The organism is Streptomyces sp. NPDC023481, assembly GCF_055560195.1.
On sequence record NZ_JBVHJE010000003.1, the window covers coordinates 562,471 to 607,566 of the forward strand.

General features: G+C 71.5%; 47 protein-coding genes and 4 pseudogenes. 17 read left to right on the forward strand and 34 right to left on the reverse strand.

All coding sequences use genetic code 11. The features are described from left to right. Positions 1-99 precede the first annotated feature (99 nt). On the forward strand, positions 100-1,383 hold the full coding sequence (locus ACZ3ZD_RS10020; protein WP_467395275.1) for a phosphatase PAP2 family protein: 1,284 nt from the start codon (positions 100-102) through the stop codon (positions 1,381-1,383). A 119-nt stretch (positions 1,384-1,502) separates the two neighbouring features. Continuing rightward, positions 1,503-2,093 carry a DinB family protein gene (locus ACZ3ZD_RS10025; RefSeq protein ID WP_467395276.1) on the forward strand — a complete coding sequence of 197 codons (591 nt, stop codon included), beginning with the start codon at positions 1,503-1,505 and terminating at the stop codon, positions 2,091-2,093. A 46-nt stretch (positions 2,094-2,139) separates the two neighbouring features. Here the strand turns inward: ACZ3ZD_RS10025 and gap are convergent, their stop codons facing one another. Continuing rightward, entirely contained in the window at positions 2,140-3,138 is a 999-nt protein-coding gene (gene gap, locus ACZ3ZD_RS10030; protein WP_467395277.1) for a type I glyceraldehyde-3-phosphate dehydrogenase, read from the reverse strand. A gap of 107 nt (positions 3,139-3,245) precedes the next feature. Further along, a complete protein-coding gene (locus tag ACZ3ZD_RS10035; RefSeq protein WP_467395278.1) occupies positions 3,246-4,202 on the reverse strand; it encodes a GlxA family transcriptional regulator in 957 nt (318 codons plus the stop codon). 62 nt (positions 4,203-4,264) lie between these two features. Between ACZ3ZD_RS10035 and ACZ3ZD_RS10040 the strand changes: the two genes are divergently transcribed. From ACZ3ZD_RS10040 to arr, 3 genes are all read left to right on the forward strand, one after another. Continuing rightward, positions 4,265-5,329, forward strand: coding sequence for a sodium:calcium antiporter (locus ACZ3ZD_RS10040; RefSeq protein WP_467395279.1), 1,065 nt, complete (start codon positions 4,265-4,267; stop codon positions 5,327-5,329). A gap of 134 nt (positions 5,330-5,463) precedes the next feature. Further along, positions 5,464-5,634: a hydrophobic protein gene (locus tag ACZ3ZD_RS10045; protein ID WP_121790737.1), complete on the forward strand. Its 171-nt coding sequence runs from the start codon at positions 5,464-5,466 to the stop codon at positions 5,632-5,634. 297 nt (positions 5,635-5,931) lie between these two features. Next, positions 5,932-6,360 carry an NAD(+)--rifampin ADP-ribosyltransferase gene (arr, locus tag ACZ3ZD_RS10050; RefSeq protein WP_467395280.1) on the forward strand — a complete coding sequence of 143 codons (429 nt, stop codon included), beginning with the start codon at positions 5,932-5,934 and terminating at the stop codon, positions 6,358-6,360. A gap of 79 nt (positions 6,361-6,439) precedes the next feature. Here arr and ACZ3ZD_RS10055 read toward each other — a convergent pair whose 3' ends face one another. Next, the gene (locus tag ACZ3ZD_RS10055) at positions 6,440-7,276 is read right to left on the reverse strand and encodes a helix-turn-helix domain-containing protein (protein WP_467395281.1); all 837 of its coding nucleotides are present in this window, start codon (positions 7,274-7,276) and stop codon (positions 6,440-6,442) included. Between the two features lie 337 nt (positions 7,277-7,613). Here ACZ3ZD_RS10055 and ACZ3ZD_RS10060 point away from each other — a divergent pair, with 337 nt between their 5' ends. Continuing rightward, complete coding sequence (locus tag ACZ3ZD_RS10060; RefSeq protein WP_467395282.1) at positions 7,614-8,789, forward strand: MFS transporter; 1,176 nt, start codon at positions 7,614-7,616, stop codon at positions 8,787-8,789. A 23-nt stretch (positions 8,790-8,812) separates the two neighbouring features. Here the strand turns inward: ACZ3ZD_RS10060 and ACZ3ZD_RS10065 are convergent, their stop codons facing one another. Further along, complete coding sequence (locus tag ACZ3ZD_RS10065) at positions 8,813-9,706, reverse strand: LysR family transcriptional regulator (protein ID WP_467395283.1); 894 nt, start codon at positions 9,704-9,706, stop codon at positions 8,813-8,815. 100 nt (positions 9,707-9,806) lie between these two features. Between ACZ3ZD_RS10065 and ACZ3ZD_RS10070 the strand changes: the two genes are divergently transcribed. After that, complete coding sequence (locus ACZ3ZD_RS10070; protein ID WP_467395284.1) at positions 9,807-10,820, forward strand: NADP-dependent oxidoreductase; 1,014 nt, start codon at positions 9,807-9,809, stop codon at positions 10,818-10,820. Positions 10,821-10,834: 14 nt separating this feature from the next. Here the strand turns inward: ACZ3ZD_RS10070 and ACZ3ZD_RS10075 are convergent, their stop codons facing one another. From ACZ3ZD_RS10075 to ACZ3ZD_RS10170, 20 genes are all read right to left on the reverse strand, one after another. Then, positions 10,835-11,362 carry a DinB family protein gene (locus ACZ3ZD_RS10075; protein WP_467395285.1) on the reverse strand — a complete coding sequence of 176 codons (528 nt, stop codon included), beginning with the start codon at positions 11,360-11,362 and terminating at the stop codon, positions 10,835-10,837. Between the two features lie 115 nt (positions 11,363-11,477). Next, a complete protein-coding gene (locus ACZ3ZD_RS10080) occupies positions 11,478-12,293 on the reverse strand; it encodes a class I SAM-dependent methyltransferase (protein WP_467395336.1) in 816 nt (271 codons plus the stop codon). Positions 12,294-12,367: 74 nt separating this feature from the next. Further along, positions 12,368-12,670 (reverse strand): hypothetical protein, encoded by a 303-nt coding sequence (locus tag ACZ3ZD_RS10085; protein ID WP_467395286.1) that lies wholly within the window; start codon positions 12,668-12,670, stop codon positions 12,368-12,370. Between the two features lie 251 nt (positions 12,671-12,921). Further along, the gene (locus ACZ3ZD_RS10090) at positions 12,922-13,647 is read right to left on the reverse strand and encodes an HAD family hydrolase (RefSeq protein ID WP_467395287.1); all 726 of its coding nucleotides are present in this window, start codon (positions 13,645-13,647) and stop codon (positions 12,922-12,924) included. Positions 13,648-13,779: 132 nt separating this feature from the next. Further along, positions 13,780-14,973 (reverse strand): glycosyltransferase, encoded by a 1,194-nt coding sequence (locus tag ACZ3ZD_RS10095; protein WP_467395288.1) that lies wholly within the window; start codon positions 14,971-14,973, stop codon positions 13,780-13,782. Then, on the reverse strand, positions 14,970-16,388 hold the full coding sequence (locus ACZ3ZD_RS10100; RefSeq protein WP_467395289.1) for an MFS transporter: 1,419 nt from the start codon (positions 16,386-16,388) through the stop codon (positions 14,970-14,972). The genes ACZ3ZD_RS10095 and ACZ3ZD_RS10100 overlap by 4 nt, the downstream gene beginning before the upstream one ends. After that, complete coding sequence (locus tag ACZ3ZD_RS10105; protein ID WP_467395290.1) at positions 16,385-16,924, reverse strand: flavin reductase family protein; 540 nt, start codon at positions 16,922-16,924, stop codon at positions 16,385-16,387. Before ACZ3ZD_RS10105 ends, ACZ3ZD_RS10100 begins: the two co-directional genes overlap by 4 nt. Next, a complete protein-coding gene (locus ACZ3ZD_RS10110; protein WP_467395291.1) occupies positions 16,921-18,468 on the reverse strand; it encodes an amino acid adenylation domain-containing protein in 1,548 nt (515 codons plus the stop codon). Before ACZ3ZD_RS10110 ends, ACZ3ZD_RS10105 begins: the two co-directional genes overlap by 4 nt. Further along, positions 18,465-19,226, reverse strand: a complete 762-nt coding sequence (locus ACZ3ZD_RS10115) for a 4'-phosphopantetheinyl transferase family protein (protein WP_467395292.1) — start codon at positions 19,224-19,226, stop codon at positions 18,465-18,467. Before ACZ3ZD_RS10115 ends, ACZ3ZD_RS10110 begins: the two co-directional genes overlap by 4 nt. Next, positions 19,223-20,398 (reverse strand): acyl-CoA dehydrogenase family protein, encoded by a 1,176-nt coding sequence (locus tag ACZ3ZD_RS10120; protein WP_467395293.1) that lies wholly within the window; start codon positions 20,396-20,398, stop codon positions 19,223-19,225. Before ACZ3ZD_RS10120 ends, ACZ3ZD_RS10115 begins: the two co-directional genes overlap by 4 nt. Continuing rightward, positions 20,391-21,638, reverse strand: coding sequence for an acyl-CoA dehydrogenase family protein (locus ACZ3ZD_RS10125; protein WP_467395294.1), 1,248 nt, complete (start codon positions 21,636-21,638; stop codon positions 20,391-20,393). The genes ACZ3ZD_RS10120 and ACZ3ZD_RS10125 overlap by 8 nt, the downstream gene beginning before the upstream one ends. Further along, the gene (locus tag ACZ3ZD_RS10130) at positions 21,635-21,910 is read right to left on the reverse strand and encodes an acyl carrier protein (RefSeq protein WP_467395295.1); all 276 of its coding nucleotides are present in this window, start codon (positions 21,908-21,910) and stop codon (positions 21,635-21,637) included. Before ACZ3ZD_RS10130 ends, ACZ3ZD_RS10125 begins: the two co-directional genes overlap by 4 nt. A 10-nt stretch (positions 21,911-21,920) precedes the next feature. Then, positions 21,921-23,183 carry a type III PLP-dependent enzyme domain-containing protein gene (locus ACZ3ZD_RS10135; RefSeq protein WP_467395296.1) on the reverse strand — a complete coding sequence of 421 codons (1,263 nt, stop codon included), beginning with the start codon at positions 23,181-23,183 and terminating at the stop codon, positions 21,921-21,923. Then, positions 23,173-24,699: a class I adenylate-forming enzyme family protein gene (locus tag ACZ3ZD_RS10140; RefSeq protein ID WP_467395297.1), complete on the reverse strand. Its 1,527-nt coding sequence runs from the start codon at positions 24,697-24,699 to the stop codon at positions 23,173-23,175. The genes ACZ3ZD_RS10135 and ACZ3ZD_RS10140 overlap by 11 nt, the downstream gene beginning before the upstream one ends. After that, the gene (locus ACZ3ZD_RS10145) at positions 24,696-26,162 is read right to left on the reverse strand and encodes an acyl carrier protein (protein WP_467395298.1); all 1,467 of its coding nucleotides are present in this window, start codon (positions 26,160-26,162) and stop codon (positions 24,696-24,698) included. Before ACZ3ZD_RS10145 ends, ACZ3ZD_RS10140 begins: the two co-directional genes overlap by 4 nt. Before the next feature lie 37 nt (positions 26,163-26,199). Continuing rightward, positions 26,200-27,006, reverse strand: coding sequence for a thioesterase domain-containing protein (locus ACZ3ZD_RS10150; RefSeq protein ID WP_467395299.1), 807 nt, complete (start codon positions 27,004-27,006; stop codon positions 26,200-26,202). An 891-nt stretch (positions 27,007-27,897) separates the two neighbouring features. Beyond that, entirely contained in the window at positions 27,898-29,049 is a 1,152-nt protein-coding gene (locus ACZ3ZD_RS10155) for a glutathione-independent formaldehyde dehydrogenase (protein WP_467395300.1), read from the reverse strand. Positions 29,050-29,418: 369 nt separating this feature from the next. Continuing rightward, on the reverse strand, positions 29,419-29,745 hold the full coding sequence (locus ACZ3ZD_RS10160) for a DUF1048 domain-containing protein (protein ID WP_467395301.1): 327 nt from the start codon (positions 29,743-29,745) through the stop codon (positions 29,419-29,421). 1 nt (position 29,746) lies between these two features. Continuing rightward, the gene (locus ACZ3ZD_RS10165; protein WP_467395302.1) at positions 29,747-30,103 is read right to left on the reverse strand and encodes a DUF1048 domain-containing protein; all 357 of its coding nucleotides are present in this window, start codon (positions 30,101-30,103) and stop codon (positions 29,747-29,749) included. Beyond that, positions 30,100-30,426 (reverse strand): PadR family transcriptional regulator, encoded by a 327-nt coding sequence (locus ACZ3ZD_RS10170; RefSeq protein ID WP_467395303.1) that lies wholly within the window; start codon positions 30,424-30,426, stop codon positions 30,100-30,102. Before ACZ3ZD_RS10170 ends, ACZ3ZD_RS10165 begins: the two co-directional genes overlap by 4 nt. A gap of 132 nt (positions 30,427-30,558) precedes the next feature. Between ACZ3ZD_RS10170 and ACZ3ZD_RS10175 the strand changes: the two genes are divergently transcribed. The 4 genes from ACZ3ZD_RS10175 (at position 30,559) to ACZ3ZD_RS10190 (ending at position 32,756) form a co-directional block, all read left to right on the forward strand. Then, positions 30,559-31,113 (forward strand): GNAT family N-acetyltransferase, encoded by a 555-nt coding sequence (locus ACZ3ZD_RS10175; RefSeq protein WP_467395304.1) that lies wholly within the window; start codon positions 30,559-30,561, stop codon positions 31,111-31,113. Positions 31,114-31,281: 168 nt separating this feature from the next. Continuing rightward, positions 31,282-31,566 carry a hypothetical protein gene (locus ACZ3ZD_RS10180; RefSeq protein ID WP_467395305.1) on the forward strand — a complete coding sequence of 95 codons (285 nt, stop codon included), beginning with the start codon at positions 31,282-31,284 and terminating at the stop codon, positions 31,564-31,566. Beyond that, positions 31,545-32,183, forward strand: a complete 639-nt coding sequence (locus ACZ3ZD_RS10185) for a hypothetical protein (protein ID WP_467395306.1) — start codon at positions 31,545-31,547, stop codon at positions 32,181-32,183. Before ACZ3ZD_RS10180 ends, ACZ3ZD_RS10185 begins: the two co-directional genes overlap by 22 nt. A 327-nt stretch (positions 32,184-32,510) precedes the next feature. Continuing rightward, on the forward strand, positions 32,511-32,756 hold the full coding sequence (locus ACZ3ZD_RS10190) for a DUF5133 domain-containing protein (RefSeq protein ID WP_467395307.1): 246 nt from the start codon (positions 32,511-32,513) through the stop codon (positions 32,754-32,756). Positions 32,757-32,973: 217 nt separating this feature from the next. On the opposite strand, the gene ACZ3ZD_RS10195 is transcribed toward ACZ3ZD_RS10190, so the two are convergent. The 5 genes and pseudogenes from ACZ3ZD_RS10195 to ACZ3ZD_RS10215 all read right to left on the reverse strand — a co-directional run bounded on the left by ACZ3ZD_RS10195 (position 32,974) and on the right by ACZ3ZD_RS10215 (position 37,173). Next, positions 32,974-33,261: a DUF4190 domain-containing protein gene (locus ACZ3ZD_RS10195; RefSeq protein WP_467395337.1), complete on the reverse strand. Its 288-nt coding sequence runs from the start codon at positions 33,259-33,261 to the stop codon at positions 32,974-32,976. Positions 33,262-33,408: 147 nt separating this feature from the next. After that, positions 33,409-33,633: pseudogene (locus ACZ3ZD_RS10200) on the reverse strand (Cmx/CmrA family chloramphenicol efflux MFS transporter); the annotation flags it as partial. A gap of 57 nt (positions 33,634-33,690) precedes the next feature. Continuing rightward, complete coding sequence (locus tag ACZ3ZD_RS10205; RefSeq protein ID WP_467395308.1) at positions 33,691-34,101, reverse strand: hypothetical protein; 411 nt, start codon at positions 34,099-34,101, stop codon at positions 33,691-33,693. 280 nt (positions 34,102-34,381) lie between these two features. Next, positions 34,382-36,583 (reverse strand): NB-ARC domain-containing protein, encoded by a 2,202-nt coding sequence (locus tag ACZ3ZD_RS10210; protein WP_467395309.1) that lies wholly within the window; start codon positions 36,581-36,583, stop codon positions 34,382-34,384. 89 nt (positions 36,584-36,672) lie between these two features. After that, positions 36,673-37,173 (reverse strand): hypothetical protein, encoded by a 501-nt coding sequence (locus ACZ3ZD_RS10215; protein ID WP_467395310.1) that lies wholly within the window; start codon positions 37,171-37,173, stop codon positions 36,673-36,675. An 86-nt stretch (positions 37,174-37,259) separates the two neighbouring features. Here ACZ3ZD_RS10215 and ACZ3ZD_RS10220 point away from each other — a divergent pair, with 86 nt between their 5' ends. The 3 genes from ACZ3ZD_RS10220 to ACZ3ZD_RS10230 all read left to right on the forward strand — a co-directional run bounded on the left by ACZ3ZD_RS10220 (position 37,260) and on the right by ACZ3ZD_RS10230 (position 38,740). Then, complete coding sequence (locus ACZ3ZD_RS10220; protein ID WP_467395311.1) at positions 37,260-37,757, forward strand: hypothetical protein; 498 nt, start codon at positions 37,260-37,262, stop codon at positions 37,755-37,757. A gap of 93 nt (positions 37,758-37,850) precedes the next feature. Then, complete coding sequence (locus tag ACZ3ZD_RS10225; protein WP_467395312.1) at positions 37,851-38,147, forward strand: hypothetical protein; 297 nt, start codon at positions 37,851-37,853, stop codon at positions 38,145-38,147. Between the two features lie 386 nt (positions 38,148-38,533). Then, positions 38,534-38,740 (forward strand): hypothetical protein, encoded by a 207-nt coding sequence (locus ACZ3ZD_RS10230; protein WP_467395313.1) that lies wholly within the window; start codon positions 38,534-38,536, stop codon positions 38,738-38,740. 183 nt (positions 38,741-38,923) lie between these two features. Here the strand turns inward: ACZ3ZD_RS10230 and ACZ3ZD_RS10235 are convergent, their stop codons facing one another. After that, entirely contained in the window at positions 38,924-39,550 is a 627-nt protein-coding gene (locus ACZ3ZD_RS10235) for a TetR/AcrR family transcriptional regulator (RefSeq protein WP_467395314.1), read from the reverse strand. A gap of 98 nt (positions 39,551-39,648) precedes the next feature. On the opposite strand from ACZ3ZD_RS10235, the gene ACZ3ZD_RS10240 reads away from it, so the two are divergent. Together ACZ3ZD_RS10240 and ACZ3ZD_RS10245 are read left to right on the forward strand one after the other, a co-directional pair. Beyond that, complete coding sequence (locus tag ACZ3ZD_RS10240) at positions 39,649-40,302, forward strand: CatB-related O-acetyltransferase (RefSeq protein ID WP_467395315.1); 654 nt, start codon at positions 39,649-39,651, stop codon at positions 40,300-40,302. Positions 40,303-40,557: 255 nt separating this feature from the next. Next, positions 40,558-41,355 (forward strand): SDR family oxidoreductase, encoded by a 798-nt coding sequence (locus tag ACZ3ZD_RS10245; protein WP_467395316.1) that lies wholly within the window; start codon positions 40,558-40,560, stop codon positions 41,353-41,355. A 120-nt stretch (positions 41,356-41,475) separates the two neighbouring features. On the opposite strand, the pseudogene ACZ3ZD_RS10250 reads toward ACZ3ZD_RS10245, so the two are convergent. Beyond that, positions 41,476-42,297, reverse strand: a pseudogene (locus ACZ3ZD_RS10250) (transposase); the annotation flags it as partial. A 138-nt stretch (positions 42,298-42,435) separates the two neighbouring features. On the opposite strand from ACZ3ZD_RS10250, the gene ACZ3ZD_RS10255 reads away from it, so the two are divergent. Then, positions 42,436-42,912, forward strand: a complete 477-nt coding sequence (locus tag ACZ3ZD_RS10255) for a glutaredoxin domain-containing protein (protein ID WP_467395338.1) — start codon at positions 42,436-42,438, stop codon at positions 42,910-42,912. A 222-nt stretch (positions 42,913-43,134) separates the two neighbouring features. On the opposite strand, the gene ACZ3ZD_RS10260 is transcribed toward ACZ3ZD_RS10255, so the two are convergent. From ACZ3ZD_RS10260 to ACZ3ZD_RS10270, 3 genes and pseudogenes are all read right to left on the reverse strand, one after another. Then, positions 43,135-43,392, reverse strand: coding sequence for a DUF6221 family protein (locus ACZ3ZD_RS10260; RefSeq protein WP_467395317.1), 258 nt, complete (start codon positions 43,390-43,392; stop codon positions 43,135-43,137). Positions 43,393-43,425: 33 nt separating this feature from the next. Further along, positions 43,426-44,155, reverse strand: a pseudogene (locus ACZ3ZD_RS10265) (IS5 family transposase); the annotation flags it as partial. Then, a pseudogene (locus tag ACZ3ZD_RS10270) lies at positions 44,149-44,792 on the reverse strand (IS701 family transposase); the annotation flags it as partial. The pseudogenes ACZ3ZD_RS10265 and ACZ3ZD_RS10270, both read right to left, overlap by 7 nt. Positions 44,793-45,096 lie beyond the last annotated feature (304 nt).

Sequence of the window (45,096 nt, forward strand, 5' to 3'; positions counted from 1 at the left end):
ACTCACAAGTCGGCCAGAGAATTGATACCAATAACGACGCGGGAGCCCTCGCGCGCAGACGGAACAACCGCCCTCGCCGCGTGGCGCCAGCCGCGGGCGGTGCTGTGGACCGTGGCAGGCGTGACGACGCTGGCATTCCTTGTCACGCTGGAGGTCGCCGCGCGCCGTTACGGTATGCCGGGGCCGATCACCAACCAGGCGAAGGAGGTCATCCTTCCCCCGAAATCAGGCCCGCTGCTCTACGCCGGCATGGCGCTGATGATGGTGGTGCTCACCTGGCGTGAACGTCTCGTCGCCTTCTCCGCCGCGGTCGGTATCGACCTCACCCTCCTGCTGGTGCGCTGGGCGGCCGGCCTCAAGCTTCCCCCCGGGCACCCGTTCGGCAACGGTGCTCTGTGGGTGGTGCTGGCCTACGCCGTCATCGCCGTCACCCGCCGCGCGGGCCCGGACCGTGTCCTGCTGCTCAAGGGTGTCGGACTCGGCCTGCTGCTGGTGGCCGGCCGCAAGACCGGCGACACCTGGCTGCTGATCACCTCCAAGACCCGTCCGCAGGTCCTGGACCCGTACGTGGCGACAGCCGACCACGCCCTGGGCAACCCCTCCTGGCTGGTGGGCCGGCTCGTCAGGGCCACCGGTACGATCGGCGCCCACGTCCTGGACTACGTCTACATCCAACTCGCCGTCGCCGCGGTCGTCGTCGCCCTCTACCAGCTCCGCCATGTCGCGGCCGAACGCCGCTTCCCGCGCCACCACCTGGTCCGCACCTTCCTGGTCATCGGCCTCCTCGGCCCGGGCATCTACGTGATCTTCCCCGTCGTGGGACCGGTCTTCGCCTACGGCCCCGACGGCGGCCACTGGGCCATGGGCCACCTCTGGCCGGACATCACGACACCCCTCCAGGCCCCGCACGCCGTGCCGTTCGACGGGGTGACACCGCGCAACTGCATGCCCAGCCTGCACACGGCCTGGGCCACGGCGATCTTCCTGCACTCCCGCACCGGCCCCCGCCTCCTGCGATACGCCGGCACCTTCTGGCTCATCGCCACCCTCGGCGCGACCCTCGGCTTCGGCTACCACTACGGCGCCGACATCCTCGCCGGCGTGGTGTTCACCCTCACCATCGAAGCGGCACTCCGCGCACAGGCATACGGTTGGGACCGCGCCGCGACCCAACTGGTCGCCCACGGCACGACGGTGTTCACCGCCCTCCTGCTGTCCTACCGCTACCTGCCCGCACACATGGCCCAACACCCCTGGCTCTACGGCCCCCTCCTCCTCCTGGCGACAGCCTCGGTCATCCACGCCTACCTGCGCACCACCACCCTCTGGCAGCCCGCCCCCCTCCCCACCCCCCAGCCGGAACCCCAACCCGAACCGGTCTGAGCTCGCAGTCGCTCCTGCGTCTGCGACGAGGACACCGATCCCGACCGAGCTCGCTCACGGGAGGTCAGTCGCTCACACAGGGATGCGCTCAGCGGCGTTGCGTGACAGGGTCATGCACCATGATCGATGATTTCGCCAAGGAGTACCTGCACAGCGAACTGCGAGCGATGCGCGAGGCGATGCTCTGGAAGCTCGACGGGCTTGGCGAGTACGACGTGCGCCGGCCCCTGACCTCGACCGGTACGAACCTCCTTGGCCTGGTCAAGCACCTGGCGCTGTGGGAGGCCCGATACTTCGGCGAGGTCTTCGACCGCCCGTTCCCCGAGCCGCTGCCCCGGTGGGACGACGCCGGCGAGCGCGGTGCCGACATGTGGGCGACCGAGCACGAGACGCGTGCGGAGATCGTCGATCGCTACCGTCGCGTCTGGGAGCACGCGGACGCGACGATCAGCGCCCTCGCCGTCGATTCCCCCGGTTACGTTCCCTGGTGGCCCCGCCCCGACGTCAGACTGTTCACCATCCTGGTCCACATGCTCACCGACACCACCCGGCACGCAGGACACGCCGACATCCTGCGCGAACAGGTCGACGGCTCGACGGGGACGACGGCACAGGACGCGCCCCCGCAGGACGACGCGGCCTTCCGGGAAGCCCGGCGGGCGGAGATCGAGCGGGCCGCCGAAGCGGCCGCCGTCGCACTCGACCGATAGCGTCAGCCCTTCTCCGCCCGCGAGCGGGCAGCGGCCCGGCGTCCGGTCAGCGGCCGGCGAGGAGTTCGAGTGTGTCGATCACGCGGTTCGAGAAGCCCCACTCGTTGTCGTACCAGGCGACCACCTTGATGTGGCGGCCGTCGACGCGGGTGAGGGCCGAGTCGAAGATCGACGAGGCGGGGTTGCCCGTGATGTCGGACGACACGAGCGGGTCGTCCGAGTACTCGAGGATGCCGGCGAGCGGCCCCTCCGCCGCGGCGCGGTACGCCGCCAGCACGTCGTCGCGCGTCACGTCGCGGGCGACGCTCGTGTTGAGCTCGACGATCGAGCCCACCGGCACCGGTACGCGGATCGAGTCGCCCGACAGCTTGCCGGCCAGGTTCGGCAGCACCAGGCCGATCGCCTTGGCGGCGCCCGTCGTGGTCGGCACGATGTTGACGCCGGCGGCCCGGGCGCGACGGGCGTCGCGGTGCGGGCCGTCCTGCAGGTTCTGCTCCTGCGTGTAGGCGTGCACTGTCGTCATGAAGCCGTGCTCGATACCGGCGAGTTCATCGAGGACCGAGGCCAGCGGCGCGAGCGCGTTGGTGGTGCAGGAGGCGTTCGAGACGATCGTGTGCACGGCCGGGTCGTAGGCGCCGGTGTTGACCCCGAACGCGAGCGTGACGTCGGCGCCCTCCGACGGCGCGCTGACGAGCACCTTCTTCGCACCCGCGTCGAGGTGGGCGCGGGCGGCCTCGGCCGAGGTGAAACGACCGGTGGCTTCCAGGACGATGTCGACGCCGAGCTCGGCCCACGGCAGCCGTGCCGGTTCCCGCTCGGCCGTCACCCTGATCCGGCGGCCGTCCACGACGAGGACGTCCCCGTCGACGGACACCGGCCGCCCGAGCCGGCCGGCCGTGCTGTCGTACGCGAGCAGCCGGGCGAGGGTCGCGGGCTCCGTCAGGTCGTTGACGGCGACGACCTCCAGGGCACTGTCGCGCTCCAGCAGTGCGCGCAGCACATTGCGTCCGATGCGGCCGAACCCGTTGATGGCGATGCGAGTCATGAGTGAGGTCCCTTCCCGTCGCCACCAGGCTCGTCCGTGGCCGGCGCCGCCGACAGTGGCGGGATCGCCACGGTTCAAAAGGATCCCGCCAAGCGGGGCCGACCGGGTCACTCGCCCCGGGTGAAGGTGCGCCGGTACTCGCTCGGTGTCGTACCGAGGATGCGCTGGAAGTGCAGCCGCAGGTTCGCACCCGTGCCGAGACCGACGTCGGCGGCGATCTGCTCGACGCCGCGCTGCGACCGCTCCAGCAGTTCACGGGCCCGGTCGATGCGGGCGCGCATCACCCACTGCATCGGCGTGTAGCCGGTCTCCTCGACGAAGCGCCGGGAGAACGTGCGCGGCGAGACCCCCGCCTGCCGCGCCAGGACGTCGAGGGTGAGGGGCTCGCCGAGCCGGTGCAGCGCCCACTCGCGGGTGACGGCGAACCGCTCCCCGAGCGGCTCGGGCACACTGCGCGGCACGTACTGGGCCTGGCCGCCGCTGCGGTAGGGGGCCGCCACCAGACGCCGGGCCGCGTGGTTGGACGCGGCCACTCCGAGGTCGCCGCGCAGGATGTGCAGGCACAGGTCGATACCGGAGGCGGCGCCGGCCGAGGTGAGCACGCTGCCCTCGTCGACGAACAGCACGTTCTCGTCGACCTGGACGAGCGGATGCCTGGCCACGAGCGCCCGCGTGTAGTGCCAGTGTGTTGTGGCGCGCCTGCCGTCGAGCAGGCCCGTGGCGGCGAGCGCGAAGGCACCCGTCGAGATGGCGGCGAGTCGCGCGCCCCGGCGGTGGGCGGCGATCAGCGCGTCGAGGACGGCCCGCGGCGGGTCCTCGCGGTCCGGGAACCGGTAGCCGGGGACGAACACGATGTCGGCCCACGCCAGGGCGTCCAGACCGTGGGCGACGTGGTACGCGAGACCGTCGCCGCCGGTCACGAGACCGGGCGTCGCCCCGCACACCCGCACCTCGTACGGCATGCTCGCGCGGGTCGTGAACACCTGCGCGGGAATGCCGACATCGAGCGGCTTCGCACCCTCGAGCACGAGAACGGCGACGCGATGCAGGCGGGAGGCTGACACAGGAAGAGGTTACGCGGAGCCGCCCCTGGTTCTGCCCTGGACCGGCGGGTACTCCCAGACACATGGGATCTTTGAGTTCACCGTTGTTGCTGGTGTTGTTCGTGGCCAGCGCGGCGGTCATCTGGGGTGCGGGAATCAAGCTGTCGGACACCACCGACGTGCTCGCCGAACGACTTCACCTGGGCAGCGCCCTGGGCGGTCTTATCCTGCTGGCGATCGCGACGAACCTGCCCGAGATCGCGATCACCGCGTCGGCGGCGATGACCGGACAGCTCGACGTCGCGGTCGGCAACATCCTGGGCGGCATCGCCCTGCAGACCATCGTCCTGGCCGTACTGGACGCGGCGGGGGTCCGCCCGCGTGCCCCGCTGACCCGGCTGGCGGCCAGTCTGCAGCTGGTCCTCGAGGGAGCCATGGTGGTGGTCGTCCTGGCCGTGGTCGTGATGGGCACCCAGCTCTCCCCGAACCTGCACGTCGCTCGCCTGGCCCCCGCCTCGGTGGCGATCGCACTCCTGTGGGTGATCGGCCTGGTCCTGCTCGACCGGGCAGGCCGGGGTCTGCCGTGGCGGGAGGGCGGCGACGCCCCGGACGGCCAGCCCGAACCACGCGGCCACTCCAAGGGCAAGAAGGAGAAGGCTGCCAGCGACAAGGGCGTGAGCACCGCGCGCGCCGGGCTCGTGTTCGGCGTGTCCGCGCTGGCCACGCTCGTGGCCGGTGTCGTGATCGAGCGCAGCGGTGAGGAGTTCTTCGCCCGTCAGGGGCTGAGCGGGGTGCTGTTCGGTGCGACCGTGCTGGCCGCGGCCACCTCCCTGCCCGAGGTCAGCACCGGCCTGACCTCCACGAAGCTGGGCGACTACCAGCTCGCCATCAGCGACATCTTCGGCGGCAACGCCTTCCTGCCGGTGCTGTTCCTGCTCGCCACCGTCATCTCCGGCAAGCCGGTACTGCCGGCCGCGCACGACACCGACATCTACCTGACCGCGCTCGGGATCATCCTGACCGTGGTCTACATGGCGGGCTTGATCTTCCGGCCGCGCCGCCAGTACGCCCGCATGGGCGTCGACAGCATCGCCGCGGTGGTCATCTATCTCGTCGGCATCGCCGGACTGGCCACGATCGCCACCTGACCCGGAGGGGGCATCTGTTGCCGACGCGGGGGAACAGTCTGAGGCGTGTGCCCGTGATCCGGTGAAAGAAACTCGTGTTTTGTGTGCTTGTAGGACTGAAGTAAGGGCATGCGGTGGTCAGGAGGTTGATAACAATGGTTCCCCTGCTTCTGGTTCTTCTGCTGGCTCTGATCCTCTTCGGTGCGGGCTTCGCACTGAAGGCGCTCTGGTGGATCGCGGTCATCGTGCTGATCGTGTGGCTGCTGGGCTTCGTCGTCCGTTCCGCGGACGGCGCGGGCCGCAAGGGTCGCTGGTATCGCTGGTAGACGCGCGTTGCCCGGCGTCAGGAGCGCTGGCATCAGGGAAGGTTGACCGTGGGGCCCGGCCGGGAACGGCCGGGCCCCACGGCGTGCGCCGGAACACTTGCCCGTCAACGGCCAGGAGGGATCCGGCATATCGGACGCCCACGTGGGTAGGTGTGCGGTGCACCGGCCCCGTGGAAGCAGCAGTGGAACCCTGCACCTCCTATCTCCGCGGGGTCGGTGCACCTCTGCGATGACCCGGGCAGCACCCGCGGCCGCTGTGGTTACCTGGTACCAGAACCCAGGTCGAAGGAGTGGCCCATGACCAGCGCCCCCGTCCCCTTCCAGGTGTACGAGGCAGGAACGTACCTGCACGGTACGAAGGCGGACCTCGCCCCCGGGGACCTGTTGACCCCCGGCCGCGCGTCCAACTTCGAGGAGGGGCGCACGTCCAACCACGTCTACTTCTCCGAGACCCTCGATGCCGCCGTCTGGGGAGCCGAGTTGGCGGCAGGCGACGGGCCGGGGCGGATCTACGTGGTGGAGCCGACCGGTGAACTGGAGGACGATCCCAACGTCACCGACAAGAAGTTCCCGGGCAACCCCACCCGCTCCTATCGCACACGCGAGCCCGTGCGCGTCGTCTCGGAGCTGAAGGACTGGGTCGGGCACTCTCCCGAGCAGATCGAGGCCATGCTGAACGGGCTGGCCGACCTCCGCCGCCGCGGTGTCGCCACGATCCTGGACTGACGCGGACCGCCGGGGTCCCCGCGGGGCAGCTGAAGGAACACGCGATCCGCCCCGTGCTCGGCGACCGGGCACCCGCAGCTCATCCGCCTGCCCGCAGGCGGCGCAGGGCTTCCTCGGCGTCCCGGTCGTCGGGCAGGTAGGCCAGGAAGTGGTGACCGGGCTCGTCCACGGCGGCCAGTTTCACGTACCGCAGGCGCAGTTCGCCCACGGCCGGGTGCCGGAAACGGCGGACCGAGGGCTGGAACCCGGCCGTCTCACGGCGCTCGTACCAGCGGGCCGCGTCGCCGTCGGACAGCACCTCGGCGACGAGTTCGGCGAACCGCGGATCGTCCGGCCGGCGGGCCGCCCGGGACCGGAACTGGCCGAGCAGGGCGCGGGCCTCGTGTTCCCAGTCGGCGAGCAGGGCGCGGGCCGGCGGCCAGCGGAACACCAGCCAGAGGAGGTTGCGCTCCTTGGGGTGCAGCCGTGCCGGGTCCGTCAGCAGCGCGGCGTACGCGGCGTTCCAGGCCAGCAGGTCCCAGTGCGGGTCGAGCACCACGGCGGGATTCGGCGTCATGGACTGCACCAGGGTGAGCAGATTGCGTGACACCCAGGTGGGGGCGTCGGCGGGCGGCCTGCTCTCCTCCACGAACGCCAGGACGTGCGCCGTCTCCGCGGAGTCCAGCCGCAGCACCCGCGACACCGCGCGCAGTACCTGCTCCGAGGTGCGCACCCGGCCCTGCTCCAGCCACGTGTACCAGGAGACGCTGATGCCGGCGAGCTCCGCGACCTCGGCCCGCCGCAGCCCCGGTGTCCGGCGGCCCGGGGTGTCCGGCAGGCCCACATCCTTCGGCGCCAGCCGTTCACGGCGGGACCGCAGGAAGGCCCCCAGCTCACGGCGGGAGGACTCACCCGGCGGCGGGGGCGCGGTGCTCACCGACCACCGCCCCGACCACCGCTCCGGCGGCCGGACGCGGCCGCCGGGGAACCGTGGTCCGCAGCGGGCGGTGCGTCGACGCGGGGCGACGGCCTGCCACCTGTCATGGTGCCTCTCCTCCGAACAGCGGGCGTCCGCCCGACCGCGGGCGCCCCCTTGTGATGCTGCCGTCACCAGGCACGATGCCCAACCGGCAGGCTGTGAGTGAGGGTAATAGCCAGCGGTCTCCGCCCCGAGGTCCCCGGTGCTGGACTGGCACCGGACCGCATCCACCCAGGATCGGCCCGTCCTGTCATCCCGTTCCCGTCGAACCCCCTCGGAAGGGAGTGTCCCCCCGGTGACCACCACCGCGTCGACACCGGTACCGGTGCCGACCCTGCCCGCGTCCTCCTTGCGCCTGCTGCGCACCGCCGGATTCGTCAGCAACTTCGACCGCTTCTGCATCGCGCCCATGCTGGTTCTCATCGGCCCCCGGCTCGGCGCCCCGCCCTCCACCGTGGTGCTGGCCGCGAGCGGCTACTACCTCGCCTACGGCCTGATGCAACCGGTGTGGGGAGTGGCCGGCGACCGGGTGGGCCGGGTGTGGGTGATGCGGGTGTCGCTCACCGGCGCGGCCCTCGCCGCCCTGGCCTCGGCCCTCGCTCCCGACGCTCCCGCGCTGATCGGGGCCCGCGTCCTGGCCGGCGCCTGCTTCGCCGCCTCCATCGCCGCCTCCTTGACCTACGTCGGTGACACGGTGCCCGCCGCCGTACGGCAGCGCCCCCTCAGCGAGCTGATGACCGCGTTCGCGCTGGGCACCGCCGTGTCCACGGTCGTCGCCGGGGTGCTGGCGCACTACCTCACGTGGCGGCTGGTGTTCGCACTGCCGGGCGTCCTCGCCGCCTACCTGGTGGTGGCCCTGCGCCGCCTGCCCGAGCCCGGGCGGGCCCCTTCCGGACCGCTGTGGGCACCCTTCCGCGTGGTGCTGTCCTCGCGGTGGCAGTGGTACGTGATGACGGTGGCGATGCTGGAGGGCGCGGTGCTCCTCGGCGTCCTGACCTACCTGGCCCCGGCCCTGGAGGCGCGGGGAGTTCCCGCCACCCTGGCCGGCGCGGTCGCGGCCCTGTACGGGGTCGGTGCCATGGCGGCGGCCCAGCTGGTCAAGCGGCTCGTCGGGAAGTGGTCCCCGGCGGCCCTCATCGTGGCCGGCGGCGTGCAGACGGCTGTGGCGTACCTGCTCGCCGGGTACAGCCAGTCCACCGGCACGCTCGCCGTGGCCGCCCTGCTCCTCGGGGGCGGCTGGTCCTTCATGCACTCCACGATCCAGTCGTGGGCGACGGCCCTGTCCCCGACGGCCCGCGCAACCGGCGTGGCCATGTTCGGCGTTGCCCTCTACGCCGGCAGCGCCACCGCCAGTGGACTGGCGGCCTCCACCGCCCAAGCCCACGACTACCGGCCCCTGTTCTGGCTGGCTGCCCTGCTGACCGTACCCCTGACGGCGGCCGCGGCGGTGGGCCGGGCCCGCTGTCGCTGAGGGGCGGTACGGCACGCCGCCGATCACACCACGGGGGCCGCACCCCGCAGTTCCCGCACGAAGGCGCGCACGACGGCGGAACCGGCCAGCTCCGAAGTGGTGACGTACCCGACCTGGCGCGTCGGGCGTCCGGGGCCGAGATCGGTGACCTGGACCGAGTCCGGCGCTCCGGCCAAGGAGAGCGCGGGCATGATGGCCATTCCGTGCCCTCCGCTGACCAAGGAGAGCACCGCCCCGTCGTCCTCGGCCTCGACGGTCGCCTTCGGGATCCAGTCCTGCGCGGCCCACCAGTCGCGGGTGTACGAGCCGCAGTTCTCGGCCCAGTCGACCAGCGGCAGCGAACGCGGCGCACCGTGTCCCGCCGCGTGCACCAGGGCGTACGGCTCCTCGAAGAGCCCGCTCGTCACCAGACCCGGCGCAAGCGGCACGCAGCCGCTCAGCGTGGCGAGGGCTATGTCGGCCCTGCCGTCGGCCACTTCACCCGCGGTGCCGCGCCCCACCTCGCGCACGATGCGCACCCGCGGCTCGATCCCGGGATGCCGGGCGCGCAACCGCTGGAGGACGGGCGGCAGCAGGTGGAGGGCCGCGCTGCGGAAGGCCGCGATGCGCAGCGGCCCCTGCGCCGCGTCGGAGCGGGCCGCACCCCGCGCCTCGGCGGTCAGGACGTCCAACAGGCGCAGGACGCGGCGCGCGTGCGCCACGGCCTTCTCTCCGGCAGGGGTGGGGCGCGCGCCGGTGCGGCCGCGTTCGAAGAGCACGGCACCGATCTTGCGCTCGCTGCCGCGGACCGAGTGGGAGACCGCGGACTGGGTCAGTCCGAGCGCACCGCCCGCGGCCGAGAAGGCGCCGGTGTCCGCGACCGCCACCAGGACGCGCAGTTCGTGCGGGGCGAGATCGGAGTCGCTCGTGCGGGCCACAGGGCGTTCACCTCGACGTATGAGGACTGCTCATGGAACGGGATGTCGCATGAGCCCAACCGGCTGCCGGGCGGGCGCATTCCCGCCCTATGTTCCGGTCATGAACGACACCGCGCTCACCGTGCACCAGATCGGCCGCCCGCACGGCTTTCCCACCGCCGGGCACTTCGCCTTCGTCGAGTCCGCGCTTCCCGAACCCGTCGCCGGCGAGGCGCTCGTGGAGAACCTGTACTGGTCCGTCGACCCCTACCACCGCGAAATGATGGACGACGTGCCCGGCGGCTTCGCGCTCCACGCACCGCTGGAGGGCCGCGCCATCGGGCGGGTCATCGCCTCCCGTACGCCTCGGCTGGCCGAGGGCGAGATCGTGTTCCATCGCCAGGGCTGGCGCACGCACGCGGTGGTCACGCCGGAGGAGGTCCGGCGGCTGCCCCGCTTCGACGGGGTGCCGCTCACCGCGTACCTGAGCGTTCTCGGCGGTACCGGCCTGACCGCCTATGTGGGCCTGACCAGGATCGCCCGGCTCCAGGAGGGTGAGGACCTGTTCGTGTCCGCCGCGGCGGGCGGGGTCGGGACGGCGACCGGACGGTTCGCCCGGCTGCTCGGCGCGGGACGGCTCGTGGGCAGCACGGGCTCGGCGGCCAAGGCCGGCCACCTCACCCAGGAGGTCGGCTACGACGCCGTCTTCGACTACCACGACGGGCCCGCCGCCGCCCTGCTCGGCGAGGTCGCACCGGACGGCGTCGACGTGTTCGTGGACAACGTCGGCGGCGAACAACTGGCCGCCGCGGTGGGAGCGTTGCGCGAGTTCGGGCGCATCGTCCGCGTCGGCACGATCAGCCAGTACAACACCCCCGACGCACCGCCGCCGCGCTTCCCCCACGCGGACATCGTGGAGAAGAGCATCCGCATGGAGGGCTTCCTGGTCAGCAACTACCGGGATCTTCAAGAGGAGTTGTACGAGTTCGCCGTACCGCATCTGCAGAGCGGCCGGCTCGCGCTGGACGAGACCGTGGTCGACGGGTTCGAGCACATCGTGGACGCGTTCCTGGCCATGCTGCGCGGCCGGAACACCGGCAAGATCATCGTACGGGGGAGCCTCGCGCGTTCGTGACCGCGCGAGCAGGTCTACGTGCCGGTGGTCCCGTCGATCTGCTCGCGGATGAGGTCGGCATGGCCGTTGTGCCGCGCGTACTCCTCGATCATGTGCACCATGATCCAGCGCAGGGAGACGTCCGGGGCGCCGGCGTGACCCGCTTCCTGTTCGGGCAGGGGGCCGGAGTCGTCCAGTGATGCCCCGGCGATCAGCTCACGGCCCCGGGCGACCTCGGTCCGCCACGCGGCCGTCGCCTCGTCGAGTCCTCGCTCCGGCTGGAGGGCGAAGCCGTCGAGGTTGGCCGCCCCGAAGACCGGTGGCACGTCCTGACCCGCGAACACGCGCTGGAACCAGTTGCGTTCCACTTCAGCCATGTGCTGCACGAGCCCGAGCAGGGTCATGGACGAGGGTGACGCTGCGGCACGCCGCAACTGGTCATCGTTCAGGCCCGCACACTTCAGGGCGAGCGTCGCACGGTGGAAGTCCAGCCAAGCGGTCAGCATGGCACGCTCGCCGGCGTGCGGGGGAGGGATGGGTCGTCCGTCAGGTGTCGTATGCACCAGCACACTCTGGCCGCCGTGGCCGTAGCGCACGACCGTCTTCGCCGAGGACGAACACGTGTCTCGACCACGGCCGGACACCGCTCGGCGGCCGCGCGCTCCACGCGAACCGTCTCTACCGGCGCACCGCCGAGATCAGACCGCCAGGCCCCTCCTCGCCCCGCGGCGCAGTGCTGATCGGGCGGCCGTAGGCGGCGGCGCGCTCGCGCAGGGTGTGACAGGTGGCCTCCCAGCCGTGTCCGGCCAGCCAGGCCACCGGGTCGTCGGGCATCTCCGAGACCCACAGGGACGCCGCCGATCCCGGCACGGCGTCCGCGCCGAAGCGCTCGATCACACCGCGCGAGCCCAACGTCAGCCCCATCCGGCTGCCCGCCGCCGACCGCCCGCCGATCCGGGCCAGCAGCAGCTCCACCGCGTCCTCGGGCAGGTAGATCAGCAGCCCCTCGGCGATCCACACGGTCGGCGCCGCCGGGTCGTGCCCCGCGGCGGCCAGCGCGCCCGGCCAGTCCTCACGCAGATCCATCGGGACGGTGATCCGGTCGCAGCGCGCGACGGCCCGCTCCCGGCGCAGTACCGAGGCCTTGAAGTCCAGGGGCGCGGCGGTGTCGACCTCGAACAGCCGGGTGCCCTCGGGCCACTCCATCCGGAACGCCCGGCTGTCCATGCCGGCGCCGAGCAGCACGACCTGCCGGACACCGGACGCGGACGCCCGTGCCAACAGGTCGTCGAGGAACTTCGTCCTGATGACGATGGAGAACGACACGGCCAGCCGGCGGCGTCGCGCGGCCTCGTCATCGGGCAGCTGTGCTGAGGAGGGCCACAGTCCGCCGGCGGCGGCGAAGGCCTGTGCCAGAGGATCGCGGAACAGCGCGTCCTCCCGCTGCGTCTCCAGCGCCCGCACCCTGGCCACTCCCACCGCCGTGGCCCACACTCCCGACGGCCGTATCCGCTGCTGCTCCTCGGTCACCGCGCCAGCATAGGACCTGCCGGGACGGGCGGGGTGACCTATCGGCCGGTCTTCTGGAACAGCGCGATCTGGTCCTTGACCCAGGGGTCGAACGCGGCGAGCCGCTGCTTGGACGACGGGTAGAAGGTCGCCAGCTGGTCCTCGATCCACGGGTCCGTGGGCTGCCGGGCGGCATGGTGGCGGCCGGTGGAGTGCTGAGTGCCGGCCGGTACGACGACGGCCGGATGATGCTCGGGCGTCTGGGCCGTGGCCGCCGTCGCGGTACCGCCGCCGATCGCCATGGCGCCTGCGGCGAGCACCGTGGAAGCGCCGACGATCGCGATCCGTCGAGTCATCTGCATGATCTTCTCCTTCGTGCCGGGCCGCGTCGCCCTGTCCGACTCGGCGGGACGACGCGGGAGCGTGTTCCGGCGATGGGGCGGTCGCGGCCAGACCCGGCGCCTACCCGTTCCCCACACTCCACACACCCGCGGCGAGAATTTCGGGCATCGGAGTTCTGCACACCCCCTGACCTGCTGATAACGACCGCTCACCGTGGGTAGGGCCCCGATTGCCGGCCGCCACCGAGGCTGTGGTGACGGGACCGCCGCGGCTACCCGGCCGCACCGGTGCCGGCACCGCCCCTGTTCGTGTGCGAGGCGGCATCGGCAGGGCCCACGACCGGCGCCAAGGCCAGATCCACGACCGCCCGGTCGGCCGGCCGGCGCAGGGCGGGTGTGCTCGCGGCCCGGCCCACGGCGAAACACCGGGCACCCGCCCGTCGGCCCGCCTCCAGACCCGCTGCGGAGTCCTCGAAGACCACCGCTTCCCCGGGCACGACGCCCAGCCGCCGGCAGGCGAGCAGATAGCCCTCGGGGTCCGGTTTGCCGTGGGTGACGTCCTCCGCGCTCACCACCGTGGTGAAGTGGCCGGCGATCCCGCACCGCGCCAGGTGGTCGTCCGCGTACGCACGGCCACCGGACGTGACCACGGCCAGCGCCACTCCGTGCCGGCGCAGACGCTCCAGGAGCCGGTCGGCGCCCGGGACCAACCGGACGGGAGGCAGGTCCGGTGCGCCGTTCAGCGCGGTGAGTTCCGCTCTCACCTCGTCCGCCGTCGTGTGCCGGCCGAACCGTCCGAGGTGCTCCTCGATGACCTCCCCGCTGCGCCGCCCGCTGAAGCCGGCGAGCATGTCCTCCCCGCACTCGATGCCGTGGCCGGCGAAGAGCCGTCGCCACAGCGCCCGGCTCCTGGGTTCGGAATCGATCAGTGTGCCGTCGAGGTCGAAGAGGGCGGCTCTCGCCGTGACCGGTGTGCCGGCGTCACCGTGGGCGGACATGCGACTCCCTGGGCCGTCTCCGGCTCCGGGAAGGGGCCCGGAGCCAGGTGCGCGTTCGGTTTCGTGCTGGGTCTGGTGCCTGCTCATGTACGTGCTCCTGTTCCCGCTCGCTCCGTGGTGAAGCCGAGCGGTTCAGGAGGCCGGGGCGGCGGACGCGCGCCGGAGGACCGTCTCCTCCAGCGCCTGCACCGCTTCCGTCGCCCCGCCGTGCCGGCGAAGGAGATCCCCGAGACGGGCCGCGCGCCGGGCGGCCTTCCCGTCGAGCAGGGCGTGTGCCGCCTGGGCCAGGTCGTCGGCGGTGGGCTCGTCGAGGAGCGTCCGCGCCGCGCCGTGTGCCTGGAGCGTCGCGAGGTTGTAGATGGGTTCCGGACTGCGGCCCGGCGTACCGACGACGGGAACACCCGCCAGCAACGCGGCCATGAGCGCGTTCTGGCCGCCCCTGGTGATCAGCAGATCGGTGTCGCTCAGCAGGCGGGTCATCCCGGGCGTCGGCGCGACGACGATGTTGTCCTGCTGGAACGGGACCGCCCGCCCGGCGACACTCGGCTCGCGCGCGGCGACGACGACACTGAACTCCGGCCCGGGGAAGGCCTTGCCGACCACCGGCAGGAACTCGGCGAGCTTGACCGCGCCGAAGCTGAGGTAGACCAGGATCCGCGTCGTACCCGCCGGGTAGGAGGGCGCCGGCGCCAGCTCCAGGGAGGGGAACAACACGGGCCCGACGTAACGGGTGCGCGGAACCGCGCCCAGCGCCGGTTCCAGGATCTCCGCGGTGGGCGCGATGTTGAGGGCGGCCCGGTGGTGCAGCAGTTCCTCCAACGGCGCCGGCGGCACACCGTACCGTTCGCACAGGCCCGCGTAGGTCGCCTCCACTTCCTCCAGCCGGCCGGGGGAGCGCGGGGGCGCGGTGAACAGGGACAGGTTGGGGCTGGAGATGGTGCAGGCGAACGGGATGCCGGTCAGGTGCGCGGCGATGGGCACGGTGGGCTGCATCTCGGTGACCACGATGTCGGGGGCGAACCTGCGGTACGCGTCCAGTTCCGCGGCGATGGCCCGGTCCGCGTAGTCCGGCTGGGCCATGCCCCGGATGAGGACGGCCTCGGTGAATCCGTCGGCCTCCCCGGTGCCCACCAGCTCGGGGGGCCGTACGGGCGCCGGAGCCGGGAACCGGGGACCGAGCGCCAGCTCGTCCACCAGCGGATAGCCGTCGGGAGCCAGGAAGGCGACCTGATGGCCGCGCATGACGGCGGCCTGGGCCATGGCGAGGCACCGGGTGATGGCTCCGATGCCGAGAGCACCGCCGAGGGGTTCGAAGAGGATCTTCACGGGTGGCCTTTCTCAAACGAATCCGAAGGGTCCGAAGGACCCGAGGGGCCCGAGGGCGTGCCCGACGGGGTGGTGTCCGACGGGGTGGTGCCGGATGGAGAGGTGTCCGATGAGGTGGTGTCCGACGGGGTGGCGTCCGGTGATGCGGTGCCGGCGGGACCGGACCGAGCGGGCCGGGCCGAAGCGGACGCCGAGCCGGCCTCCCCGTCCCGGTGGCCCGCCAGCAGGGCACGGCCCACCGCCGCGGCGGCGACCTGACAGGCGGCGGTGCCCAGCAGCAGGGGAGCGGCCCCCAGGCCGCTGAGCGCGCCGGCCAGGGCCGCCCCCGCGGCGGCGAAGGTGCTCTTGAGTCCCGCACCGAGGGTGAAGACCTGGGTGCGGACGGCCGGGGGCGCGTACCGTTCACGGCTGGCCAGCAGCGCACTGAACAGCGGGCCGGTACAGAACCCGGCGGCCGCGAACAGGGCCGTGGCCACCAGGACATGGCCCGACCAGGGCACGGCCGCGAGGGGGAGAGCCGTACCGAGCAGGCCCCACAGGACCACCCGCTCGGGCCGTTCCGCACCCACGGGACGGTAGGCGTAACCCAGCGAGCCGGCCAGGGCGCCCACCGCGAACGCGGTCATCAGACCGCCCGTCGCCCACGGAGCGTCGTACCGGCGGGCGAGCAGCACGCTCACCACGGGCAGCGCCCCGACGCCCAGTTGCCCCACGCTGCTGGCCCAGGTGACCGACCGGAGCGGACGGTCGCGGACGAGTACGGCCGCCCCGCCGAGCAGGTCGGCGGGCCGGGGCCGGGTCCCGCGCGCCCGCGCCCCGGACCTGGGGCGCAGCCGCAGCGAGAACAGCAGCAGGCCGCCCGCCGTCGCCCCGGCGCCCAGCACGACCAGGGCGAGGGCGGCACTCGTCGCCGTACCCAGGGCGGCGGCGGCAGCGGGCCCGCAGATGCCGGCCAGGTTGTAGGAGACGGCGTCGGCGCTGAACGCCCGGGTGAGCCGGTCCTTGGGCAGCAACTCACCGAGCAGGCTGGTCAGTCCACCGGTGAGGAGGGGAGCGACGCATCCCGCGGCGGCGGCCAGCGCGAGGACCACGAGGTCCCCGGTCCTGCCCACCAGGGCGGCCAGCGCTGCGAGCGCGACGCCGTACAGGGCGACCCCGCCGCCGTGGAAGAGGCGGCGCCGTCTCACCGAGTCGGCCAGGGCCCCGGCCACCGGCGCCGCCGCGACGTGCGGGACCATCAGCGCCGCCACCAGTGCGCCGCCCAGCGCCGGACTGTCGGCACGCTGTGCGGCCAGCATGACCAGCGCGACACGGGCTCCCTCGTCGGCCGTGCGGGCCAGGGCGGCGGCCGTGAGGTAGACGGGCAGCGCCGGAAGGCCGCCCGTGCGCGGTGCGGAGTCGACGGCGTCGGTCATGGGCGCAGGACGTGCTGCCGGTGGCGGTACAGCACGGTGGGCTCGGTGTCCTCGGTGCGCAGCCAGGTCACGGTGCCGGCCACGATCGTGTGGTCCAGGAGGGGGACCGCCTCGCCGACCTGGCACACCGCCGTGAGGGTGGACCGGGTCAGTACGGGGGCCCCGTGGGCGAGGGACCAGCCGACGCCGTCGAAGCGGTCGTGCGGTGCGGCGGTGGCGAACCGCCGGGCGAGGTGCCGGTCGGGCCAGGCCAGCACGTTGACGGCGAAGGTCCCGGCCTCCGTGACCGCGGCGAGGGTACGGCTGCCGGTGGTCAGGGAGACGAGCAGGCTGGGAGGATCCAGCGACAGCGACATGACGGCGTTCGCCGTGCAGCCGGCCGGAGCGCCCGACCGTACGGCCGTGACGATCGAGACGCCGGTGGGCAGGAGCGAGATGGCGTCCCGGTAGTCGTCCGCCGCGACGGGCGCGGTGCGTGAGGGGAGAGTTCCGAGTGCCGAAGCCGGTGCGGCCGACGCGGTGGTACGGATGGTCATATGCGGCTCGCCTCCTGAGGGGGCCGTGCGGTGAGGCGGGAGGTGACCGCCCGTCGGTCGATCTTGCCGTTCGCGTTCAGCGGCAGCTCGTCCCAGAGCCTGACGCCACGCGGGACCATGTAGGCGGGCAGCTCCTCGTGCAGGGCGCGCAGGAGGTCGTCCGGGGACGCGGTGCCCGTGCACACCGCTTCGATCACGAGGTCGCCGCCCGGTCCCTCCACGGTGACCGCGACCGCGTCCTGCACCCCGGGCCGCCCGCGCAACGCGGCCTCCACCTCGCCGAGTTCCACCCGGTAACCGCGCACCTTGACCTGCTGGTCGAGCCGGCCGAGATGGACGAGGTTCCCCCCGGCCCGGGTCACCCGGTCGCCCGTGCGGTACCAGTGCTCCTCACCGGGGCGCTCCGCCGCGGGCAGGGGGACGGCGCGGTCACCGTCGTAGGAGGCGAAGCGGCCGGTGTTGTCGGCGGGGTCGAGATAGCCGGGGAAGCGCTGGGGCCCCCGTACCAGCAGCTCGCCGGTCGTGGCGGGCCGGCCGGACTCGTCCACCACCAGGTGTTCCAGGGCGGGGTGGACGGTACCGATCGGCACGGTGCCGTTGGCGGTGGCCGGCCGGGCCGCCGGGTCGCGGGGCTGGACGTAGGCCGCGCAGCTGATGGTCAGTTCGGTGGGCCCGTACAGGTTGGCCAGGGTGCTGCCGGGTGCGGCGGTGGCCCACGCCTCGGCCTGCTGGAGGGTGAGCGGCTCCCCGCAGAACAGGCTCCAGCGCAGGTCGGGCAGGGCCCCTGGGCGCAGACTGCGCATCCGCTTGGCGTAGGAGACCAGGGACGGCACCGAGAACCAGTGGGTGAGCCGGCGGTCGGCCGCCCAGCGGACGGGCGCGAACAGGTCCTGCTGCGTGGGTACGACCAGGGTGGCGCCGCCCGCCCAGGCGGCGAACATGTCGAACACCGACAGGTCGAAGGTGAGGTCGAACGTCTGCGACAGCCGGCTGCCCGGCTGCGGGTCGTACTGCTCCAGTACGTGGGCGAGGTAGGCGCACACGTTGCGGTGGGTGATGGGGACGCCCTTGGGGACCCCCGTCGAACCGGACGTGAACAGGACGTAGGCGGTGTCCTGCGGGTGCGGGTCGCCGCGGGGCGGCCCGGCCGCGCCGGCGGCGGGGCCCACCCGCTCCAGCGGGAAGGACGGGACGTCGCCGGCCCGGACCGTGGGGTCGTCGGTGAGCAGGACGTCGAGGCCGGCGGCCGCGGCGATACGGGCGTTGCGCTCGTGCGGCGCGGCGGGCGCGAGGGGTACGACCGCCGTCCCGAGCCGCTGGAGCGCGAGGTAGGCGGCGAAGCAGCGGACACTCCGGGTCGCGGCGAGCCCGGCGGTGCGCGGCACGGTGCCCCGCTCGGCGACCAGGGAGCCGGCGATCCGCCCGGCGAGGTCCCGCAGTTCCCGGTAGGTCAGCCGGTCGGTGCCCACCTCCAGCGCGGTGCGGTCGCCATATCGGTCCGCACTCGCCTCGAACCAGGCGTACAGCGTTGCGTGCACGATCATCCTTTCCGTACGTGGGGGACGTTGGCCGGCCAGGGGCCGGGGGCGGCGGGTACCCGCGCAGCGGATACCCGCGCCTGAAGGTCGCGCGGTTCGGGCAGTCGTGCCGCCGGGTCGCAGGCGGCCACGGCGGACACCGCCCGACCGCGGCCGACCGGGTCCAGGAAGGCGCAGCTGAGAGGCGTGTCCGACTGCCCGCGGAAGCTGACCCACCGGTAGGCGCGCCATCGGCCCCGGGTGCGGCCGGCCGGCACGTCGATGGTCCAGGGGCGGCCGGACAGGCCGGTCCCGGCGGCCTTCACGCAGGCTTCCTGCGCGCTCCACACCCAGGCCAGCTCGCGGGCGCGCTGCGCGGGGCGCAGCCGGTCGAGGGAGGGCGCGTGCCGGCCCAGGCAGCGGCGCACCATGCCGGGGGACGCGGTGAGCGGGGCGTGCTGCACGTCCACGCCCACCGGCCCGCGCAGCGCGAGCGCCGCCGCGACCGTCCCGGCGCTGTGGGAGACGCTGATGCCCGTCTCCGGGTGGCCGGCCAGCCAGGGCTTGCCGCGCGGGTCGGCGACCACGGGGGCGTCGGCGAGTTCCGGCCGCGCGAGACGCAGCAGGTCCCGCAGGGCCGCCCGGCCGGCCAGCCGTTCCGCGGCCCGTGCCGGCGGCAGTCCGTCCGCCGCCGAGCGGTCCGCCGGCGCCGGCCGCAGCCCGGTCCAGCGCTGCCGGGGGCCGACCAGGACCCAGACGTCCGGGGCGGGGCTGAGTACCGTCACGGGCCCGGCCGGGGGTCGTCGAGCAGGGTGCCCGCGGCGTCGGCGACGTGCGCCAGCATCAGTTCCGTGGCCCCGCCGCCCAGACCGAGGACCGCCGCCTCCGCCCGGACGTGGTGCGCACCGCCCGCGGTCATCCCGTCCGCGCCCTGCAACTGGGCGCAGCGGCCCAGCACATCGTCGGCGGTCAGACCCACGGCCGCCTTCAGCAGCGCGGCGGCGTTCATGCCGGGTCTGCCGTCGCCCGTCCGTACGGTCGCCTCCACCAGGGCGTCCAACTGCCGCGTCCGTACCAGGCAGGCGGCGAAGTCCTGCCGTACCGCGGCGTTGTCCCACAGCGTTCCCCCCTCCACCGGGCGGGCCGTCAGGTGCCGGCGGGTGGCGGTCAGGGTACGGCGCAGCAGCGCCACCGCCCACTGGGCACCGGCGAGCCGTTCGGTGGCCATGTGCCGGGCGAAGGCGGCCATGGCCCGGCCCGGCCGGCCGACCAGGTGGTCCACGTCGAGCCGTACGTCGTCCAGGTGGACGTGGCCGAGAGCCGCGGAGGCCAGCAGCCCTCCGGTGTCGGCGGGCTCGATCCGCACGCCGGACGCGCCGGCCGGGACGAGGACCCACGTGAAGCTGGTGAAGTGCCGTCCCGGCCGGTGCCGGGCCAGGACCAGGAGGTGGTCGGCCGAACCCGCTCCGGAGACCCACCGCTTGCCCCCGTCGAGTCGCAACGTCCGTTCGTCCCAGTGCACTTCGGTGCCGAGCGCGGTGAGATCGCTGCCCGGTGCCGCGGCGTCGGACGCGGCCAGTGCCACCGTCGCCCGCCCGTCCAGCACCCGCTCCCGCAGCGCGGCGCAGGCGCCGGTGGTGCCGGTGCCCAGCAACGGCAGGGCGCTGGCCGCCTGGACGAGCACGGTCAGTGTGACACCGTTGTCCCCCCGCGCGTCCACGGCGTGCAGCAGCGCGCCGAGCCGGACCGGGTCCACGTCCTCGCCGCCCGTGTCCGCGTCCCGGTACAGGCCGCGCAGCACCCCGTGGTCCCCGAGGGCCCGCCACACCGAGCGGGCGTCACCGCCCTCGGGTACCCGGTCGAGGGCGCGGGCCAGGGCCGTACCGAATCCGTCGTCCACGGGAGCGTGTCGCTCGGGGTGGCGGGCGGGCGGCCGCAGGGCCGTCTGCTCAGGCAAAGGTCACCTCCGGGTCCAGCAGGGCGAGTTTGCCGTCGGCCAGGTGCAGCCGGTCGTTGTGGTAGTTCAGGGTCGCCGAGCGCAGGTCCCGCAGGGCCTGTTCGAGTCGCGTGGGCGAGTCCCTCAGATAGCCGTGGCGCATGCCGACCGCCTCGATCAGGTCGTCCACGGCCCGGCGGCACTCCTGCGAGGCGGTGAGTTTCAGGGCGTTCAGCTGCAACTGCACCGCGGGCCGGCTGAGATCCTCGGCCTGCTCGACCGTCATCCGGGTCTGCGTCAGCAGCGCGTGCACCTGGTCCAGCCGGCAGCGGGCCTGGGACAGCCGGCCGAGCAGCAGCTCCGACCGCAGGTCCGTGCGTGCCCGGCCGGCGGGGGAGCGCAGCAGGTGCAGCACCCGTGACAGGGCACCGGCGGCGGTGCCGAGCCAGGCCGCGGACCAGCCGAGGTGGGCCATGGGGGCGAAGGTGGAGGTCATGACCGTCCTGAAGCCGCCCGCCTCGCCGACGATCCGGTCTTCGGGCACGCGGCCCGTCAGCCGCAGCGGCAGGCTGTGGCTGGCGCGCATCCCCATGGCCTGCCAGTCGCCCTGCACCGCCACGTCCAGTTCCTCGCGGTCGGCGTAGACGAGGCTGACCTGGGCCGGGGAGGCCGCGTCGGGGGCGAGCATGGTGATCAGGAAACCGTCGGCGTGCGCGCCGCCGGTGACGATCGGCGCGAAACGGTCGACGACGAGCTCGCCGTCCGAGGCCGCCAGCGGTGACCGGGCGCTCAGCAGGTGGCCGCCGGTCGCCGCCTCGGTGGTCACCGACGCCAGGTAGCGCCGGCCGGCGGCGATCTCCGGCAGCAGCCGGTCGCGCAGGGCCGGGCGGGCGTACCGTACGAGCGCGGCCACCTGCTGGCAGTGCATGGCGAAGACCATGGCGACGGACATGTCGGCGCGCCCCAGGTCCGTACTCACCCGCACCATGTCGGCGATGTCCCCGCCGAGTCCGCCGTGGGAGGCGGGCACCATCAGCCCGAGCAGCCCGGTGCGGCGCAGCTCGTCCAGCGCCTCCGCCGGGAAGGCGGACTCCGTGTCGGTCCGTGCCGCGTGTCCGGCGGCGACGGCCGCGACCTGTGCGGCGGCCTCGGCGAAGCGAGCCCGGCGCCGGGCTCGCGCGGAGGCCGTGTCACCGTCCGGGTCCGTGGCGGCCCCGGTCGCGGTACCGATGTGCGCGTCGGGGAGCAGCGAGGTGGTCATGCGGCGCTCACCGCTACCCCGCCGGAGCCGTTGTCCTGGGCGGTCAGCGCGGCCTGCACTTCCTTCCAGAGGTTGCCGGCGGTCGCGAAGGTCGTGTCGTTCATCGCGTCGTCCGGCAGGGCGACCCCGAAGGTGTCCTCGATGGCGAACAGCACCTCGATGGCCTGCATGGAGTCGAGGCCCAGGGCCCGCAGGTCGGAGTCGGGGCCGATCGGCTCGCCGTTGTGGAACCTGAGGTAGGGGGTGAGTACGTCGATGAAACGCTGGTCCATGCTGTGCTCCTCAGTCGGCGGTGCGGGTCAGGGTCAAATGGCTGGTGTGCGGGGGTTCCTGGGGCCGTTCGCTGTCGTGCACGACCTCCGCCGGCAGCGGGTGCCCGAGGAAGGCGACGAGGCTGGCGTACAGGCCGTAGGCCCCGGTGTTGGGTACGGCGACACGGTCTCCGGGCCGGAGCCCGGGGAGTTCGGCGCTGCGGGCCCACACGTCCAGCGGGGTGCACAGCGGCCCGGTGACGAGCGCGCTGAGCGGACCGCCGCGGTCGGCGGCCGGGTCGGCGACGAGGTGCGGTTGCAGCGGTGGCAGCCGGCGCAGTCCCGACATCCCGCCCAGGTGGTTGATGCCGGACTCCAGGACGACGACGTCCCGGCCGTGCGAGCGCTTGACGTCGAGCACCGAGGTCACCAGGGTCCCGGCGGTGCCGACGAGATAGCGGCCGGACTCGAACACCACCTCCGTGGCGCCGGTACGCCGGCCGGGAACCTCCGCGTCCAGCAGGGCCGTCAGCCGCGGTCGCAGTCCCGACAGGTCCACGGTGTCACCGGCCGAGGCGAACGGGGCGCCGAACCCGCCGCCCAGGTCCAGGACTTCGAGCCGCATGCCGTGCGGTGCCAGGGCCTCGGCGAGGCGGCGGGCCGTGCGCACCGACCGGGTGAACTGCCCCAGCAGGTCGTCGGCGCGCGTCAGGTTGGTCCCCATGTACAGGTGCAGTCCCACCACGTCGGCGTGGGCGCGCCGGCCGAAGCGCTCCGGCTCGGCGAGGATCCAGGAGGTGTCCGCGCCGAACTGGGACGGCACCCCGGTCATCGCCAGCCCCTGCCCGGGGACGGGCTGGTCGTCGTTGACCCGCAGCAACGCCCGTGCACACACCGCACGTTCAGCCGCGAGACGGTCCAACTGGTCCAGGGCGTGCGGGGTGTCGACCGAGAAGAGGCCGACTCCCCGGTCGAGCGCCTCGGCCAGTTCCGCGTCGCGCTTGCCGGGACCCGTGTAGAGGATCTGGTCCGCCGGCCAGCCCGCCTCCACGGCCGCGCGCAGTTCGCCGGTGGAGCAGACCTCGGCGCGGGCACCGCAGCGGCGCAGCTCCGCCAGCAGCAGGGGGTGCGGGTTGGCCTTGAGCGAGTAGTACAGGCCGCTCTCCCGCGGCAACGCGGCCCGCAGCAGCGCGTGGTTGCGGCGGACGGCCGCCAGGTCGTAGACGTAGGCCGGGGTCGGTGCCGCGGCGAGCACCTGGGTCGTCGGCACGGAGGCGGTGGTCTCAACCGGCATGGGCGTGCCCTTCCGCGTGGAGGGCCGCGGCCAGGCCGTCCCGGTCGACCTTGCCGTTGCCGGTCAGTGGCAGCGCGTCGAGGACGACACACCGTGCGGGGATCTTGAAGTCCTCGATCTCCTCGCGCAGCGCCGACAGGACGTCCTCGGGCCGGACGGCCCCGGTGACGAAGAGCGTGGCGGGCCGCTCCTGTGCCGGCGGCAGTACCGCCGCGCTCTCCACCCCGGCCGTCCGCCGCGCCGCCGCTTCCACCTCGCCGGCGCTGACCCGGAAGCCGTTCGCCTTGTACAGGTCGTCCCGGCGGCCGGTGAAGTACAGGTAGCCCTCGTCGTCCAGCCAGCCGTAGTCACCGGTGCGCAGCTGCGGGAACAGTCCGTCCACGCGGAAGAAGCGCTGCGCGGTCGCCTCCGGCCGACGCCAGTAGCCGCTCATCACATGCGGGCCGCGTACGACGATCTCGCCGGTCTCGCCGGGAGGGCAGCGCCGGCCGTCCTCGTCGATCACGAAGACCTCGGTCCCGGGCAGGGCCCTGCCGCTGGAGCCGGGCCGCTCCAGGTCCCCGTCGGCGGGCATGATGGTGGCGCGTTTGCACTCGGTCAGCCCGAACATCAGGTGCACCCGAAGCCCCGGCAGGGCCGCCCTCAGGCCGTCCAGCGTCCGCTGGGGCATCGCCGCACCGGTGTTGGTGAGCATCCGCAGGGTCTGCGGGGCGCTGCCCGGACGGCGCCGCAGCAGCGCGGCCAGGCCCTCGGCCAGGGAGGGCACGGCCGGGAGGATCGTGGCGCCGCAGCCGGTCAGCCGGGTCAGCAGCGCGGGCCCGGCGTCGCCCGGCGTGGCCAGGTGCAGGTGCGATCCGCCCAGGACGCTGAGGAGGATCTGGTACAGGCCGTAGTCGAAGGACAGCGGCAGGGGGCTGTACACGACGTCGTCGCCGTCGTAGCGCAGCACCCGCTGAATGGCCTGGGCCGCGAACACCATCTGCTGGTGGGTGCTGACCACGGCCTTCGGCAGCGAGGTGGTCCCGGAGGTGTAGATCATGCAGACCGGGTCGACCGCCAGCGGGCCGGCGACCGGCGCCGGATCCACACCGTTCCCGGAGTCCAGCAGTGCGGTCACGTCGGGGCTGCCGATGGTGCGTACGCCCTTGCGCGCGGCGATGTCCAGGGACGGCGGCGCGTCGGTGAAGAACAGGGCCGGCTCGCTGTCGTCCAGGATGTGCTCCAGCTGCACCCCGCGCACCTGCTCGTGGATCAGGGAGAACACCGCGCCGATCCGTGAGGCGGCGAACACCAGCACCGGCAGCAGGGGGCTCAGCCGGGCGTCCAGCAGGAAACGGTCACCTCGGTCCAGGCCCGACGACCGGAGCCACTGCGCCGCGTGCCTGCTCGCACGGGCCAGCTCCGCGTAGCCGAGGGTGTGTTCCGCGACGGTGAACGCAGGGTCGTCCGGCCGGCGTTCGGCCGCGTGGTCGAGGAGGTCGTGGAGCAGAGCGGGGGGCGGTGACTGGGGACTCATCGTGTCCTCTCCGCTTGTGCGGTGGCCAGGGCGGGGGGTGTGGGGGTGGGGGAGGCCTCTGGGGGCGCGGTGGCCGGGGTCGGGGAGGCCTCTGGAGCCGGGGAGTTGGCCGGGGCCGGGGAAGTCGGGGCCAGGGAGGCCCCTGGAGCCGGGGAGTTGGCCAAGGTCGGCGCAGCCGGGGTGGGGGAGCCGGGGACCGGGGTGGAGGCGGTCGGGGCCGAGGAGGTCGCCGCAGGCGGGGAGGCCGGGGTCGCCCGTTGGACGGCCCGCTGGAGGTCCTCGACGCGGTGCAGGTTCTCGGGGACCAGGTCGTCGGCGCGGAACTCGATGCCGAACCGTTCCTCAAGCCGCTCGACCAGCTCCACGATCCGGAAGGAGTTGAACTCGGGAAGCTCGCTCAGCGACGCGCCGGCGAGCAGGGCCGCCGGATCGGCGCCCAGCGTCTCCGCGGCCACCGAGGCGATGACGGCACGCGGGTCACCGGCCGGGCCCCCGGGCACCGCACGCGCGGCGCCCGCCGGAGTGCCGTCCGGCCGCGCCGCCGGTACGACCCCACCGTCCGGGCGGGCGAACACGGCGGGGTCGGCGAGCAGCAGCTCCCGCAGCCGCCCCAGCGGCCCGACGGGCTCCGTACGGCCCCGCTCGACCCGGCGGTAGGCCAGGTACACCTGCTCGGTCAGCGTCCTCCACGCGGCCACGTGGTCCCGCACCCGGTCGGTGACCCCGCCGGCCGCGTACCGCTCCAGGAAGGCCGCGTGCAGTTCCCGTCCTCGGGCGAGCAGCCAGGTCTCCAGGGTCAGCCGCCGCAGTGCCGCGGTCCGGTCGGGGTGCTGCTCGTAGGCGGTGACGTAGGCATCGGTCTCCTCCTCGCCGGCCAGGTCCAGCACGGGCACGGGCGGTGGCAGCGGGGCGGGCTCGGCCGGGACGAGGTCGACGCTCAGTGCGACCGTGTCCAGGTCCGCGAGAGCGGCGCGGTCGAGCCGCCACTCGCCGGGGCGCGCGCTGCCCCAGGGGGTGTCGTTGAGGTAGCCGTCCCGCGCACACACGGCCCCGCCCGCGCCGTCGTGCTCGTCGGGCAGCAGCAGGAAGCTGTGCTCCATGTGCTGCCGCCGGTGGTAGGGCACCCAGGGCAGGAAGAAGGCGTCGGCCACGACGTAACGGCCTACGCCGGGATGTACGGCGCCGAACGGGCAGCCGCGATCGACGCTGCGGGCGGCGAGGCCGAGATACCGCCGGGCGTCGTCGAGCTGTTGCTCGGCGGTGCGTTCGACAGTGGGCAGCCCCGGTGCGTCGGCGGACGGGACCGCGGTGGGCGAGGCCGCGGTGGCCGGGCGAAACCGGAGGACCGCGCCGAGGCGCAGGGCGGTACCGGGGCCGTACCAGTGGTCGGCCCGTTCGGCAAGGTTCACTTGGAGGCAGTCGAAGAGGTGGGCGGGGAACGCGTACCCGGTGGAGGCGGTCATCCGCGCTCTCCGGTACGCGTCCGGTCGGGCTGCTGTGTCACAGGTACTCCTCGGGCTGGTGGGGCCGTCCGTGCCGCCCGCCGACGCCGGCCAGTCGGCTCTCGCCGAACGGCCGGTCCTCGCAGGGCAGTTCGCTCAGGAAGGCGTCGAGGTGTCGTGTCATCACGCGGCGGTGTCCTGGCTGGAACACGTCGAAGTGGCCGCACGGCAGGTCGCGCGTGACCAGGCGGGGCGATCTGCGTTCCCAGGCGGCCACTTGGTCCTCCCGCTCACCGCCGGCGCAGGGCATCAGCAGCACGGGACCGTCGTAGTGGCCGGAGGCGTGGAACGCGGCCGACGCCTTCAGGTGTGCCGTCGCCGTCCGTTCCAGCCGGTCCCTGGCCCCGGGCTCCGGTGACGAGGACTGGGAGAGTATCCGGCCCAGCAGCTCCCAGCGGCCCGTGTGGCAGGCCGACCAGGGCTCGGCGAAGCTGTCCACCATGACCACGGCGGTACGGCGCCCGGTGGCGGCCAGCGCGACGGCCAACTCCCAGGCCAGCACGCCGCCGAGGGACCATCCCAGCAGCAGGTCGGGCGGCCCGGGAAGCGTGTGCAGGAGGGGCAGGTACCGCTGGAGCATGGCCTCGACGCTGTCGTCGGGCGTCTCACCCGGCTGGAGACCGGCCGCTCTGATGCCGTGCACGGGTCCGCGGCGGCTCAGGTGGGAGATCACGGCCATGTACTGGCCCAGCCCACCGCCCGACGGGTGCAGAAGCAGGGTTCTCAGGGGGCCGGGGCGACGGCCGAAGTCGGACAGGAGAGGGGTGGATGCGCGCAGGGGTCGGCCCGTTGTCTCCGTCACCATTCACTCCAGACGGTTGCCGGTCGCTGAGGGCTAGGGAATGCGGGGACTTTTCATTCGTGACAGGAAAACGGATGAACCTGTCCTGTCCCCGTTGAAATAACCGGACCCGGCAAGCGGAGCCCGTTGATGTTCATTTCAACGGCCATCCTTGTCGTCTGTCAATCAACCCCGTGTGCAGGTCAACGGTCCCGATTTCCCCTCACGACGCAAGTCAAGCCCGGCTGTCGGAGACTGGCCTGATTTCACCAACGAGCCGTCGAGCCCCCGCGTGTGGACGCTCCACCCACCCGACCCCGCTCACCTCGGGAAACGATCGCAGCAGCTCAACCGCACCACTTCTCACCCTGAGTCACTCCAGCCAAGTGGCGTGCGTCACACGACCTCAGGGTCCAGATCGGGCCACCTCATTCTCCACCGACGCCGACCAGTCAAAGCATTGGGTAAAGAGAATCTATCCCAATGGTCAATTAAATAACCAACCTTCTTTAAGTAGCGCGACGCTCCCATGCGACCGGAGCCGACTGCGGCACACGAAGCGGAACCCCCGTCATTTATCGGTAGACCCACTGCATCGGCGTTCGCGGCGTACTTCCGGGCGCGGCGGGGCGGCCTTCCTGCTGGTGGGAGTGGGCGGTCACCCGGACTGCGTCCGGGTCCAGCCGGAGGCAACAGGAACCGATCCATCGCCGCCCCGGCGTCCACCCGGACGCCGCCCCGACGTCTAACCGGACCGAGCTCGCGTCGATCCCGGGCGGACGGTGGGAAGACTCCGTGCCGCCGCGGAGCGCAAGCTGCACTACGGTCCGGACCGCCGTGGACGGACGACCGGGTTGTCAGCCGTTTCCTTCGTCGCGATCCCGGGCCCGGCCCCTGCCCCCGTTGTGTGGCCCGCTATGCGGCGAGGGCGTGGGTGGGGTGGAGTACGACCTTGGTGTAGCCCTCGATGCGTTTGTCGAACTTCTCGTAGGCCTGCGGAGCCTGGTCGAGGGGGAGTTCGTGGGAGACGACGAAGCTGGGCTTGGCGCGGCCGGCGATGATGAGGTCGCGGAGTTGACGGTTGTAGCGTTTGACGTTGCACTGGCCGGTGCCCATCTGCTGGCCCTTTTCGAACATGCGGCCGATGGAGACGAGGAGTTGGCCGTGTTTCGCGTGTTCGTCGGGGCCCCCGGGATCAGAGGGGACGTAGAGGCCGGGGATGCCCAGCTTGCCGGTGGGACGGACGGTGTCAACGAGGGTGTTGAGGACGACGGCGGGTTCTTCGTGGCTGGCGTCGTGCGCCTGGGCCTGGTAGCCGACGGCGTCGACGCCCTTGTCGGTTCCTTCGCCGCCGGTCTGCTCCTTGATCTGCTGGGCGGGGTCACCTCGGGTGAAGTCGATGGGGATGGCTCCGATCTCCTCCGCTTTGGCGAGCCGTTCGGGGACTCGGTCCACCGAGAACACCTTGGACGCGCCGCGTAGGAGTGCGGAGTAGGCGGCCATGAGGCCGACGGGGCCGGCACCGAAGACGGCGACGCTTTCGCCGGGGGAGACCTCGGCGAGTTCGCAGCCGTGGTAGCCGGTGGGGAAGATGTCGGCGAGGAGGACGAAGTCGGTTTCGAACTCTTCGCCAGGCGGGAGCTTCAGGCAGTTGAAGTCGGCGTAGGGAACGCGTAGGTGTTCGGCCTGGCCGCCCGTGAAGGGGCCCATGGCGACGTATCCGTAGGCGCCACCGGCGAAGCCGGGGTTCACGGTCAGGCAGAAGCCCGTCTTGCCGGCGAGGCAGTTCTTGCAGAATCCGCAGGCGACGTTGAAGGGCATGACGACGCGGTCGCCTTCGGACAGGGAGGTCACGCCGCTGCCGACCTCCTCGACTATGCCGAGGTTCTCGTGGCCGAAGACGATGCCGCCCTCGGCTGCGGTGCGTCCTTCGTACATGTGCAGGTCGGATCCGCAGATCGCGCTGGATGTGACCCGGACGAGTACGTCGTTGGGATGCTGGATCTGCGGGTCGTCGACGTCCTTTACCGTGACGCTGAAAGGCCTTTCGTAGACAACGGCTTTCACCTGTGTCACCTCCGCATCGAGTGCCGAGAGACGGTCGGCGAGGGCGGGCCCGCTGCCGTGGGTCCGGAGGTGTGGTCCTGGGGACCGTGACGTGGCCTGCGCACTCGTTTCACCGCCGGTACTTCCAGCAAACGCCCCCAGGTCACGGACTGCAACCCGCCTGGAGCGCGCGTATTCGGCGGGCCCGCGGCGGGTGGCTGCCCGGCCGTCCGAAGCCGCCGGGGCGCCCGGATCGGGCGCCCCGCCGCACCGGGGATCACCGTGCTCATCGGCGGTGGCCGTCGTGGCCTGCGTGACGGAGGGGGCTGATGGGGCTGGTGGGGTGATCGGCCCGACGTTTGCGGACGGCTGGTCCTCCCCGATGTCGCCTTACTTCTCGGCCGTGCCGGATGTGCCGTTGACGGACTCCTGATAGACCTCGGCGTAGGTGCGGGAGTCCTTGACCAGGTCGTCGGCGAAAGCAGCGACATCAGTGCCGATGAGTTCGAGGACCCCCTTTCCGGTCGCGCTGCCCTCTTCGAAGAAGTCGACCATCCCTGAGAGCAGAGTCCCGTCGGACAGGTCGACCGGGCCGATCTTGAAGAAGTACTTCTGGATCTCGCCGTAGACGATCTGGTAGTCCGGCGGGAGCGCCTTGACCCGCGCCATGTGTGCCCGCCACTGCTTCTTGCCCTCGATGATGTCTCGGATACTCACGTCAGCCCCCTAGCCGGCCCAGTTTCCTCGCAACGTTCCGGTTCAACTGCTCGCGCCACCGGTCGCGATAGCTCCGAGCCCCTTCTCCACCGGCCAGCGCCGCGCAGAAGCCCGCGACGTCGTCACCCAGCGCCTCGTGAACGCTTTGGCCGTCCGCCGCCGTTTCCTCGAGCAGCGCCAGGGCGCTGTCGAAAATCGGCATCAGGTTGCGGCCCGAGAATTCCGAGTAAGGGAACAGGTGGGCCCTGATCTGTTCCCACACCGCCCGGTGGTCGGCCGGCAGTGCCTCGGCCCGGGCCTCGAACCCTCTCCATTCCCTGGTGAGGTCTTTACCCGTGATGGTGTCCCAGAAGTTCATCTCCCGCCTTCCTTGAGGATGTCGATGCGTGAAGAGAGGTACTCCCATTTCGCCCAGAATCTTGCGAGCTCTTCACGGCCGGCGTCGTTGAGCGCGTAGAACTTGCGTGGCGGCCCCATCCCGGATGGCCGCTTCGTCACCTGGACGAGCTTGTTCCGCTCCAGCCGCAGCAAGATGGTGTAGACCGTCCCCTCGACGACATCGGCGAAGCCGAGCTCGTTCAGTCGACGCGTGATGGCGTACCCGTAGGTCTCCTCGCGGCCGATGATCTCCAGCACGCAGCCCTCTAGCGTGCCCTTCAGCATCTCCGTCAGGTCGTCCATCGCATACCTCCTCCCCCGACGTCTCGGTACTCAGTGATACCGGCTACCGCTATACGGTACCACCGAGTAGCGGCCGGTGCCCCGTCCCCCGGCTCGACAGCATCACCGGACAAGCTGGATCATCATGCGGTGATGACGGAGAACGATTCCTCTGCGGAGAACTGCCCTTCGGCGGCACCGGGCGTGGTGCGGCTGGCCCGGTACACGAAGGCCGACCAGGAAGAGATCCTTGGTCACGGCGATGATCCTTTCGGCGTCGCCTGGACCGGCCTGACGTGGCTGCCGAAGGAGGAGCACTTCGGTATCAGGCAGGACGGCCGACTCGTGGCACACGCCGGCCTGCTGCGACTGCCTGTCGCGATCGGCGACACCGAGACCGAGGTGGTGGGGGTCGGCGGGGTGGCCGTAGCCCCCGGCATGCAAGGTCGCGGACTGGCGCGCCTCGTCGTCGCCGGCGCACTGGAGCACGCCCGAACGATGGGTCCACAGCACGCACTGCTGTTCTGCCGGCCTCCCCTCATGCCGCTCTACCAGCACCTGGGGTGGCACCCGCTCGACAACGACGTACTCGTGGAACAGCCCGGAGCCCGTCTGGTGCCCATGCCCCTGCGGACCATGGTGACGCCCCTGCACGACGAGGCCCGCTGGCCCTCGGGACCGGTACGGCTGTTCTCGCTCCCCATGTGACGGCGTACCGCGGCAACAGCCGCCCGTACCTGCGTCGACGTCGCGAGGCACGCGCCCACGCCCGCGCAGGCCGACGACTGCCATGCACCGGCACGGGAAGGGGCCCACGGCAGCGTGGGCCCGCGCAGCCCCGGCTCGTGCCCACCTGCCTCACGGGTGCGCGGTGAAGTGGTTCCGCAACCAGTTCCGCAGGGCAGCGAACTGAGGCGTCATGGTGGTGGCCGACTGGGTGAGGTCGGGGGTACGGCCCTCGTCCTCGACGGGGGCGCGCCCGGGACCATCCGCTCCGGCGGTGGCGGTGGCGGTGGCGGCGGCTGCGGCGAGGGCTTCGGCGACCAGCCGGGCCGGTTCCGCTGGGGCGGACTGCGGCAGTACGGCGGGGCCACCACATCGGGCGGAAGGCGCAGCCGGATGGCCGCGGCCAGCCCGCTGTGTCTCGCCAGGCTCACCTAGGTCACGCCACCACCGAGGGGGAGGCCGCCACCCGCATTGTCGTCCAGCACGGGCGCCCGACCATCGCCGGGGCAGCAGCGAACCACCTGGCCATTCCCCCGGACGCTCCGGCCGTCGCCGACGTCTGGATCAGCGGCGACCTGGGCTTCGTCCTCCTCGTGCACCGCAGGAACGTCGGCCACGTGGCCGAAGAGCTGTACTACTCCCTGCGAGACGAGGACGGTGCTTGGCAACGCCCGGACCACCTCAGCGGTGGCATCGTCGGCGTGGACATCACGGACCCTTCCGCCCTCGACGAGGTGCTCGCCGGGGCACCGATGTCCGTGGCTGCCGAGTCCGAGTCCCTGGTCCACACGGGGCGAGCCCCCGCCGACGAAGGTGAAGTGGTGAAGGTCTGTGAGCTGCTGATGAGCAGTCACGCGGACCTCCTCGAAGTCGAGCACTTCTCACCGGCTTCCCCGCAGGCATCGACGCTCTCCACACGAGAGGTGGCAGGCCCCATGGTGCTCCTCGTCCCGCTCCCCGGCGAACGCGTGCGTGTCTCCGCCGCGCGACGAGTGCATGCGTCGATCACCAGAGTCGGCGACGCACTGGACCTGCACCACCCGGAGCGGTGAGAGGGCGGTGCGTGAGCCAGACAGGCGAAGCCCCTGCCGGCGCCGTCCATAACGTCCGGGCCGCACGCGGGTACGGGGACCAGCCCGCAGACGAACGTCGAAGGTGTATCCGTAGCTACGGCGCATGCGCGGACGGTCCGAGGCCCGGACCCGCCGTGCGGGACGCCGCGGCAGCGTGCGACAGAAAGTGTGCATGCGGTGATCAGGCCGGGGCAGACGGCTCTTCGGAGTGCGTATCCTCCGCTTCGGCTGCAGCCGTCCGTGAGAGCGCGCTCACGGACGTCGCGGGCCCTGCGAACCGGCCCGCCTTTCGGGAAGGTTGTCGCTTTGTTGCTGCCTGCGGAGAAGGAACTACGTGCGGTACTGGCTCGCTTCGCCGACGCCCGCTTTCGCCATGACGTGCAGCCCACCGGTCACTCCAGCCGCGAGCTGGAAGACGCCTCTTACACGTTGTGCGTCATGACCGGCTCCCAGTCGGTGGACCAGGCGCTCATCGCTGCTGACGCCCTACTGGATCGGCTGCGGGCGGACCGTACCGCGGCTGCCAAGGCAACGCAGACTCTGGCTGCCTGACGACAGGCCTCCGCACTGGTGCCGGGGTCGAGGTGGAGCGTGCGGGTCACCGGACCGGCATCGTTCGAGCCCTCACCCTGGCGCACGGAAACGACGAGGGGCGCGTCGAACCCGGTGGTGTAGCGCAGCATCAGCAGCGGAGATTGAAAGCACTGCAGGCAGCCGAGTGCGGCCCGCCGCTGCAGCGGGCCGCACTCGTGGGGGCACTGCAGACCGGTCAGCCGCCCACGTGCCAGCTGAAGCCGCCGTTGTTGGCAGCGACGGCGAGGAGTACGAGCCACAAGACGACGTCGACTATGCCGAGCACGATGCCGGCTTTCGCCATGCCCGCCCCGCCCTTGGCAGCCGACTGGCGCAGCCCGACGGCGCCGAACACGACGGCCAGCGGGCCCAGGATGATGTTCAGTACGAACAGTCCGACGATGCCGCAGCACAGACCGGCGACCGCCAGCCCGTTGGTACGTGAACGAGTGGGCGCGGAAGAAGACCCGCCATAACTTGTCATGGTTGCTCCCGGCTGATAACGATCGGGCTCAACGACCTTTAGCCCTCTTTGGTTGTCTGTTGACCACCCGTCTGCCCGGCGTGAAACGTTGTATGTCATGCCCAGGGAAAGCGTGGGGAAGCGACGGAGCGCGCAGGGGCTGTCCCGCAGCAGCCGCGGACGTTTGAGCTGGGCGAGCTCTGCTCGCCACGTGGGTCCGTCGCTCTCCTCCGCCCCCGCGGGGCGCGCGGGGAAGACGGTGAGGATGCCGATGGCTGCGGGCAGGCAGAGCGCGGCGACGGCCCAGAACGTGGGCCAGCCGAGCAGGGTGGCGAGCGCCGTGCCCGCGGGGACTGCGGCGATGGTGGCCACCGTGGTGCCCGACAGCAGTACGTCGAACTCCTCCGGACCCGCATCCTCACGCAGTCGTGACCTGCATCAACCGCCCGATTACTGCCCGCATCGCCAGAGGTCAGCTCCGTCGCGCCCGCTGGGATCCATTGTCAGGAGGTCTTCATGCAGGCCGGACAAGGGCCGCCCAGTCGGAGCGCCATCTTCGCCCGACTCCATAACCACCCAGCCGGCCTCCACACCCGACACGTTCACATCGCCGCCGGCGTCCAGCTCGTCGAGCGTCGCAAACACCGCCTCATAGGCAACGGCTCGGACAAGGCGAACAAGATCCTCCCTGTCCGAGCCGGCAGCAAGGAGGCGTTGCGCGGCGGGCAGTTGATCGAGCGACCCCGGCTCGGTCCAGCCGTTGATCGCACCGTGCCACAGGCTCCGCAGCAGCACGAATCGCGCGAGCTGCGGAAGGTCTTCCATGACCTCCGACTTGATCAGGTCGACAGGATCGGTCACGCCGAGGGCGCTGAACTGGGCACGCAGCCACTCAGCAGCAGCCTTCCGTGGCACGTCCAGGCTGTTCAGCCATTCCAGCCATGCTTGTTGGGATCACTCACCGCATCAGCATGCCCTACGCCGGGAGACTGGGCGATCGGCGCATCTGTCTCTGCTGACGCACAGGCGCTGTGGTTCACGGAACTGCGGACACAGCCTTGAAAACGGCCATTCCCTGCTGGCGCTCCCCAGCCGGCAGGCTGACGGCAGCCGTGACAAGCGATGGCCGTTGACGGCAGGCTCACCGGATCCGGGCGCGTTCCTCCCAGTAGGCCAGTTCTTCACGGGTGGCCAGGATTCGGGGATGAGAGGGGCCGAGTATCTGCATCTGCTGGTTCAAAAGATACGTGAGGGAGGTCGCGGCCCCAGCGGCGTCTCCGGCACGGCCGCGCCAGTGAGCGTGGCTGTGGTGGGCGTCGAACACCTTCAACCAGTTGGAGAGCGCGGTCAGGTCTTCCAGGCCACTCCGGTAGGGCCCCGTAGGTGTCTCCTGCGGATGCCGGAGCCCGCCGTGCTGGCCCAGTACGCGGATCAGATCGGCCAGGAGTGCTTCGCAGGCCGTCGCTGCTCCGTACGCGTCTCCCGACTCACCCTGCCAGCGCGCGAGTTCCGCTCGGGTGTCAAGGACAGCGGTGGAGTCCGGGAACGAGTGCCGCTGCAGCAAGGACAGGAGTTCTGTGTACGCGGCCACCGCACCGGCCGCGTCACCCGCGGCGCCGCGCCAGCGACCCAGGGCGGCCCGGGTGTCGAGGGTGCGTTTGTGGTGAGGTCCGAAGAAGCGGCTCTGCTGGTCGAGGATGGCTTCGTACCGCGCCACAGCCCCGGCTGCATCGCCGGACTCGCCCTGCCAGTGGGCCTGACGGAGGCGGGCGAACTCGAGGCCCGGAGAGTAGGGGCCCTGGTGGTGAAGGGCCGCGTCGGCCAGCCGCTCGAAGTAGGCGACGGCTGCCTGCGCCTGACCGGTTGTCCCCAGCACCTCACCGACGCGGTAGAGCAGCTCATGGTCGGTCGGGCCCGGGCCGTTGCCCGACAGGCCGGAGAACTCCTCGGGTCTGGAGTAGGGCATGCCCGACCAGAGGGCCGGGTCGGCGTGCCCGCGGAGGACCTCGACGGCGTCGACGAGTACCGGGGCGAAACCGGGAACCTCTCGCTGAGCGTCGGCTGCCTTCACCAGTGCCGACGCGACTTTCCAGGCGAGGTTGCGTATCCGGCCGGCGGACAGTGCCTCGCGCGTCGCGCACTGGAGCACCGGGTGTACACGCACCGCGCGATACGGGTCGCCTGGTGTGCAGTCGATGATCCCCAGGCGGTCCATCAGGCGAAGCGCACTGTGCACCTCGTCCGCCCGAAGCGTCTGGCCGGGCGCGGCAGTGGTGCGGTGCTCCTGGAGGTACTCCGTGGCGGCGGAGTTGATGAACACGGATTCGGGTATCCCCTCGGCAGGCAGCAGGGAAGCCAGCTCCAGCAGGGGACCGGCCAGGTCGCCAGAGGGCATCCGGTCGGCCTGCTCCAGCGACGACCGCCATGCCTCGGTCACGGCCGTGTTCTGGCCGTCGGGAAACGCGCCGGGTCCGGGGACGAGTTCGGCGAGAGGCTGCCCACGGCGGGGACGAACCTCGCCCCACTCGCCTGGCCCACCGAGCAGGTCGTACTCCTCCAGCAGGCGGACGTACGCCGCCAAGCCCAGCCCCGTGTCGGCCAGTTGTGCAGCAGCCTGCGACAGGGCCAGCGGAAGACATCCCAGCGTCCTTGCGAGGGCCGCGAGTTCATCGGCCGCAGCGCCCGGATGCCCGTACTCGGCCAGCACCTCCGAGAGGTAGGCCGTCGCCTCACCGGGCCTGAATTCCGCCATGGGGACCACCAGGCGGTTCAGCCCTGGCTGCGCGACGTCTCGGCGCCGTGTGGTGACCAGGAGCTGGCCGCTCGGGTGATCGGGTGGCCACAAACCCCGCAGATCATCGGGGTCGGCCACATGGTCAAGGACGATCAGCCAGCGGCGCCGCGCACCCTCCGTGCCCGGCCGCAGCCAGGCGAGGAACGCCTGCGCCGCGTGTTCGGCTGCCGCCGTGCCCGAGCCGATGGGCGTGTCGGTCCCGGTGATCTCGGCCAGGGCGCGGGCGTATGCGGCGACGACTGCGTCGCGGTCGGTGGCTGTGACCCACACGAGCAGGTCGACCTGCTCATCCCGCCAGGCCGCGCGCGCGATCCGGGCGGCCTGCTGTGTCTTGCCGACACCCGCGGTGCCGACGAGCACGGTGCAGCGCACGGCGTCCGACGCGTCCCCGGTGTTCGCCTGCCTCCTGAGCCCCGTTCGCTCGTCGAGTTCTCGGCGTGGCTGAAAGCAGCGCGCCGCAGCTGGAACGACACCCACGAGAAGCGGCCAGGACGCAGGAGGACGGGCATTGCCGTAGTACGAGAAGTGGTCGGCGTGCCCGACGGCCACGCCGTGGTGGCTGGCCTGGACGACGTGCGGTGTTGACGCGGTCGAGGAAGCGGAGGACGGGCGCGGGCTGGGATCGTCGGCCGGTTCGCTCAGCCCTGGGACGAAACCGGCGGTGGAGGGGGGCTCAGGTGAACACCTCCGTTGATCAGCCCTGCGGCGACCGAGCCATTGTCGGCGCTGACGTTGAGGTCCCGGCCGACGGCCAGTCCGCCGTCCCCGACCACGGCTCCGGACGTGCGGTCTGCGTTCAGCAGCGACTGCAACTCCGCGACCGCACGGTCACGTTCGTCCTGCGCGAGGCCCTCCAGAAGGCCCTCGAACCGGGCCTGCCACAGTGCCTCCTGACGGATGCGGATCCGCTCGGCCGATACGCCGTCCTCCGGGGCCAGGTCAGCCGCGGTCTGGTCCAGACGCGCCAGTTCACCGGACTCCCGCTCGGCATCCCCGCGTCCGAACCACACAGCCACCCGCCGACGGAACCCCTCCCAGGCATCCGTACCGGCGGCTTGGACCACCGCGGTTCCCCCGGAGGCCGCCAGCACCGTCAAAGCCTCAGGCAGCACGCGCCATCCCCCTTCCGTGCTGATCATCCAAGACGTCGTTGATCTTAGCTCGACACGCACCCCGACCTCGGGTGGTTTCTGCACGAAGGAATTGCACGGACCGGACCGCACCGATGCGCAACCGGGCCCCGTCGGCCGAGGCAACCGCTGTCAGGCAGTACGACACGGCACGCGCGACGTTACTCGCCTGCATAGCCACGCCCCACCGCCACCGCCACGGCTGCGACCACCGCCAGCCACTGCTGGACGCGATCGGCAATGCCCGCCGGGACGCCTACCTCGCCCGCCGCCACCAGGCCGCCCGGGAAGAGGAACGGCCCCGTGAGGAACGGGAAGCCGCGCAGCGCGAGGCGCGGCGGCCGGTACGCAAGAGCTGCAGGCAGAAGTTCACCGACGCCCGGTGGGAGGCGATCGGCTACACCCAAGAGTGGAGCAAGCGCCCCCCGAGCCCGCACCCGTGCGAGGACTGCCAGGACCGGGCCGGCGCAGCACAAACGCAGGCCGAAGCCGACGAACGTGAACGCCAGGAGCAGGAGCGCCTGCGCCAGGAGGCAGAGGAACAGGCCGCCACGCACAAGTCCGGCGGCCGGCGCTCCCCCTTCTGTACCTGACCCGGCTAAGCCGCGGCCTCCGACCACGTGGGGCTTGCCCAAGGCGGACCTGGGCAAGCCCGCGTTGTCGGTGGCGGCTGCGACGCTGGCCAGATGAACGGAGATGAGCAGCTGCTGAACGGCCGGGTCTACGGCGCGGAGCACGACGACCCCCACCCCGGCCCGCTCCCACACCGAACCTACGCCGAACTGGTCGGCGGCCCGCTGGACGGCCTCCTGCTGGACATCCACGGGTGGCGGACCGAGGAAGTCGACGACGGCGTGGCCCTGCCCACCGAGCTGTCGCGGTGGCCCGGCGGCCGCGCCCTGTACGACCCGCGCCCCGGCGAACCCCGCACGCCCGGCCCGGGTGTGAGCTGCCGCCTCTACTACTCCGGGGACACACCCTGAGGCAGGCGCGACCACGGGCCCGACCACCGCACCGGCCGCCCCGACCACAGAACCGACCACGGCGGGCCAGGAGTCGGTGATGTGGTCGAACCCGCTCAGCATCGGCGTCAGCTCCTGAGCACACCCGCAGAGTGTGCGCCGCCGCGTCCCCGGGGTTCTCCGCGACATCCGGCGCGTGCGAAGGCGACTGGTGGCGACAGCCGCAGTCTGCCCGACACAAGGCCACCGGACTCTACGAAACTCGGGGCGGCTCACTTCGCCTCTTCGTAGCACGGGTCAGGACCGCGGCAACGTCGCCGGCATCCACGACGCCTCGGTCGGCCTCGGCTGCGAGCGGGGAGCGTCGCATCGCCCTCGACGGCGACCTCGACGGTGTGCCGCGCCTGATGGTCGTGATTGACCGGGCCGACACCACCCCGCGGTACCTCGCCCGCTCCTGGGAGACGTTCCGGCAGAAGGACGACCCGCAGCGGTCCCCGGCCATCGCCGCCCACGAGGCTTTTCTGTACGTGGTGCGCACGGCCAGCATCACCGTCATCTGCGACGGACCCGCCACCGTCGGCGGTCGCCTCATCCCCGGCGCCCGCGAGTAGTTCTCCACCGTCATCCTCGCCCGGCTCAGCACTGGCATCCGGCAGCGGCTCGCCCCGACAGACGGCCCCGCTCCCAAGAGCAGCACCCACCCGGGTTCGCGTCCAGGTTGTTGGACTACTGGACCGTGATCCAGGTCTTGTCCCGCTCTTGATTGCGCTTGCGTTCGCACCCTGTCTCCTCCATCACCCGCTCTCTTGCCGACGGACGGAGAAGGCACCCGCGGTAGCCGCCAGGACTGCCGCCTCCGCGGCCCGTTCCGGGAGTTGCGGGTCTGGATCGGTACGCAGGAGCACCAGCTGGTGGTAGAGCGGCGCCGTGGCGGCGATCAGCAGGCTCCGCGCGTCCGTGTGCTGTGCGGGGAGTTCACCGCGCTCGATGGCGCGCTCGACGAGGATCTCGCACTGGGCGTACCGGTCCGCCCACAGCTGCGTCTGAGCCTGCGCGGCCTGTTCGGAGTGGAACGAGGCGGCCATCAGGGCGACGGCGAGCGACGGCTGCAGGACCAGGGATTCCTGGATTTCTTCGTTGAGGGCCGTCAGATCGCCGCGCAGGGAGCCGGTGTCCGGCGGCTGCCAGTCGATCTCGCCCGCGGCGTTGATGACGTCGACGAGCAGGCCGCCGACATCACGCCACCGCCGGTAGACCGTGGCGCGGTGCACCCCGGCCCGCGCCGCGACGCCCTCCATCGTGAGCCCTTCATGACCGCCTTCAGCGAGTTCGGCGCGCACCGCGTCGAGGACCTGGGCGCGGACGCGGGCGGTGCGACCGCCCGGACGGCGGTCCGACGTCGTGTCCAGTGAGTCTCTCATCGGCAATCAGTATCCGGTTGATCAAGACGGCGGGCCGTGCCAGCATCTTAACGCGACAGTTGTCGCTCTAAGTCCACTGGAGAGGAACCGCCTCCGCGATGCCGCCCGTTCCCGCTGACCCCACTGAGCTCCACCCGATGCCCGAGCACCCGCGCGTGGTCCTGCTCAAGCCCTTGGTGAAGTCGCCGCTGATCGAGGTCGGTGACTTCACTTACTACGACGATCCGGACGACCCGACCGCGTTCGAGACGCGCAACGTTCTCTACCACTACGGCCCCGAGCGGCTCGTCATCGGCAAGTACTGCGCGCTGGGGACGGGCACCCGGTTCATCATGAACGGCGCCAACCACCGCATGGACGGTCCGTCCACCTTCCCCTTCCCCACCATGGGTGGTTCCTGGGCGGAGCACTTCGACCTGATCACCGACCTGCCCAGCCGGGGCGACACGGTCGTCGGCAACGACGTGTGGTTCGGCCACGGCGCCACGGTCATGCCCGGTGTACGAATCGGTCACGGCGCGATCATCGCCGCCGGCGCCGTGGTCACCGGCGACGTCCCCGACTACGGCATCGTCGGGGGCAACCCGGCTCGGCTCATCCGCACCCGCTACGACGCCGCGGACATCGCCCGGATCCTCGCCGTGGCGTGGTGGGACTGGCCCGTGCAGCACATCACCAGGCACGTGCGGACGATCATGTCGGGGACCGTCGCCGACCTGGAGGAGGCCGCCGCGCAGTTCGACCAGCCCTGACACCGCCTCCTCCCCACACCGCCCCCACCCGTCCCGCGCCAGATGCGAGTGATCACACCTGTCCCGTCGCCGCACTCATATCGCGAGGGTCGGCATCCCCATCCGAGCCGGGCATGGGAACTGCCTGAATGCCTGTCTGATCTGTGCCTTGTGTGCCTTGTGGTGGCTGGGTCTGCGCGCCCAAAGGGGTGTGGGCATGGCAGGGCCCGGGGAAGTCAGGTGCCACGTGAAGGGCAGCTCGCCAGGATGAAGGTCATGACTGGTGAGACGCGTGCCGGGAGCCGGCAGGACGTGGGAGAGGCGCGGCGCCCGCTTGCCTTGGTCACGGGGGCGGGACGTTCGGCAGGGATCGCGGCGTCCGTGGTATTGAATCTGGCCCGGGCCGGGTGGGACGTGGCCTTCACGTACTGGACTCCGTATGACGCGCGTATGCAGTGGGGCATGGAGCCGGGGGCGCCCGAAGAGCTGCGGAAGAAGGGGGCGTCCCGTGGGGCGAGAACGCTTGCGGTCGAGGCGGACCTGAGCGACCCGGCGGTTCCGACTCAGCTCTTCGACAGTGTCGAGCGCGAACTGGGAAACGTGACCGCGCTGGTGCTCTGCCATTGCGAGTCGGTCGACTCCGGCTTGTTGGACACCACGGTGGAGAGTTTCGACCTGCACTTCGCCGTCAATGCCCGGGCAACCTGGCTGCTGATCCGGGAGTATGGGCTGCGGTTCCGCGGACAGCACGGCAGTGGTCGGATCGTCAGCCTGACCAGCGACCACACCGCCGGCAACCTGCCTTATGGGGTAAGCAAGGGAGCGATGGACCGGATCACGCTGGCCGCTGCCCGTGAGCTCGCCCACCTGGGAGTGACCTGCAACGCGATCAATCCCGGACCGACCGACACTGGGTGGATGACCGAAGAGCAGAAGGCGGACGTCATCCGCTTCACCCCCCTGGGACGCCTCGGTGTGCCGCAGGATTGCGCGAATCTCGTCACATTCCTCTGCTCTGCAGAGGGCGGATGGATCAACGCCCAGCTTCTCCAGAGCAACGGCGGCATGGGTTAGCGGCGCATGGCAATGGCTCACGGGCGGCTGGCGGCGCCGGCTGTGCAGGCTGCCCAGTCTCCGGCGGCTCGCTGCCATTTGACGGCGACGGTGATGTCGATGCAAGCAGGACGGCGGCGGGCGGGGGTGGATGCGGTCCCAGACCACTGCGCGTGGGGTGCCGTACCGGTCGGTGACCTGCGTCGTTGCCGCGTCCGGCTCGCCCAGGTGTCCGGCCTGGCGAAGTGGAACTCCTTGCCGTGCTTCGGTGGTCGGCCACCCTGGGGTAGGCCAGGGCGTACTCCTTGAGTGAGGGCGTGGGCCGTCGCATGATGCGGTCGGAGCGCACCCGTCCCATTACCTCGACCGGGAGGCCGTCGAGAAGGTGGGCCATGCGCGGGTCGTCGTAGCCGACGTCGAAGACGATGAGGATGTCGCGGTCACCGAAGTGCCAGTCGCCCATCTCGATCAGGCCCGTGACCGCGCAGCGGAGTTGGGCGGCGGTGTCCTCGGCAACATCGTCCTCGGGTCCGAGACGGACGGCGTCCAGGAGCTGGCACCAGGGCCTCCGGCCCGATTCCAGGGCGGCGACGAAAGATACGGCCAGCTGGAAATGACCTGGTCCGAGGACCACCCGCTGCTGCCATAGACATGGCGGTCCGCGCTGGTCGGCGCGTCGGGGCGGAGCCAGTTGCTGACGTCCACCGCCAAGACCAAGCGCCCGTCGGCGGCCCGTGGCATCGGCAGACCGGCCAGCACCTGCCGCAGCCGGGGCACGTCCACCTTCCCGTGGTTCAGCGCCTCGTACATCGCGCTGTGCCCGCGCCCGTGCTCGGCCACCAACGTGAGGTCGACGAGGTCGAACAACTCGTCCCCGCGCGGTCAGGCAGTCGATAGGGCCTTTCGAAAGCGTGACGCTTGCGCGAACGCCTTCCCGGCACCGGTGTCAGGCAGCAGACTCACTTCACGGGCTTCGTCTCGATCGGTGCAACCTTGGTCGGAGCACATGATCAGACGAAGGTCGCCCCACCGTCCGGCGAACGCCCAGGTGAGTGGCCCAAGTGCGAGGCCCGTTTCGACTCATCGATAGCCTTCCTCCTCATGATGCGCGCTTGGATCTTGCCGATGCTGCTCGTGCTCTGCGGCTCAGCCCTTGCGGCTGGGCTGATCGTCAGCGGGACCCCAGGCACAGCCGCCGTCCTCCTGCTGGTCTTTGTGCTGCTCGCAGGCGTTAACTCGCCTCTGATCTTCCCGAGGTCAATCGGCGTGCTGGAGGCACAGCACCGCAGCGCGGTCGACGGCCAGCCGGTCGTCTTCTGGCGGCCGGGCTGCAAGTACTGCCTTCGACTGCGTATCCGGCTGGGCCGTCGCGCCCGCCAGATGCACTGGGTCGACATCTGGCGTGACCCGGCTGCAGCAGCAGTGGTGAGGACAGCCAACGACGGCAACGAGACTGTGCCAACTGTCATTGTGGCGGGCCAGCCACACACCAACCCCGATCCCGCATGGGTGCGCGAGCAACTCTCGCGCCCCGCGTGGTCGGAAACGAAGCCGAGGTTGAAGAACAAGCTCAGCTGAGGCGCGGGCTCCGGGCGCGTGGCGGGTCGTCGGAAGACGGGTGTCGGTACTGGTCTTCTTCGACAAGGCTCGGTAGAGAGCTGATCAACGCCGTGTAGGGAGTGGTGAGGCGAATGTCGACGCCGATGACGCCCGGCCGGTCGGAGCGTTGCACGTACAGACGGAGCCTGTGGTGTTCCAACGACAAGAACCCCAGGAGCTAGGGCTTGTCTCCTTGGAGGGCTATGGGCGCCATTCCTGGCGGTAGGCAGGGTGCTCGGCGTATGACTGGGCAAGGACTCGAAGGGCGTATGCCAGGCCGGCCGAGCGGGCGTCCGAGGGGTCCATGGCCTTGTAGTCGTGCGCCAGTTGCTCGGTCAGGTCGAGCATGGGGAGATGGCTGTCGAGAAGAGCCTCGCCGCCCAGAGTGTCGGCCACGTAGGCATAGGCGTGGTTGTCGTCCATGACGCGTGCGACGAGGAACTTCAACAGATCGTCCATGTGGTCATCTTTGCGGGCAAGGCGCTTCGGCCGTCAAGCAGCTGTCCAGATGAGGATGGCCGCGAGGTGGAGGCCGGCCTGGTAGGCGATGGCAAGCTTGTCCGTTCGCAGGGCCAGGCCGCGCCACTGCTTCAGCCGCTTGATGCACCGCTCGACGGCGTTGCGCTGCTTGTATGCCTCAGCATCGAAAGCCGGCGGGCGGCGGCCTCCGTCGCGGCCCCGGCGTAGCCGGTGGCCGACCTGGTCGGACGGCTGAGGGATGACCGCACGGAGCCCGCGTCGCCGGAGATGGTTGCGGATCGCACGGGATGAATACGCCCGGTCCGCCAGGACGGTATCGGGTCGGTTTCTCGGTCGTCCGGGCCGCTTCGCGGAACACGGATGCCTGCCATGACCGTCTCGAAGGCCGGAGCGTCGCCCGCCTGGCCTGCGGTGACGCGGAGGACCAGGGGCAGTGCACGGCTGTCGCTGGCGAGGTGGACTTTCGTGCTCAGGCCGCCGCGGGAACGTCCGAGGGCATGGTCGTCAGGTTCGGCCCGGCCTGGCGCCCCTCTTTTCTGGCTCCGGCGGCGTGCTGGTGAGCCCGGCAGACAATGGAGTCGACCGAGACGGTTCAGCCGATGTCGTCAGCGTCGTCGGCCGCTGCCAGGACAGCGGCAAGGATGCGTTCCCAGGTGCCGTCCACGGCCCACCTGACCAGGCATTTGTGAGCCATCTGGAACGAGCCGAGCTCGTCCGGCAGGTCCCGCCAGGGCGAGCAGGTATTCGCTGGGACTCTGGGACGGCGAGCACGTAGCCGACTGCGGCTTCTTCCAGCGTCCGGCGAAAGCGCCATTCCTGGCCGTAGGCGGCATCCGCGGTCACCCAGCCGCTCGGCAGCGGCGAGGCGAGTGCGCGGAGCACCATTGCTCTGGCCAGCTCTGGTTTGGTGGCGGAGGCCCGCCCATCGGGGATCTTGGCGGCGCGACAGCGTTCGCGGTCGTCCGTCCAGGACTTGGGCAGATACAGCTCGCGGTCCGCCAGGGCCCGGCCAAGAGAGGTGGCGTAGGCGACGAAGACGCCGATCTGGCAGCCTTCGGTGCGGCCGGCGGTGCCGGATTACTGGCGCTGCACGCCCGCGGGGGTGTTGCCTTTCTTGACGAACCCGGTGTCGTCGAGGATGAGGACCCCGTCGTCTTCGCCTAACGTGTCGGCGACGTATGTCTGCAGGTCATCGCGGACGGCGTCGGCTTGCCAGGTGGCCTTGTTCAGTAGTCGCGGCAGGCCGTCGGGGGTGCGGTGACTGGCGTGTTCGGCCAGTTGCCAGCCGTTTTGCGGCCGACTGGGCCGAGCAGGGCGCGGACGTAGTCGCGCATGCGGCGTCGCAGGTCGGCGCGGCCGAAACGGTGGCCGATACGCAGGAAGAGATCCCCGAGTTCACGGTCCCAGTCGCGTCGGAAAGGTCGTCGATCACGCGGGGAAGCTGCCCTGATCACGGCTCGGACAGTGCTCGATGCCGCCCATTGGAGGGGCGGTCCGGCAAGACCGCCCCTGATCGGCCATCAGCCAACTACACTTCCCACGACGCCTCTGACCAGGCCAGATAGCGGAACGCTGCTGGAGCACTAGGTGTTCTGTCCGGGGAGGTTGTGGACGGGTGAGTCAGATCTCGGCTGAGGGATCTTGAACGGGTGAGGGCCTTCCGGTTCGGTGTGGATTGCGACG

Excerpts from the sequence above, each read along its gene's own strand:
- ACZ3ZD_RS10045 (WP_121790737.1), top strand. The coding sequence starts at position 5,464 with ATGGTTCCCCTGCTTCTGGTTCTTCTGCTGGCTCTGATCCTCTTCGGT.
- ACZ3ZD_RS10235 (WP_467395314.1), bottom strand. The coding sequence starts at position 39,550 with ATGAGAGACTCACTGGACACGACGTCGGACCGCCGTCCGGGCGGTCGC.
- ACZ3ZD_RS10090 (WP_467395287.1), bottom strand. The coding sequence starts at position 13,647 with ATGTCCGCCCACGGTGACGCCGGCACACCGGTCACGGCGAGAGCCGCC.
- ACZ3ZD_RS10145 (WP_467395298.1), bottom strand. The coding sequence starts at position 26,162 with ATGACCGCCTCCACCGGGTACGCGTTCCCCGCCCACCTCTTCGACTGC.
- ACZ3ZD_RS10105 (WP_467395290.1), bottom strand. The coding sequence starts at position 16,924 with ATGACCATCCGTACCACCGCGTCGGCCGCACCGGCTTCGGCACTCGGA.
- ACZ3ZD_RS10220 (WP_467395311.1), top strand. The coding sequence starts at position 37,260 with ATGCGCAACCGGGCCCCGTCGGCCGAGGCAACCGCTGTCAGGCAGTAC.
- ACZ3ZD_RS10070 (WP_467395284.1), top strand. The coding sequence starts at position 9,807 with ATGAACGACACCGCGCTCACCGTGCACCAGATCGGCCGCCCGCACGGC.
- ACZ3ZD_RS10230 (WP_467395313.1), top strand. The coding sequence starts at position 38,534 with ATGGTCGTGATTGACCGGGCCGACACCACCCCGCGGTACCTCGCCCGC.
- ACZ3ZD_RS10100 (WP_467395289.1), bottom strand. The coding sequence starts at position 16,388 with ATGACCGACGCCGTCGACTCCGCACCGCGCACGGGCGGCCTTCCGGCG.
- ACZ3ZD_RS10150 (WP_467395299.1), bottom strand. The coding sequence starts at position 27,006 with ATGGTGACGGAGACAACGGGCCGACCCCTGCGCGCATCCACCCCTCTC.
- ACZ3ZD_RS10140 (WP_467395297.1), bottom strand. The coding sequence starts at position 24,699 with ATGAGTCCCCAGTCACCGCCCCCCGCTCTGCTCCACGACCTCCTCGAC.
- ACZ3ZD_RS10135 (WP_467395296.1), bottom strand. The coding sequence starts at position 23,183 with ATGCCGGTTGAGACCACCGCCTCCGTGCCGACGACCCAGGTGCTCGCC.
- ACZ3ZD_RS10240 (WP_467395315.1), top strand. The coding sequence starts at position 39,649 with ATGCCGCCCGTTCCCGCTGACCCCACTGAGCTCCACCCGATGCCCGAG.
- ACZ3ZD_RS10175 (WP_467395304.1), top strand. The coding sequence starts at position 30,559 with ATGACGGAGAACGATTCCTCTGCGGAGAACTGCCCTTCGGCGGCACCG.
- ACZ3ZD_RS10130 (WP_467395295.1), bottom strand. The coding sequence starts at position 21,910 with ATGGACCAGCGTTTCATCGACGTACTCACCCCCTACCTCAGGTTCCAC.
- ACZ3ZD_RS10215 (WP_467395310.1), bottom strand. The coding sequence starts at position 37,173 with ATGATCAGCACGGAAGGGGGATGGCGCGTGCTGCCTGAGGCTTTGACG.
- ACZ3ZD_RS10195 (WP_467395337.1), bottom strand. The coding sequence starts at position 33,261 with ATGACAAGTTATGGCGGGTCTTCTTCCGCGCCCACTCGTTCACGTACC.
- ACZ3ZD_RS10255 (WP_467395338.1), top strand. The coding sequence starts at position 42,436 with ATGATGCGCGCTTGGATCTTGCCGATGCTGCTCGTGCTCTGCGGCTCA.
- arr (WP_467395280.1), top strand. The coding sequence starts at position 5,932 with ATGACCAGCGCCCCCGTCCCCTTCCAGGTGTACGAGGCAGGAACGTAC.
- ACZ3ZD_RS10025 (WP_467395276.1), top strand. The coding sequence starts at position 1,503 with ATGATCGATGATTTCGCCAAGGAGTACCTGCACAGCGAACTGCGAGCG.
- ACZ3ZD_RS10040 (WP_467395279.1), top strand. The coding sequence starts at position 4,265 with ATGGGATCTTTGAGTTCACCGTTGTTGCTGGTGTTGTTCGTGGCCAGC.
- ACZ3ZD_RS10085 (WP_467395286.1), bottom strand. The coding sequence starts at position 12,670 with ATGCAGATGACTCGACGGATCGCGATCGTCGGCGCTTCCACGGTGCTC.
- ACZ3ZD_RS10260 (WP_467395317.1), bottom strand. The coding sequence starts at position 43,392 with ATGGACGATCTGTTGAAGTTCCTCGTCGCACGCGTCATGGACGACAAC.
- ACZ3ZD_RS10245 (WP_467395316.1), top strand. The coding sequence starts at position 40,558 with ATGACTGGTGAGACGCGTGCCGGGAGCCGGCAGGACGTGGGAGAGGCG.
- ACZ3ZD_RS10110 (WP_467395291.1), bottom strand. The coding sequence starts at position 18,468 with ATGATCGTGCACGCAACGCTGTACGCCTGGTTCGAGGCGAGTGCGGAC.
- ACZ3ZD_RS10125 (WP_467395294.1), bottom strand. The coding sequence starts at position 21,638 with ATGACCACCTCGCTGCTCCCCGACGCGCACATCGGTACCGCGACCGGG.
- gap (WP_467395277.1), bottom strand. The coding sequence starts at position 3,138 with ATGACTCGCATCGCCATCAACGGGTTCGGCCGCATCGGACGCAATGTG.
- ACZ3ZD_RS10165 (WP_467395302.1), bottom strand. The coding sequence starts at position 30,103 with ATGAACTTCTGGGACACCATCACGGGTAAAGACCTCACCAGGGAATGG.
- ACZ3ZD_RS10225 (WP_467395312.1), top strand. The coding sequence starts at position 37,851 with ATGAACGGAGATGAGCAGCTGCTGAACGGCCGGGTCTACGGCGCGGAG.
- ACZ3ZD_RS10170 (WP_467395303.1), bottom strand. The coding sequence starts at position 30,426 with ATGGACGACCTGACGGAGATGCTGAAGGGCACGCTAGAGGGCTGCGTG.